This window comes from Sphingomonas sp. (assembly GCF_035555815.1).
In the GTDB taxonomy this organism is placed as follows: Bacteria; Pseudomonadota; Alphaproteobacteria; order Sphingomonadales; family Sphingomonadaceae; genus Sphingomonas.
This window is the reverse complement of record NZ_DATMGG010000184.1, coordinates 55,673-109,047: the sequence shown is the minus strand read 5'-3', so window position 1 is coordinate 109,047 and position 53,375 is coordinate 55,673. Positions and strand designations below refer to the sequence as shown.

The window sequence follows — 53,375 nt, the reverse complement described above, 5'->3', positions numbered from 1 at the left end:
CGGTTGCCGCATTGTGCGCCGCCACGCCGGCATTGGCGGAACCTGTCCCGCTGGCCCTGCCCGCAGGGCGGCTGGGTGATGCCGTGCTCGCGTTGGGACGACAGGCCGGGGTCAGCGTCGCGGTCGCCGATGCCGCGCTGTGGGGCCGCCAGGTTCCCGCGCTGCGCGGACGCTACACCACCCGTCAGGCCCTCGAGAAACTCGCCCGCGCCGCCGATGCCGAAGTCGAGGCCGCCGGCCCGTCCGGCTGGCGTCTGGTTGCGCGCCGGCCCCCGGGAAGCCGCTGGCGGGCCGCGCCGCGCCGGCCAAAGCCGCCGCCCCCGCCGCCGGCCAGCACCGGTCCCGCCCCGCCCGACATCATCGTCACCGGCAGCAAGCGCGACGTGCCGCTCCAGGAATTCGCCGGCCAGGTCACGCTGGTCGAGGGCGCCGAACTGTCGATCGGCGGATCGGGCGACACCGACCGGCTGATGACGCGCGTCGCCAGCATCTCGTCCACCCACCTCGGCGCCGGGCGCAACAAGCTGTTCATCCGCGGCATCGCCGATTCGAGCTTCACCGGCCCGACCCAGTCCACCGTCGGCCAGTACCTGGGCGACCTGCGACTGAGCTTCAACGCGCCCGACCCCGATCTGCGCCTGTCCGACCTCGCCTCGGTCGAGGTGCTGGAGGGGCCGCAGGGGACGCTGTACGGCGCGGGATCGCTGGGCGGAATCATCCGGCTGGTGCCCAACGCGCCCGATTTCACCTACCTCGGCGGTTCGGCGACCGTGGGCGGATCGACGACATGGCACGGCCGGCCCGGCGGCGACGTCAACGCGGTGTTCAACGCGCCACTGATCGGCGACCGGCTGGCGATCCGTATCGTCGCCGATGCCGCGAGCGAGGGTGGCTATATCGACAAGCCGCTGATCGGCCGCAAGGACGTCAACCGCACCGACATCTTCGGCGGCCGCGCCGCGCTGCGCTACAAGATCGGCAACGGCTGGACCGTCGACCTGATCGGGCTGGGCCAGAAAACCAACGGCGAGGACAGCCAGTACGCCGACCGCAACGGCCCGCGCCTGACCCGCGCATCGCGCACCGCCGAGGGGTTCGACGCCGATTACATCCAGGGCCAGCTGGTCATCAGCGGCAAGGTGTTCGGGCTCAACCTCAGCTCGTCGACCGGCATCGCCAGCCAGCAGCTCACCGAGCGCTATGACGCGACGCTGACCAACGGGACGCCGCGCATCTTTGTCCAGAACAACGACACCAACATGATCGCGCACGAAACGCGGGTGTGGCGGCCGGTGCACGACGGCTGGGGGTGGATGGTCGCCGCCAGCTTTACCCACAACCACACGCTGCTGACCCGCCAGCTCGGCGCGCCAGACGTGCCCAGGCCCGCCACCGGCGTGACCAACCGCGTCGATGAGGTCTCGATCTTTGGCGAGGCGAGCAAGGACCTGATGCCGTTCCTGACCGCGACCGCGGGCTTTCGCGTGACGCGTTCCGAACTGGGCGGCTCGGCGGAGGATATCCGGCCCGCGCAGCCGGTGACGGAAAAGGAACGCGCGGCGATCACCGCCGGCCGGGTCGAGATGGCGGCGCTGCCGTCCGCGGCGCTGATCGCCCATTTCGCGGCGGAGACCAGCCTGTACCTGCGTTACCAGCAGGGGTTTCGCGCCGGCGGGCTGGCGGTGGAGCGCGACTTCGTGCGCCGGTTCGACAACGACCGCGCCTATACGGTCGAGCTGGGCGCGCGCCACGGCAAGCGGATGACCGGCCCGTTCGATCTGGCCGCCAGCATCTCCTACACCCGCTGGAACGACATCCAGGCCGACTTCATCGACGGTTTCGGCCTGCCCAGCACCGCCAACATCGGCGACGGCCGCATCTGGTCATTCACCGCCAACGGCGGGATCGCGGTGATGACCGGCCTGCGCGTCGAGGCCGGCGTCACGATCAACGACAGCCGCGTCATCAATCCGCTGCGCACGCTGCCGGTGGGCGTGGTGATCGGCGGCGGCTCGTCGGCGACCGGCAGCGGCGGCGTGAGCGTCGGCGGAACGATCGATCCCGCGCTGCTGTTCGCGCGCATGGACCAGGTGCCCAACATCGCCAAGTTCGGCAGCCGCGTCGGGTTCGATTTCATGCGCGCGATCGACGACCACGTCACCCTCACCGCCACCGGGTGGGTGCGCTATGTCGGCGCGTCGCGGCTGGGCGTCGGGCCGACGCTGGGTGAGCGGCAGGGCGACTATATCGATACCGGGCTGGCCGGGCGGCTGGGGGTCGGCGCGGTCGGCGCGACGCTCAGCGTCACCAACATCGCCGATTCCGTCGGCAATCGCTTCGCGCTGGGCACGCCGATCACTACCGGCCGCAAGCAGATCACCCCGTTGCGTCCGCGCACCATCCGCATCGGATTCGACGTCGCCTTCTGAAAAAATTGCGGCGAACGGTTGAGGTTTGCCGGGTGTGGCTCCGTTTAGCAGTCAGTAGGTCTGTAGGGGGCTTGCTGTTTACTACGCCACTTTTCTTCGGTTTCAGGTGTTTCGGAAATAGGGATTTATCGAACAAACATTGTTCGGCGTACTGGTCCGAGTCTATTCACGAAACGCTGAATACAATCTGTCGAGCCTGTTACAGTATCGATCACTCGTGTTCGGCAGATATGATCGAAGCACGGCCGCGATGTCCCACAAGACATCGCGGCCGTTTTTTTATCAACGCGCGATCGATTCAAAGGTTTACTTGCTCGCACGTGCAACAATTTCCCGCGAATGTCCGATTACGTCGCGCGACAGGCACATTTGATCGAAATCCCTGACGAAAATTAAGGCGGTCTAGCCACGGCTCCGTCCCGCAGATCAGAACGATCCGAGTATCTGTCAGGGAATTGTAATGCGTTGTTACTTGCTTGCGTCCACCGCGTGTCTTGCGGTGGCGACGCCCGTTGTCGCGCAAACGACGGTCGACACCAACCGTACCGATCCGGTGCGCACCTCCACGATCAAGAATGGCGCGCCCGACGCGATCCGCATCACCAGCACCGGATCGGTCAAACCCGCTACCGGCACCGCCGTCACCGTCGATTCGACCCATGCGGTGACCAATGAAGGCACGATCCAGATCACCAACGCCGATAGCGCGACCGGCATCGGCGCGACGGCCGACACCGGCGGCGGCATCACCAACAGCGGCACGATCACCATCGACGAGACCTATGCCCCGACCGATACCGACAACGACGGTGATCTCGACGGACCGTTCGCGATCGGCAGCGACCGCGCCGGCATCCGCACCCAAGGCGCCTACGCCGGCAACATCGTCAACGCCGCCACGGGCGTCATCACGGTCGAGGGCAATGATTCGGCAGGCATCCGGCTGGGCGGCCCGCTGACCGGCAACCTCACCCACGACGGCAAGACCAATGTGATCGGCGACCACGCCGTCGGCGTCGATGCCGGCGCGATCAACGGCAACGTCCGGCTGGCCGGCACCGTCGCCGCGCAGGGCAAGGACTCGATCGGCGCGCGTTTCGCCGGCGACATTTCAGGCGCGCTGGTGGTGCAGGGCACGATCACCGCGACCGGCTATCGCTACCCCACCCCGCCCACCGACGCATCGAAGCTCGACGGCGACGATCTGCTCCAGGGCGGATCGGCGGTGATGGTCGAGGGCGATGTCGGCGGCGGGATCGTGTTCGCGGTGCCGCCCAAGGACAGCAACCCGGCCGACAATGACGAGGACAAGGACGGCATCGACGACGCCAAGGAAGGCAGCGCCGCCGTCACCTCCTATGGCGCTGCGCCGGCGGTGGCGATCGGCGCGACCGACCGCGACATCACGATCGGTGCCGTCGCCGGCACCGGCACCGGCTTTGGCCTGATCGTCGACGGTGCGATCACCGGCGACGGCGTCTACAGCGGGATCGACGGCAACGGGCTGGCGATCGGCGGGCGCGGCGGCGCGGTGACGATCGCGGGCGGCATCGGCATCAGCGGCAGCGTCACCGCCAAGAGCAGCGGCGCCAGCGCCACCGCGATCCGCATCGGCGACGACGCATCGACGCCGGAGATCCGCAACAGCGGCACGATCAGCGCGTCGGGCGGCAGCTCGACGTCCTCGATCGCCACCGCGATCCTGATCGAACAGGGCGGATCGGTCGGCACCATCCGCAACAGCGGCACGATCAAGGCCACGGCGGCGGGCGACGACGGCACCGCCGCCGCGATCGTCGACCGTTCCGGCACCGTCGCGCTGGTCGAGAACAGCGGCGCGATCTCGGCGAGCGGGGCCAAGGCCGATTCGGACCGCAATATCGCGATCGACCTGTCGGCCAACGCCAATGGCGCGACGGTGCGCCAGACCGCGGTGGCCAGCGGCGCCACCGCGCCATCGATCACCGGCGACATCCGTTTCGGGGCCGGCAACGACGTGCTCGACATCGCTGACGGCACGGTCAAGGGCAACGCCGGCTTCGGCGCTGGCGACAACCGCCTCGCGCTGTCGGGAGACGCGGTCTACACCGGCAACGCGACGTTCGGCGCGGGCAAGGACACGCTGGCGCTGTCCGGCACATCCAAATTCACCGGCACCGCCGATTTCGGCGGCGGCAGCGACGTGCTGACCATCGGCGAAAGCGCGCTGTTCTCGGGATCGCTCGCCAACGCCGGCGGGCTGGCGGTGACCGTCAACGGCGCGTTCGACCTGACCAGGCCGGCGTCGGTCGCCTCGCTCGACGTCGGGGCCAAGGGCTATTTCGCGGTGACGCTCGACAAGACCGGCGGCACCGGCACGCTGCTCCAGGTCGCGGGCAACGCGCATTTCGCCGAAGGGGCGACGCTGGTGCTCAAGCTCGCCAGCATCACCGATGCGGAGGGGCGCTACGTCATCCTTCAGGCCGGGTCGCTGACCGGCACCGACAAGCTGACCACCAATTCGACGCTGCTGCCCTATCTGTACAAGGGCGTGGTCGCGACCGGCACCGGCAACGACCTGGCCGTCGACGTCACGCGCAAGACCAACACCGAACTGGGCCTCAACCGATCGGAAGCGTCGGCGTTCGGCGCGATCTACGCCGCGCTCGGCACCGATGAGAAGGTCGGCAATTCCTTCCTCGGCATCACCGAGGGCGCGACCTTTCGCAACGCGATCCAGCAACTGCTGCCCGACCACGCCGGCGGCACGTTCGAGGCGGCGACGCAGGGGTCGCGCGCGATCGCACGGGTGCTGTCCGATCCGCACGGGCCGTTCAAGGACGAGGGGCGCTGGGGCTATTGGATCACCTCGCCGGTGTGGGGCCGGTCGAAGGCGGTCGGCGACAGTTCCGGCTACAACGCCGGCGGTTGGGGCGCGGCGGCGGGCCTCGAATACAAGACCGGCATCGGCAACATCGGCGTGTCGGCGGCCTATCTGTGGAGCCAGGACAACGACAACAGCACCGATAACGAGGTGCTGGGCAACCAGTATGAATTCGCCGCCTATTGGCGCGGCCACTGGGACGGGCTCGCCGCCTACGCGCGCGGCGCGTTCGCCAAGCTCGATTTCGACAGCGTGCGCCGCTTCCACGGGATGGACGAGGACGAGGCGGTGGAGCGCGTCGCCAACGGCGGGTGGAACGGCACGCTGACCTCGTTCGCCGCCGGGGTCTCGCACGAAAGCGGCGGCGCCACCTTCTTCGTCCGCCCGTCGCTGGCGGTCGACTACTACCGGCTGCACGAGGGCGGTTATGCCGAAAGCGGCGGCGGCAAGGCGATGGACCTGACCGTGGCGTCGCGCACCAGCGACGAGCTGGCGGTGACCGGCAGCATGGCCACCGGCATCGACTTCATGGGCTTTTACGAACGCGACGAGGGCTGGTTCCGGATCGAGGCCGAGGGCGGGCGCCGCCAGATCGTCGGCGGCGCGCTGGGCAGCACCACCGCGCATTTCACCGGCGGCGACGCTTTCACGCTGACGCCGGAGGATCGCACCAGCGGCTGGGTCGGCAAGGTCCGCGCGATGGGCGGCAACACCTATTTCCGCGTGGTCGGCGAAGTCAGCGGCGAGCAGCAGCAGGAACGCTGGGTGCTCGGCCTGCGCGCCACGTTGCAGATCGGGCTGTAGGCCCGGTCTGACCACTGGATTGCTTGCCGGCCCGTAGCGGTCCCCTCCGCCCGGCAAGCATGCGGCCGCGACGTCCCCCGGCGTCGCGGCCGCTACCCCTGTGGAACCCCGGCATCGACCACCGCATCGATGATCGCGTCGTCGGCGGGCACCTGTCCGTCGAGCATCAGCATCGCCAGCCCGTGCACCAGCGCCCAGGCGCGCAGCGTGCGGGTATCCGCGCTGCCCCGCCACGGATCGAGCCCCTGCGTCGCCGCGACATGGCCGTGAAGCATCGTCATCGCTTCATGCGGGGCACCGCCGGGGCCGTCCGGCGCGGCGCTGAACGCCAGCCGGAACAGCGCCGGATTGGCCAGCGCGAACCGGATATAGGCGCGCCCGGTCGCGGCGAACGCCGCCATCGCGCCGCCCGCCCCGGCCGCCCCGGCCGCCGCCTGCCGCTGCGCTTCGGCCAGCCGGTCGTGCCCTTCGCGCGCCAGCGCCGCCATCAGCGCCGCCTTGTCGGGGAAATGGCGATAAACCGCCGTCGCGCTGACCCCCGCCGCGCGCGCCAGCTCGCGCAACGACAGTTCGTCACCGGTCGCGGTCGCCAGCCGACGCAGCCCCTCGCGGATCAGCGCGGCGCGCAGATCGCCGTGATGATAGCCGCGCTTCGCCGCGCCCGCGCTCGCCGGATTGCCCATGATGCCGGGGTAGCCATGGTTGGGCGCGGAGGAAAGCGGCCGCGCGCGGACAGCTACGCTTCCGCTTCCGCCGGCGGCACCACCGCGTCCATCGTGCGCACCCGCACGTCGATCGCCCGGCCGTCGATCCGCAGTTCGTTGAAGCTTGGCCGCGTGGTGCGCGTCCGTTCGGACAGCGTGCCCGCGCCGATCAGCCGCACCGTCCGCCCCGCCACCGGCCAGGCGAGGTCGAACGGGTCGTGGACATGGCCGGTCAGCACCGCATCGACCCCCGCCGCCGCCAGCGCCGCCAGCGCGGCGCCGCCGCCACGGGTGCGCGCGTGCATGTGCGTGCCGCCCTCGATCAGCGGATGGTGGCACGCCAGCAGGGTCACGCCGCCCGGCGGCACCGTTCGCGCCAGTGCCAGCGCCTTGGCCAGCTCACCGCGACTGACGTGCCCCTTCGACCAGTTGAGTCGCCACTGGAATCGCGCGGTGGTCCTGAGCGGCACCACCGCCACGCCATGGATATCGAGCGGCCGCTCGATCATCCGTTCGAGCGCAAGATAGCGGCGATAGGGGGTGAGGAACCGTGCGGCGAGGTTGAAATAGGGCAGGTCGTGGTTGCCGACCTCGACCGTGACCGGACGGCCGAGGGCTTCGAGCCAGGTCGCGGCGGCGGCGAATTCGCGCGCCCGCGCGCGCATGGTCAGGTCGCCGGTCATGATGATCGCGTCGGGCACCTCGCTCCGCACCAGCGCGTCGAACCAGTCGATGGCGGCGGTGTCCTCGCGCCCGAAATGGACATCGCTGACGTGGAACAGCCGGATCACGGCGCGCTCTTGGTGCTCAGAAAGACCTTTCGGCTGACGCTTCCGGTGATTGCGGCCGCCGGTTCGAGCTGTTGCGGCTCGCCATCGAACAACGCCAGCACCGGCTTGCGGCCCAGCACGCTCAGGCGATCGGTCGGTGTCTGATCGACGGCCCGCGCCGCCACCCAGTCGCCGGTCACCCAGGTCCAGCCGAGATCGGCGATCGCGCGCCAGTCGCGCGCGTCGATGCCGGCGACGTCGAGCCCCTGTCGCGCGTCGGGGCGGACCATCACAGCCTGGTAGCGGCTGCGCAGCCCCGGCGCGCCGGCGACGCGGACTCCGCGCCCGAAGGTGCGGCGCCACGCCGCCCCGGCCGCGCGCCATATCCCGCCGATCGAGCCGCTGCGCGCCTGTTCGCGCGCGCGAAACCACGACGCGGCCGGGCCGATGATCAGGCCGACGAACGCGCGGCGGTCCCCGGCCTCGATATAGGGCAGCGCGACGCGTTGGTGCCGGTCGCGCGCGGCCGCTATGATCGTCGCTGGATCGAGGCTGTCGTGCAGCCCCTTGGCCAGCAGGTTCATCGTCCCGCCGGGCAGGATGAGAAAGCCGCCGTCCCAATCGGCCAGCGCACACAGCGCGGCGTTGATCGTGCCGTCGCCCGCGAACAGCACCACCGTGTCGATCCCGGCGCGATCGAGCGCGGCCCCGTCGGGCAGGTCATCGTCGGGAAAATGGGTGCGGCCGGCGAGGATCAGGCCGTGGTCGTGGAATACCGCCTCCAGCGCCTCGCACTTCTGGGGCGTCGCGGTGCCGGAATTGGGATTGGTGATGAACCACAGTGTCTGCATCCGGCACGCAACGCACGGGCGCGCGAATCGCCGCATCGGCGGCCGACGCCGACCGTCAGCACTGCTTGCGCGACAGCACCTCGGTCAGGTGCTGGAGGCGCCGGCCGATCAGCATCGACCGGCCGCCAGGGGCGACGCCACCGCCCGCCGCGCTGCCGGCGATCGAGCCAGCGGCCCCCATCGCTGACGAGGCGATCGCGCCGCCCGCCCCCGCCATGCCCAGCAGCGGGCTGGCCGCGCCGAGCACCTTGAGGACTCCCAGCCCCCCGCGCTTGCGCCGCGTCGGCATCCCGGCCTGCTGCTGTTCGGCGGACAGGGTGCCGATCTCGGCCGACAGCGCCTCGCAGCTCATCTCCTCGTCGCCGGCGCGGATCACCTCATACGCCTTGCCGTCGGGATCATCCCCGGCGACGGCGGGTGTGGCGATCGCCAGCGTCAGGATCAGGCCGCCTGCCAGCAGCAGCGAAGTCGGGTTGCGCATGGGAAATTCCTCGATGGCGGAGAGCGCACCCTGCCTGGCAGCGCGATCGCCCCGCGCGGAGAGATTTGTGGCCGGAGTCGCCCCGGCTGCGACCGGTGCGACCAGACCCGCCCACGACGCGACCGGCAGATATGAAAAAAGGGGCACCCCGCTGCCGGGGCACCCCTTTCCAGCCGCTTCGGAGCCGGGAGATCAGAAGCGGAAGCGCGCGCCGCCCCGGAAGGTGCGGCCGATCACGCCCGACTGGCTCCACGTCGGGTTGTAGCCCAGCCCGGCGTAGTTGGACGGATTGAACGGCGCGTCGGCGTCGAACAGATTGTTGACGTTGACGTAGAAGGTGAAGGCGTCCGACACCTTGTAGCTGGCAACCATGTCGACGACCACGAACGCCTTGGTCCGGCAGAACGACAGATCGTAGAGCGCGGTATCGCAATCATGCGCGGTGCCGACGCCGTTGGTATCCTCCGCCGTCGCGTAATAGCCGCTGGTGTAATAGGCGGTCGCCGACAGCGTCGCCGGGCCATAGGCCAGCGTGTTCTGCCAGTTGCCGCGCCACGCCGGCGTGCCCGCCCCCGACGACAGATTGTACGGCCCCTGCGTTCCGACATAGTGCTGGGTGCCGCCCGGTGCGACCAGGTCGAAGTTGAAGATCTTGGTCACTTCAATCTGGCTGGTGAAGCGCACGTCGGGCGCGAGCTTCAGGTTGGCGGTGGCGGTGAAGTCCATGCCCGAGGTCCGCTGTTCGGCGGCGTTGACATAGGGCGCGTTGACCAGCTGCACCGTGCGTGGCGCATCCGGGTAGAGCGGATCGGCGTCGTTGAGCGTCACCGAATAGCCCGCCGGCAGCGGCGTGCCGGCGTAATAGGCGGCCAGCGCGGCGCCGTAATCCGGCCCCCCGGCGATGAAGTCCTTCTTCTTGATGTTGTAATAGTCGATCGTCGCGCTGAACCAGCTGGTCGGCGCGAACACCGCGCCGAGGGTGAAGCCGCGCGACCGTTCCGGCTTCAGATTGGGCGTGCCCGAGAAATTCTGGCCGAGCGCGTGCGCGCCCGACACATAGGGGCTGCCGCCGGTGCATCCGCCGCTGGCGGTCGCGGTGCCGCCGTGCGCCAGCACGATGGCGCACGGATATGCCGGCGCGGTGATGTAGCCGATGACGTTGCCGTTCAGCTCACCGAACTGCGGCGCGCGGAAGCCCTGCGAATAGGTGCCGCGCAGCGCGATCTGGCGGATCGGCGTCACCTTGATCCCGATCTTGGGCGAGAAACGGTCATAGCCGTCCGAATAGTGATCGAACCGCCCGGCCAGGTTGATGTCGACCGCCTTCAGGATCGGCGCATCGATTTCGATCGAGCCGGCGGTCACGGTGCGGTGACCGACCGCCGACACCGGATTGATGACGGTGGTGACAAGGCCGGGGTTGCCGTTGGGCGCGTTGATGCGCTCATGCCGGATCGACGCGGTGCCGCCCAGCTGGAGCGGACCGCCGGGCAGGTCGGCGAGCGCATAGGTGGCGGTCGCCTGCGCCATGTAGAGATCGGAGGTCGATCGCGTCACCACCTCGGGCGAGATCTGGTCGCGGATCGCGGCGCTGTTCTGCGACGGATCGATGAAGTTATAGGTGCCTTCCGCCACCGCCTTGCCCAGCCCGGCGATGTTGAGATAACCGTTGTGGGTCCCGTCGAGGTCGGTGTGCATCGCCGTCGCCTCGATCGAGAAGCGGCCGCGGTCGCCCAGCTTGCCCTGCGCGCCCAATGCCCCGCGATAGGTGCTGCTTTCCGTCTTGTTGGAAATCGGGATGTCGCCGAACGCGTAATAGATCTGCGCGGCATAGCCATCGGCGGCGAACGGATTGTTGGGATTGAGCGAACCATTGGCCAGCAGCGCCGGCAGGATGATGCCGGTGGTCGGTGCGGGCGCCGAGCTGCGGATGCCCGCGCGCGCGCCGCGCGACATCACCTCGCTGCGGTAATAGGTGCCGATCGCATAGACCTCGGTCCCGCCGCCCAGCCGCGCGGTGGCGCGGGCGGTGACGCCATAGCGTTCTTGCTCGGGCTGAAGCTCGCCATAGTCGCGGACGGTATCCTGCTCGCAATAATCGCCGACGCCGGCCCGGCTGTGCTTGATCAGCCCGGCGCCGCAGCCGGCGGGATTGAGGATGCGGAACAGCTCGCCCGCGATCGGGGCGCCGCTGTAGACGTTGCCGGGGATCAGCTGGGTGGCACGGCGCACCAGCGCGCTGGTGGTCTGGCCGGGACCGGTCGCGCCGACATTGCCGTTGCCGCACGGCGCCGCCTCACCGCTGCCGGTGCAGGTCAGGCCACGGAAGTCGCCGGTATTGTAGGGAAAGCCGCGATCGCGCGCCATCAGCGGATCGGCATGGTAATATTCGCCGCCGATATAGGCCGCGAAACCCTTTTCGGTGAGATCGCCGACACCCGCGACCAGCGTCAGCCGCTGATTGCCGACGTCGCCGCGTTCGGAAATGCCGGCCTCGGCCGAACCGCCGATGCCCTTGTATTCCTTGCGGGTGATGACGTTGATCACGCCGCCGATCGCGTCGGCGCCATAGGTGGCGGAGGCGCCGTCGCGCAGCACCTCGATCCGGTCGATGGCGAATTCGGGAATGGTGTTCAAATCGACGAACGACTTCTGTCCGTCGTCGGCGAGCGGATAATAGGCGCCGCGCAGACCGTCGAACAGCACCAGCGTCGAATTGATGCCCAGGCCGCGCAGCGACACGCCGCTGGCGCCGGCGGCGAAGCCGTTGGTGAAGGCGGTGGGGATCGATCCGCTGTTGTCGGCGGAGACGCTGCGGATCGCGTCGGAGACGCTGGTCAGGCCACGCTGTTCGAGCATGTCGGCCGACATCACCGTCACCGGCGAGGCGGTCTCCTCATCGGTGCGGCGCGCGAACAGGCTGCCGGTGACGACGATCTCTTCCTGTGCATCGGCGGCGGGCGCGGTGGCGGCATCCTGTGCCTGGGCGGGGACGGCCAGCCCGACCGTCCCGCAGGCGATCGTCGTCATCAGCAGCCGCCGGCGCAGATCGTTCCTAGTCATCGAATCCCCCTGAAATCTCTTTGTGGAAGGGCGCCATGTGATCGCTGCGGCGGCGGGCGGTGACCGGAATGCGACCGGCACACGCGGCCGCTCGATCAAGCCGGCGCGCGGCGACGAACCCCGCCGCGCGCGCGATCGGGACGGATCAGCGATGCGGGCGCCACACCACCTCGTCGATCAGCAGGCGCCAGCCGGAGGCTTCGCTCCGCCAGATTCGGACATAGGGCGCGGGATCGGTCCCGCCCGCGCGCGTCAGGCGGCCGTAGGTGACCGCAAGGTCGCGCGCGGCGGCCACGCGCAGGCCGAATCGCTCGCTCGACGCGACCGCCGGCTCGCGGTCCACCAGCTTGCCGGCGCGGATGCGGATCGTGGCCGGTTGGCCGGGGCGCAGCACATAGCCGTCGCTCGCCATGACCGGAAGGATCGCCACGCCGCCACGACGCTGGAACGCGGCGTTGAGCCGGTCGTCGGCGGCGGCGAGCCCGGCATCCGGCTCGCTCGCCTGGCCCGCCGCGCCCGCGCCGTCGCGCAACCGCGCCACGCGCGCCGGGAAGGCGAGCGCCGGCCGCGCGGTCGCGGGCAGGCCCTGATCGAGCAGCCAGCGCCACTGGCCGTCGTCGTCGCGCCGCCACACCGTCAGGAACTGGCCGTAGAGCGTCCGCGCCCCGCGCCGCATCCGATAGGGTCCGGAAGTGACTCCCAGATCGTTCGAGCGCGCGATCGCCGCGATGGCCGGCTCCCATTCCAGCGTCAGTTCGGGATCGTCGCGCTGCGCGGCGAGCACGGTGTGCGCGGGCATCGGCGCCGGACGCAGCATGATGCCGTCGGGCGCAGCGTGGGCGCGGAACGCCGGGGTGATGCCGATCCGCGCGGCGTCGGCGGCGAAGCGGCGCTCTGCCGCGATCATCGCGGCGAACGCATCGGCCTCCGCTGCGTCCGTGGCGCCCGCGCGCTGCGGCGGGCTAGGGGCGGCCCCGACGCAGACGCTCCACAGCGTGGCGGCGGCGAGGGTTCGGAAAAGGGCGGGCCGGGCGACATGTTCGATCATGCCGTGGCGGCTAACGCGCGGCGCAAGATACTGAAAACAGGCTGCGATCGGCGCCGTCAGCGGCGCGACCAAGCCGATCGGACGCGACTGAAGGTTCCGGGTCGGCGGCGGGCCGGGCGTGCTACAGCCGCAGCGCGCGCACCACCTGGTCCTGATAGCTCGGTCCGACCTGGAGGTTGGCACCGTCGTTGAGCAGCAGCCGCAGCGCCCCCTTCCCCGGCCGCTCGGTGCCGGTCACCGCGCCCAGCCGGACCATGTGCGACCGGTGGATGCGGATCATCACGCGCGGATCGATCCTGCGCTCGAGGTCGTTCATCTTGGCGCGCAGGATGTGGCTCTTCACCGGCGTGTTGAGCAGGACATAGTCGCGCGCCGCCTCGATCCAGTCGATCGTCTCGACCGGCACGCGCAGCGCGCCGTGGCGGCCGGGGACCCAGATGCCGTTGTCGAACGCCTCGGTTGCCGCCGCGTCGGCGGGCGCGTGATCGGCGTCGCGGCGCAGCGCCTCCACCACCGTCTCCAGTTCGGCGGCGCGGCCATCGGCGTCGCGCAGCGCGCAACGGCGGCGGACCCGTTCGATCGCGACACGGAGCCGGTCGAAGCTGACCGGCTTGAGCAGATAATCGACCGCCTCGACGCTGAACGCGTCGGCGGCGAAGCGATTGAAGGCGGTGACGAACACCACTTCGGGACGGTAGCCGGTCTCGCCCAAGCCCTGCGCGACGCCCATGCCCGACAGGCCGGGCATCTGCACGTCGAGGATCACCAGATCGGGTCGCAGCTCGGCGATGCGCTCATTGGCCTCCAGCCCGTCGCAGGCGGTGCCGACCAGCTCGACCGCCGGGATCGCCGCCAGCGCCACCTGAAGGCGCTCGAGCGCGAGCGGCTCGTCATCGACCAGCAGGACGCGCATCATTCCGCCGCTTGCAGATCGACCGCGCGGCGCAGCGGCAACGACAGCGTGACCGCGAAGCCGCGATCGGTGGCGGTCGCGTTCGACCAGGCGGCCGATCCGTAGAAGGCGGCGAGCCGCTGGCGGACGTTGGCCAGCCCCAGCCCGATGCCGCCGACGGGCAGCGTGCCGAACGCGCGGCCGCCGTCGTCCTCGACCACCAGCCGCAGCGCGCCCTGCGCGTCGTCCGCGCGCACCGTCAGCGTCACCGTGCGGCGCGACGGGGCGACGGCGTATTTGATCGAATTCTCGACCAGCGGCTGGAGCAGGAAGCTGGGGACATAGACGTTGAGCAGCGATGTCGGGCATTCGAACACCACGCGCAGCCGGTCGCCGAAGCGCACCGCCTCGATATCCAGATAGGATTGGGTGGTCGCCAGTTCCTCATCCAGCGTCACCTCGATCTCCGGGTCCGCCTCCAATGACGCGCGCAGGAATTCGGACAGCTTCATCGTCATCCGCTCCGCCTCCGCATTGCGACTGGTGACGATCAGCGACGAGATGGCGTTGAGCGTGTTGAACAGGAAATGCGGATTGAGCTGAAACCGCAGCGCCGCGAGCTGCGCCTGCTGCGCGGCGCTGCGCGCCTCCGCCAGCCGGCGCTCGCTGTCGCGCACCGCCATCGCGCTGAACATCAGCCCCAGCGCGGTGGCGTAGAGGCCATAGATCAGCACGAACGGCATCAGCCCGCGATTGAACAGCTCGCTGAGCGGCATCGGCTTGGCGCCGAGCGCGAGCCGCAACTGGGCGAGCAGATGGGCGTCGATCCAGCCGTGCAGCGTCGCCAGCCCGAGCGTGACCACCGCGACGATCGCGATGCCGGCGGCGCGGCGCATCCGCCGGGTCACCCCGATCACCCCGGCCAGCGCGACCGAACAGGCGATGCCGATGACGAAGGTTTCGACCAGCAACACGCGATAGGGACGCGGAAACGGAGCACCCGACGCCAAATCCTGCGCGCTCCACAACACCAGCGCGAACAGCCACAGCAGCACCGTGAGCACGGCGGCGGCGCCATATTCGCGGCGTTGAAGCCAGCTGGGGACAAGGGGGTACATGGGCGCCATGCTATCACAGAGCGCGCCGCGCGCCGACCGGCTTCGTCGCACCCTGGTCCGTCCCGGTCGCAGCGCGGTCAGCCGATGCTGCGATAGCCCTCGGTGATGTCGGCGATCGCGCGATCGCCCGCCGCCGCCGCGAACATCGTCACCAGAATGCGCGCTTCCTCGATCATCGGGGCGAAGCTGCACCGGGCGAAGATCGATTGCAGATACGCATCGGCGCGCGGCCAGCGATCGCCGTCGATCCGCGCCCCGGCCAGCAGCGGGTTGAGCATGGTCGACGCGACCGCGATGTCGGCGAGGGTGATGCGGTCCTCGACCAGGAAGCGGCTGTCGGGCACGATCCGTTCGAGATAGTCGAGCATCCGCGGCAGCGTGACCCGCTCGGCGAAACGCGCCGCCTGGGCGTCGCCGGGCCGGCCCTTGATGCACGGCAGCAGGAAGCGGTTGACAAAGATCGGCCCGGTTTCGGGGATGACGATGGTGTCGGCGAATTCATCGAACCACGCGGTCAGCCCGCGCCCGCGCGGATCGACCGGGATCAGGTTCGGCATCGGATATTTCGCGTCGAGATAGGCGATGATCGCCGACGAATCGGACAGGACGAAATCATCGTCGCCGTCGATCCCCTGATCGCGAAAACCGGGGATCTTGCCAAAGGGGGACGCCTGCTCGAACTCGACGCCGCCCTGCCCCAGCCCGGCGGCGCGCAATTCGGGGGTCAGCCCCTTTTCACGTGCGAAGGCGAGCACCTTGCGCGTGAAGGGGGACAGGATCGATCCATAGACAATCATTTACAGCTACTCACATTGTCCAGCGGGGTTTCGGCCGGGGTGCAGGGGCGCACCCCGGCCGAAGCTTCAGAACCGGATCGACAGGCCGCCGCTGACGTTGTGTCGCGTGGTACCGCCATATTCGCCGGTGTAGCCGAGGTTGATCCGCATCCCCTGGCCGACATCGGCGCCGAAGCCGGCGGAGATCCGCCCGACCGCGTCGTTGCGATCGACGCCGGTCGCGATCATCGACCCCAGCGACGCGGTGTCCGCGAAGCTGCCGCTGGCCCAGGCGACGTCACCGGCCAGCCGGGTGCGGACACCCGCCTCGACATAGGGCCTGAACCCTGCCGCGTTCGCCTCGACCCGTACCGCGGCATCGCCGAACAGCGTGTTCGCGGCGCGGCCGCCGACCGCCAGCGCGAAGTCGTTGCCGCTTTCGGTCACGCCCGAACGGCGGCCGTTGACGTAGGTCGCGCCGATGCGCGGGGCGACCGCGACGCCATTGCCCAGATCGAAGCGATGGTCGGCCGACGCGTCGATCACCCAGCCGCCCAGATCATAGCGCGAATGGATCGCCTCGCCCGCAGGCAGTTCGCGCCGCGTCTTTGCCCGCGAGGCGTCATAGGCGACCAGCGCGTGCAGGCCGATGCCGGCCTGTTCGGTATCGAGGAACACGCCCGCGCTCATCCCCTCGATCCGGGTCGAGGCGCCCAGCGCGTCGAGATGCTGGTTGGTGCGCAGCGCGCCGACGAAAGCGCCCAACCGGGTGCCGTCCTCCGCCGCATAGCCGATGCCGCCGATCAGTCCGGTGCTGTCGACATTGCCCCCGGCCGCCCCGCGCGCATCGTCACCAGCCAGCTTGCTCCACTGCGCCAGCCCCTGACCGAAGCCGTAGAGACCGGTGCCGCCCGCGCCCGCCAGGCTGAGGTTGCGCATCGTGTCGGTGATCGTCAGCCCGTTGTCGACGCTCGCCTCCGCCGCCGAGGCATAGGCCTCGGGCGAGAGGCGGGCGAACGCCGCTTCGTTCGACACGCCGCTGGTGCCGACCAGCGCGGGCAGCGCGCCGGTGAAGCTCTGCACCTTCTTGCTCGCGCCGAGCACGGCGTTGGCATAGGTGATCGCCCCCTGCGCGTTGAGGCCGAACGCCGCGCTGTTGGCGAATTCGCCGACGATCTGGATCTTGTTGCCGCGCGTCGCGACGAAGCCGAACACGCTTTCCGACTTGTTGATCGTCGAGAAGCCGCCGGTGATCCCGCCATCGGCGACCACCAGATCGAGCGCCCCGCCGGGGGTGGCGCTCAACATGCCGGTGATGTCCATCGACGCGCCCTGCGCGACGGTGAGCTTGCCCGAGATGCGGAGCAGGTCGCTGCCGGTCGGTGCGACGTCGAGCGCCAGCTTCGATCCGGCGGCGAAGGCGACGTTGCCGTTGACCGTCATCGGCCCGACCGCGGCGCCCGGCGCCAGCGTGCCGGCGACGTTGATGTCGGCGTTGACGATCCCGCCCGAGCCGAAGGTCGCGCCGGCCGCGACGTTGATCGCGCTATCCGACGTCAGCGTCGATCCGACCGCCGCGATCAGCTTGCCGCCGGTGACCGAGACATTGTCCCACGTCGTGTCGCCGGTCAGCGACAGCGTGCCGCCGCTCACCGCCAGCCGCTCGAAATCGTCGAAGCCGGTACCGTCGAACACGGTCGGCGCCTGATCGGTGCCGCCAGTGCGGAAATCGAGCGTGTCGAGCCCGGCGCCGCCGCTGCGCGTGCCGGTGACCGCGGTGAGCGAGCCGAGCACCAGCCGGTCATCGCCGCCGCCCAGATCGACATTGCCGTCGAGCGTGCCGAGCACCGCCAGCGTATCGCCGCTGGCGCCGCCGGTGACCGGCGCGGTCAGGGTCTTGCCGGCGACGATGGTGGTGGTGCCGCCGTCGAGCGCGACGTCATCATAGGCCGCGTCGATATCGATCCGCAGCTCGCCCGCGCCCGAGACGGCGAGCCGTTCAAACCCGGAGGCGTCGACCGCGCTGAGCGCACGGACGTTGCCGGCATCCTGGACCAGCGCCAGCGTATCGGTGCCCGCGCCGCCATCGGCATGGCCGACCAGCGTCGCGCCGCTGCCCAGCGTCAGGCGATTGTCGGCACCGTCGAACACCACGCCGCCGGCCGAGGCGAGCCGCGTGCCGGTGCCGAGCGCCAGCGCGCCGCCGCTCACCGTCACCGTCTCGAAATCATAGGTGGCGCCGGTCAGCGCCAGGCTGCCCGCCCCTTCGGCGACCAGATCCTCGAACGACACCAATTGCCCCTCGACGATGGTGCGTGCGTCGATCTCGCCCATCTGCACACGCAGCAGATCGCGGCCCGCGCCGCCGTTGACGTTGCCGTCGAACGCGGCGTTGGCGGCGACGATCAGTTCATTGTCCGATCCGTCGAAATTGATCGTCTGCCCCGCGCCCAGCGTGCCGCCCAGCGTCAGCGTGGACGCGCCGTGAACGTTGGCGGTCTCGAACCCGGCCATGCCGTTGATCGTCGAATCGGCGGTGAGGTTCAGGTTGAGCGTGTCGTTGCCCGCGCCACCATCCAGCGCGCCCGACAGCACGCCGCCGAGCTGGAGCGTCAGCGTGTCGTCGCCCCCGCCCAGCGAGACGCCGCCGGTCAACGCGCCGTTGACGGTGACGCTCTGCGCGCTGTCGTCGCCTATGACGTTGCCGACACTCCCGTTCGATCCTTCGAGCACCAGGTTGGCGCCTTCCAGAAGTTCGAGGTTGTTGTAGCTCTGCCCCGCGTCGAGGCTGACGGTGAGCGTGCCCGGCCCGAACGCGCCGAACGAGTTGAAGTTGGTGACCGCGCCGGGGATCGCCCCGTCGCCGCCGTCCAGACGGAACACGAAGGTGTTGTTGCCCGCGCCGCCGTCGATCGTGCCGGTGACGGTGCCGCCGGCCAGCGCGACATAGCGATCGTCGCCGTCGCCGAGCAGCACGTCACCCTGGATCGTGCCGGCATTGGTGACGGTATCGTTGCCCGCGCCGCCGACGATGTCGGAGCCGACCTTGACCCCGCCCGCCACCGATACGCTGCCGCCCTCCAGCTGGACGCGGTCGAAGCTGGTGTCTCGGTCGATATTGAGCGTCCCCGCGCCACTGGCGGCCAGCACCTCGAACCCGGTGACGCCGCTGACCGAGCTGAGATTGCGCGTCTGGCCCGCGCCGACCGCGAAGGCCAGCGTGTCGATGCCGTCCCCGCCGTCGGCAGCGCTCAGGATCGCGCCGTCGCCGGCCAGCGTCAGGCGATCGTCGCCGGTGCCGAACTTGATCCCCCCGGCGGAGGCGAGCGTCGCCCCCGGCCCGACGGTCAGGCCGCCGTCGACGTGGACGGTCTGGAAGCTGTACGCCTCCCCCGCCAGCTCGAGCGTGCCGGCGCCTTCCGCGCGGAGATTCTCGAAGCCGGTGAGCTGCCCCGCGACGATCGTCCGGCTGCCGGCGGCACCGCTCTGCACGCGCAGGAGGTCGTTGCCCGCGCCGCCGTTGGCCTTGCCGGCAAAGGTGGCGCCGGCGGCGATGACGAATTCATTGTCCGATCCGTCGAAGTCGAGCTGCTGCCCCGCGCCCAGCGTGCCCTGCAACGTCAGCGGCGAGCTGCCGGTCACGCTGACCAGCTCGAAGCCGTAGAGGTCGTTGAGCGTCGACGCGCCGGTCAGGTTGAGCTTGAGCGTGTCGGTGCCCGCGCCGCCGTCGAGCGCGCCCTCCAGTACGCCGTTCAGCGTCATTTCCAGCGTATCGTCGCCGCCTTCCAGCGACACGCCGCCGGTGAACGGCGCGTCGATCTTCACCGTCTGCGCGCTATCGTCGCCCTTGATCAGGTCGACGCTGTGCCCGCCCGATCCGGTCAGCGTCAGGTTGGCGCCCTCCAGCAGTTCGAGCGTGTCATAGTCGCGGTCGAGCGCGAGCTGGAGCGTGCCGGGGCCATAGGCGGCGAAGGATTCGAACCCGTCGAACCCGCCGGGGATCGATCCGGTCGCGCCGGCCAGGCGGAACACCAACGTGTCGTTGCCCGCGCCGCCATCGATCGTGCCGGTGACCAGCCCCGATCCCAGCGCCTCATAGCGATCGTCGCCGTCGCCCAGGTCGAGATCGCCGTCGATCACGCCCGAATTGACCACGACGTCGTTGCCCGCGCCCAGCGACACCCCGCCCGCGACGGTGCCGGCGACATACAGCGTGTCGTCGCTGTCGCCACCAGTGAAGACGATGTCCGACGCGCTGCTGACGGTATCGCCGGCATCGACGTGCACCGCGATATCGCCAAGCTGGATCGAGTCGACGTCGAACGCGCCGTAGACGGAAAGCGTGCCGGTGCCGCTGGTGCCGTCGAGCCGGCGAATCCGCTCGAAACTCTTGTACTGGCTGCCGTTCAGCCGCTTGTTGGCGGCGCCGGTCATGTCGATCCACAGCGTGTCGTTGCCGGCGCCGCCATAGACGGTGCCGGTCAGCGTGTTGCCGACACCATAGACATAGCCGTCGTCGCCGGCGCCCATGCGGACATCGCCCTGAACCGTGCCGTAGTTCTCGAACCGGTCGTCGCCGTCGGCGAGGTCGGTGTTGCCGATGATCGTGCCGGTGTTGCGGATGCGATCGGTGGTGCCGGTGGTCTGGATCGCCCCGGCCAGCGTGCGCGCGACGGCGCTGTTGCCGAGGTCGGTGGCGCCGAGGTGAAGCTGCCGATCGACGATCTGCGCGCCGATGGCGAAATCGGTGTCGGCGCCGCCACGGATCGTGCCGGTGTTCTCCAGCACATAGTTGCTCGTCGCTGCCTGACCCTTGACCCCCGAGGCGAGGACCGCCGCCGATCCGCCGCCGGTCGCCTCGATCGTGCCGGTGTTGGTGACGGTGACCGACCGGCCGAGCCCGCCGATCTCGGTCGCCACGCCGACCGCGATCGCGCGACCGCCGCCGGTCGACAGCGCGCCGCCGTTGGCGCGGATCGTCGCCTCGTTGCGGAACTGCGGCGCGGCGAGCGGGGCGCCGTCCATCACCCCGGTGGCGTTGACCAGCGCGCCGACGCTGCCCGCGCCCGATCCGCTGACCGCGCCGCGGTTCACCATCCGCAGCCCCGCGTCCATGTTGGCGACGGCATCGGCGACCAGCCCGGTATCGGCGGCGATATCGGCTTCGTTGATGACCGTCCCCGCGCCGACCGCGCGCACGCCGGCGTCGAGCGGCGCGGCGGCCTTCACCGTCACCACCGTGTCGGCGCCGCGCGCCTCGATCCCGTGCAGCTCGAACCCGCTCAGCCCGGTGCCGTTCAGGATGGTGTTGGCCAGTTGCGCGGTCGCGGTGGCGGCGTAGGAGCGGCCATAGGCGTCGAGCATCCCCGCGCCGCCGTCGATCGCGCCGGTCACCCCGTTGGTCGCCTCGGTGAACAGGAACATGTCGTTGCCGCCGGCCAGCTGGACGTCGCCGGTGATGCTGCCCGAATTGACGATGACGTCGACGCCATCGCCGCCTTCATAGGCCAGTGTCGCGCCCTTGATCTCCCCCGCGCGCGATGCGGTGCCGACCGAGAATTTGTAGATGGCGTTGCGCACCACCGACGTGCCGCTGCCGCCCTTCAGCGCGGCGCCGTAGTTGCTCTGGATGATCCCGTGGTTCTCGACGTAATTCTCGCCGCCGGCCATCAGCACGCCCGATCCGCTGGCCTTGATCGTGCCGGTGCCGCCGCTGGCCGCGCCGGTGTGGCTGCTGCCCTCCTCGATCGTGTTGTAGAGGTGGCCGCCGACCAGCTCGACGCCGGTGATCCGCGAATTCTGGCCGCCCAGCGAGGCATCGAAGCTGCCGCTGGTATTGTAGACCTTGCCCGAGCTTCGCAGGAACGAGGCCGTCGATTTCGAGCCGAACGCCTGAAGCTGGACGCCGCGATCGATATGGATCTCGGCGTCGCCGCCCTCGATCGCGGTGCCGGTGCCGACGGTGACCTTGGTGCCGCCGGCGCCGCCGGTCAGATCGAACCGCCGCGCGTTGCTGACGTCGATCACCGCACGATCGGTGTTGCTGCCGCTGATATAGCTGTCGTGGATCGACAGGGTCAGCGTGCGCTCATCACTGTCGAGGTTCTTCTCGACGTGGATCGCCTGCTGCGTCGCGGTCGGCTGCGCCTGCGAATCGACGCCGAACACGAACTCGATCTTGCCGTCGCCGGCCAGTCGCAGCGGGCCGTCCTTGGCCGCCAGCGTCAGCTCCTTGCTGGATGGGCTGAGGTTGTGGAGCGTCAGGACCGTGTTCGCGCCGCGCGCTTCATAGACGGTGCCGCCGGTGAAGGTGACGCCGCCGGCGCTCACTGGCCCGGTCGCGATGTCGACATCCTGCGTCACGCCCGCGCGCAGCCAGATCCGGTCGTTGCCGCCGGCATTGCTGACCTGGCCCGACACCACCGGCGGGCGGCCATTGTGCGTGCCCAGCGTGACGGTGGCGGCGGCGCGATCGAGCCGGCCGATGTCGACCACCAGATTGTCGTCGCCGGCGCCAAGCTGGACATTGGGCACCGTCTGTCCCTCGGTCAGCACCACCGTCTGTGGCTGCGCCTGCGCGCTCGCCTCCCCCGACCACGCGGAAACCAGCGAGACGGTGGCGGCGCCGATCAGCAGATGGGCGCGGCGGCGCGACGGCCGGGCGGCGGCGATGGACGGGCGGATGGGGTAAGCGGCGATCACTGGCAACCTCGTGCATGACAATGGGGAGAGAACGGCGGGCCGCATCGCAGCCCGCGCCCTCCCCCGCCACGCGAGAGCGACGAAGATGGTCGTGATCGATCAACGCCGCCCGAGGGACGACGAAACCCGATCGATTATCGCGCCGATCGGTCGCAGCGCGGGCGGGGCTGGTCGATTACCCCGTCGCGCGCGGGATTTAGCGGAACACCACCGTGCGGATGCCGTTCAGGAACACCCGCCGTTCCGCCACCCACGCCACCGCGCGCGCCAGCACCTGCGCCTCGATATCGCGGCCGATCTGGGCAAGCTCGGTCGCGGTGGCGCGGTGATCGACGCGCTCGACCGCCTGCTCGATGATCGGTCCTTCATCGAGGTCGCTGGTGACGTAATGCGCGGTCGCGCCGATCAGCTTGACCCCGCGCGCGTGCGCGGCGTGATAGGGGCGGCTGCCCTTGAAGCTGGGCAGGAAGCTGTGGTGGATGTTGATGCAGCGCCCGGCCAGCGCATCGACCAGCGCGGGCGACAGCACCTGCATGTAGCGCGCGAGCACCAGCAGATCGGCGCGCTCGCGGTCGAACAGGTCGAGCAGCGCCGCCTCCTGCGCGGCGCGGCTGGCACCATCGACCGGCAGGTGATGGAAGGGCACGCCATACCAGCTCGCCAGTTCCTGAAGGTCGGTATGGTTGGAGACGATACCGACGATCTCGACCGGCAGATGGCCGATCCGCCAGCGATGGAGCAGGTCGTTCAGGCAGTGCGACCCCTTCGACACTGCGATCAGCACGCGCGGCCGATCGTCGCCGCGGGTCAGCCGCCAGTCCATGTCGAACGGCCCGGCCGCCGCCGCGATCGCCGCGCGCAGCGCGTCCTCGTCGGGAAACGCCGCGCCACCGGCCATGAACGCGACGCGCATGAAGAACTGCCCGGTCTCCAGATCGGCATATTGCTGGCTGTCGAGGATGAAGCCGTCGCATTCGGCGACGGTGCGGGTGATCGCGGCGACGATGCCGACGCGATCGGTGCAGGTCAGCGTCAGCACGAAGGAAGCGGCCGCGCCGGCCTGTCCGTCTTGCAAGGTCATGTCGGTCGTCCGGGTCCGCGCCAGTCGTGGAGAGTCCGAGCGAATGGCAGCGCGCACCGATTTGCGCAATCGCGATCGCCGACGATGTGGGTGGCGACCCCGTGCCGAGGCCGGTCAGCGCGCGCCGCAGGCCGCGAACGGGAATATGGTGGGCGGTGACGGGCTCGAACCGCCGACCCGCTCGGTGTAAACGAGCTGCTCTACCAACTGAGCTAACCGCCCTTTCCGGTGACGCCGCGATACGCGAGGCTCACGCGCTCGCCAACCCCGCACGTTGGGTCGCGGCAAAATAGCCGCGCAGGCCGTCGCGCGCCTTGTCCGACAGCGAGACATAAGCGCGCCGCCGGTCGAACGGATCGTCGTGGCGCTCGAACAGCCCGGTGTCGATCATCGTGCCGATCCAGCGCAGCGCGGTCGTGCCCGGCACGGCGGCGGCGATGCACAGGCTGGAAACCGACACCCGCGTATGTTCCAGTTCGGCGGCATAGAGATCGAGCAACATGTCCCACGCTGGATCGGCGAACAGGTCGGCGGCGAAGAAATTGGCACGCATCCGCCGTGCCCGGATCGTGCCGCGAAGGTCGCCGGCGGTGATGCCGCCGTCGTTGCCGATGAATGGTCCGACGTGGAATCCACGCGGCGCCTCGTGCAGGCTCCGCCCGCTTTCCGGGTCGGCGCGATCGGCCTCGCCGCGCGTCAGCCGGGCCAGCGCCTCCGCGATTCGCGCCACCTCCGCATTCAGCAGGCGTAGCTGCTCCGCCTCGTCGCGGGCGACGTCGTTGAGCCGGCCGCCCGCTCCCTGCTCCATCGTCGCCAGCGCGGCGACGCGGTCGCCGACCCCCGGCGCGCACAACAGGCGGATGCGCGGCCCCATCAACCGCGCCGCGACCTGATCGATCTGCTCCTCGACAAAGGCGACCACCACCTGGACGTCACTGTCGCGCGCCAGCGCCGCGACCTCGCCCAGCACGCCGTCCGCGCTGTCGGCGGCCACGCCCGCCATCTCGATCATCACCACGTCGAGCGCGGGCTGGCTGGCCAGCCGCGCCACCGCGCCGGCAAAGCCGATCCGGCCGAGCAGGCGCCGCCCGGCAAGCGCGATCGCGCGCTCGGCGGCGTCGCCGGCGCGCGGATCGTCGGCGATCACCATCACCGTCTGCGCATCGCCATAGTCCAGATCCAGGGCATCGGCATGGGTCATCGCGGCCTCCATGTTCAGCTTCTGTTCCGATGTGGGGCAAGCAACGCCGGCGTGCGAGCGCCGTTACCGCCGAAACGGAGCGATTGCGCGCACATCCGCAACGCTGCGTCCGGAATAGCGCCGGAACGGATCAACCGGCCCGGCGCGCTATCGTCGCCGTGGCGATATCCGCGTCAATCCAGCGACTTGACGATGTCCTCGACCATCTTCTTGGCGTCGGCGAGCAGCATCATCGTGTTGTCCATGTAGAACACGTCGTTGTCGACGCCGGCATAGCCGACCCCGCCCATGCTGCGCTTGACGAACAGCACGGTCTTCGCCTTCTCCACGTCGAGCACCGGCATCCCGTAGATCGGCGAGCTCTTGTCGGTCTTGGCCGCCGGATTGGTGACGTCGTTGGCGCCGATGACGAAGGCGACGTCGGTCTGGGCGAATTCGCTGTTGATGTCCTCCAGCTCGAACACCTCGTCATAGGGGACGTTGGCCTCGGCCAGCAGCACGTTCATGTGCCCCGGCATCCGCCCGGCGACCGGGTGGATCGCGTATTTGACGCGGACACCGTGCTCCTTGAGCTTGTCGGCCATCTCGCGCAGCACGTGCTGCGCCTGCGCCACCGCCATGCCGTAGCCGGGGACGATGATGACCTGTTCGGCCTGGCTCATCAGGAAGGCGGCGTCCTCCGCAGAACCGCGCTTCCACGGCCGGTCGACCGCCGCCGCGCCGCCCGAGGCGCCGACATCGCCGCCGCCGAACCCGCCGGCGATGACGCTGATGAAGCTGCGGTTCATCGCGCGGCACATGATGTAGGAGAGGATCGCGCCGGACGACCCGACCAGCGCGCCGGTGATGATCATCGCGGTGTTGTGCAGCGTGAAGCCCATCGCCGCCGCCGCCCAGCCGGAATAGCTGTTGAGCATCGACACCACCACCGGCATGTCCGCGCCGCCGATCGGGATGATGAGCAGGAAACCGATCGCGAAGCTGAGCGCGGTCACCGTCCAGAACACCCACGGGCTCTGATCGGTGACGAAATAGGCGATCAGGCCGAGGATGCCGGCGAGCACCGCCAGATTGATGACATGGCGCCCCGGCAGCATGATCGGCTTTCCGCCCATGTTGCCGTTCAGCTTGAGGAAGGCGATCACCGAACCGGAGAAGGTGATCGCGCCGATCGCGATGCCCAGCCCCATCTCGATCCGGCTGACCGGCAGGATCTCGCCCGCCGCATCGACGATGCCGAACGCGCCGGGATTGAGATAGGCGGCGGCGGCGACCAGCACCGCGGCGAGGCCGACCAGCGAGTGGAAGGCGGCGACGAGCTGCGGCATCGCGGTCATCGCGATGCGCCGGGCGGTGACGATGCCGATTATGGCGCCGACACCGATCGCTGCGAGGATTTCGACCAATGCGATCCCGTCCAGCTTGAGCGCCCATGCTTCGGCGGCCTGCGGATCGGGGATCATCGGCACATGCGTGACCAGCGTCGTCACCACCGCCACGCCCATGCCGATCATGCCGTAGCGATTGCCGCGCTGGCTCGACGTCGGACTGGAGAGACCGCGCAGCGCGAGGATGAAGCACACCCCGGCGACCAGATAGGCCAGCGCCGCCCAGGGATTGACCGCGATGTGTTCCATTCAAATCCCCCTTGCCGTCACCCCGGACTGTTTCCGGGGCCCACCGCGCCCGTCAGCGCAAGTGGACGCGTGGATCCCGGCCCGTGCCGGGATGACGAATTTACTTGTGACCCGCCGCCGGCCGGTCCTTCTTCTTGTACATCGCCAGCATCCGCGCGGTGACCGCGAAGCCGCCGAAGATATTGACGCTGGCGAGCACCACCGCGAGCAGCCCGAGCCACTTCGACGTCGCCCCGCCGCTGCCCAGCCCCGCCGCCGCGCTGGCGATCAGCGCGCCGACGATGATGACCGAGGAGATCGCGTTGGTGACCGCCATCAACGGCGTGTGCAGCGCCGGCGTCACCGACCAAACGACGTAATAGCCGACGAAACAGGCCATGACGAAGATCGACAGGATCGAAATAAAGTCCATCGGCTTACTCCTGATCCTCCCCGTCACGGGGAGGGGGACCGTCCGCAGGACGGTGGAGGGGGCGTGCCGCAAGCGAGGCGATCGCGGCAGCGGCCTTGTCCGCGTCATCGAGAATATCCGCGGCATTAATGCGAGCGACGAAATAGCCGTTGTCCCGCAGGAAACGGTCCTTGTGGGCATCGGCAGCAATTTGTGCGGGAAGGGCATGGACCTCGCCATCGACCTCGACGACCAGCCGCGCGGAACTGCTGTAGAAGTCGACGACGTAGGGCCCGATCGGGTGTTGCCTGCGAAACTTCGCTCCGGTCGCATTGCCCCGCAGCCGCTGCCATAACAGCACCTCGGGATAGCTCATTTCCCGGCGCAGCCTTCGGGCGGTGACGACCTCGGACCGAAGTCCGCGGGGAGCCCCCCCTCCACCGGCTGCGCCGGTCCCCCTCCCCGTGCCGGGGAGGATCATGCGAGCAGCCTCGCGTTCACCACCTTGCCGCCCTGCGTCAGACGGATCGCGTCGCCGATCTCTTCGTCGAGCACCGGCTTGCCGGCGTCCTTGTCCCAGAAGGCGGACAGGAAATTGTAGAGGTTGCGCGCGAACAGCGCCGAACTGTCGGTCGCCAGCCGCGAGGGCACGTTGCGGTGGCCGACGATCTTGACCCCGTGGCGGACGACGACCTCACCCGCGACCGCGCCTTCGACATTGCCCCCCGCCTCGACCGCGAGGTCGACGATCACGCTGCCCGGCCGCATCGTCGCGATCTGCGCGTCGGAGATCAGGCGCGGCGCCGGGCGGCCCGGAATCAGCGCGGTGGTGATGACGATGTCCTGTTTGGCTATATGGCCGGAGACCAGTTCCGCCTGCGCCTTCTGATATTCCTCGGACATCTCGGTGGCGTAGCCACCCGAGCCCTCGCCCTCGATCCCCTTGACGTTCTCGACGAAGATCGGCTTGGCGCCCAGCGACAGAATCTGCTCCCTGGTCGCCGAGCGGACGTCGGTGGCGGAGACCTGCGCGCCCAGTCGCCGGCCGGTGGCGATCGCCTGAAGCCCGGCGACGCCGACGCCCATCACGAACAGCTTGGCCGCGCTCACCGTGCCGGCGGCGGTCATCATCATCGGAAAGGCGCGGTCATATTCGGCCGCCGCGTCGAGCACCGCCTTGTACCCCGACAGGTTCGACTGCGACGACAATATGTCCATGGACTGCGCGCGGGTGATGCGCGGCATGAATTCCATCGCCAGCGCCTCGATGCCGAGCGCGGCATAGGCGTCGACCCGCGCACGCTCCCCAAAGGGATTGAGGCCGGCCGCCAGCCACGCGCCGGCCTTGACGCCGGTCAGGCTGGCGGGATCAGGCCCCTGCACGCCCAGCACGATATCGGCGCCGTTCAGCGCCTCCGCGCGCGACGCGATGCCTGCCCCCGCCGCCGCGTAATCGGCATCGGCATAGGATGCCGCGACGCCGGCGCCGCTTTCGACCGCCACCTCCGCGCCCAGCGCGATGAATTTCTTGACGGTTTCCGGCACCGCCGCGACGCGGCGTTCCCCGGGGGCGCCCTCCTTGAGGACGGCGATCCGCACGTCAGCCGGCGATCAGAAAGATGACGCCCGCCACGATCACGGCGCAGGCGACGGTTCCCCATTTCAGCATGGCCATCACGCCGTGATAGGTCGCTTCGTGCGCCTGGATATCGGTCTGGTCGGCCATTTCGCGCGATTCCCCTCGCTGGATTTGGCGCCGTCTTATCGACGGACCCGCCGCCCCTCAAGTCCCGGCGGACACGTCCCGGCGTGAGACGCGCTTAAGGTGACCTTTACCCACTTGGCCTAGATCGACTGCCCTGATCCGGGACAACGGGACGACAAGGCAATGACGCGAAACGGGCAACGTCTGCTGATGCTGATCGACGATGAGCCGGCCCAGCGCCGCCTGGTCGCCGCGATCGCCGCCCGGCGCGGGTGGCGCACGATCTTTGCCGGCGACCCGGAAACCGCCGTCGCGACGCTGGGCACGCCGGACGGCATGGCGCTCGACGCGATCCTGCTCGATCACTGGTCCCCCGACGCCGACGCCGCGTCGCTGATCCGCGAATTGCGCCTGCGCCGCCCGGCGCTGCCGATCCTGACGCTCACCGCCAACGGATCGGTCGCCGCCGCGGTCGATTCGATGCGCGCCGGCGCCAGCGACTTCCTGGTCAAGCCGATCGGCTCCGAACGCCTGCTCGCCGCGCTCGATTCGGCGGTGGGGGATGCGACCGCCGGCGAGCTGCGACCGCTGACCGAAAAGATTCCCGCGCTGCTGGCGTTCGACGAGATCGTCGGCGCTGCGCCGCAGTTCCGCGCCGCGCTGGCGATCGCCGCCAAGGCCGCCCGCGCCCGCGTGCCGGTGCTGATCGAAGGCGAGAGCGGCGTCGGCAAGGAAGTGGTGGCGGAAGCGATCCACGCCGCGTCGCCGCGCAGCCGCAAGCCGATCGTCCGCGTCAATTGCGGCGCGATCCCCGCCAACCTGGTCGAATCGGAGCTGTTCGGGCACGAGAAGGGCGCGTTCACCGGGGCGTTCGAGCGCAAGATCGGCCGGTTCCAGGAGGCGGAGGGCGGCACGCTGTTCCTCGACGAGGTCGGCGAGATGCCGCTGGAGGCGCAGGTCAAGCTGCTGCGCGTGCTCCAGTCCGGCGAGATCCAGTCGATCGGCGCGCGCCATACCAAGGAAGTCGACGTCCGCGTCATCGCCGCGACCAACAAGACGCTGATCGAGGAGGTCGAGGCCGGGCGGTTCCGCGAAGACCTCTATTACCGGCTCAACGTCGTGCAGGTGACGATCCCGCCCTTGCGCGAACGCCCCGACGACATCGCCCCGCTCGCCCGCCACCTGCTGGGACGGATCGCCACCCAGCCGGGGCTGCGCCCGCTGGGCATCACCGACGACGCGCTGTCGCTGCTGGTCCAATATGACTGGCCGGGCAACGTCCGCCAGCTCCACAACGCGCTGTTCCGTGCGGCGGTGCTGTGCGACGGCGACGCGCTGACCCATGCCGATTTCCCGCAGATCGCGACGCTGGCCGGCACGCGCGGCGGCGGCGGCGGGTCGCTGGCGGGGGCGAGCGGCGTGACGCTGTTCCACGCCGACGGCAATCTGCGCGCGCTGGAGGAGATCGAGGCGGACGTGATCCGTCTGGCGATCGGCCATTACCGCGGACGGATGACCGAGGTCGCCCGGCGGCTCGGCATCGGGCGGTCGACGCTGTACCGCAAGCTGGGCGAGCTGGGCATCGACCAGAGCAGCGCCGCCTGACGACCTGATGGGGGAATGACCGTGTTGGGGATGTCCGCGCTGATCGCCGCGATCGCAGCGCTGGTGGCCGCCGTGGCCGGTCGCGGCGTGGCGATGATGCGAAACCCGCGTCTGGCGCTGGCGGTGATCGCGGGCGCGCTGGGGATCGCCCATTGGCAGGGGGGCGCCGACAGCCGCTGGCTGGTCGGCGGCATCCTGCTGATCGCCGGTGCGCTGCCGGGCTGGTCCGTCCGTGCGCCGCGCGCGGCACGGATCGCCGGGCTGGTGCTCGGCCTACTCGGGCTTGGCCTCTACGCCATCGCCACGGTGACCGGACACCGGGCGTAGGCGCCAGCGATCGACGAACGGCTGACGATCGACCGCCACCGTTTCCGCCACCCCCTCTCCCGCCAGCGCGCGCGCCGGATCGCTGCTGCCGCGCCGCAGCGCGTAGAGAGGGCGATCGCCGTGCAGCAGCGCTCGCGCGCCGGCAACGTCGACGTGGGTCAGGCGCGCCAGCCCGTCACCCCAGCGATCGCCGTCGGCGGGGTCGGGATCGAGCACCACGATCGCCAGCCCCGGCGCCGCAAGGTCGCGGTAATGCGCCGCCGCCAGCGCCGCCGCGTCGCCCTGCACCAGCAGCAGCGCGCGCGGATCGCGCTGCGCGACCAACGCGACCGCCTCTCGCCAGCCCTCCTCCTGCCGCGCCGGCAGCCAGCGCGCGACGCCGATGCCCTCGACCACCAGCAACACCGCGCCCAGCGCGATCGCGACCGCGCGCGACGGGATCGCGACGACCGCCAGCGCGAGCAACACCGCCACCGGCCCGCTCGCCCATGACAGCGTGCGCGGCAGGAACACGGGCACCCACTGGCTGATCGCGAACAGCAGCGGCGGCGCGCCGATCGTCAGCACCGCGAGCAGCGTCACCCCCGGCCGGCGATCGCGCCACGCCAGCGCGACGATCGCCGCGAGCAGCAGCGCCAGCGCGGCCCCGCCGGCCACGCCGCCGTCAGGGACGAAGCCATAGGCATAGGCATCCGCCGTCATCCGCCACGCCGCCGCGCCATCGGGCCGCGCGATCCAGCCGATATTGGCGGACCCGCCGCCCAATTGTCGCAACGTGATCCACCCCCACCACGCCCATCCGATCGCGACGGCGAGGTTAGCGGCGATCCACCCGCGCAGCGCCGGCCGGTCGCGACGCAGCAGCCACAGCATGGTGAGGTTGGCGAGCAGCGCGAACACCACCAGCATCGTGTGGGCATAGAGCGCGACGATCGCCGCGCCGGCATAGAGCAGCAGGGCGCCGCGCGCGCGCGTCTCAAGATAACGCACCATCCCCAGCGCCGCGACCAGCACCGCGGTGTGCGCCAGCACATAGGCGCGCGCTTCCTGCGACAGATCGACGTGCGCCGCCGACAGCGCGATCAGGGCCGCCGCGAGCAGCCCCGCCGCGCGCCCGCCCAGCCGCCGCGCCAGCGCCCAGCCGGCGACGATCCCGCAGAGGCCGATCGCGACCGACAGCGATCGTACGGCACGATCACCGTCCCCGGCCAGCGCGACCCAGCCCTTGAGCAGCGTGTAATAGAGCGGCGGGTTGGTCTCACGGACCATCCACGCCCCCCATAGGTGGCCGATCGGTTGATTGGCGAAGGTCAACGACGCGAGTTCGTCGAACCACAGGCCATAGTTCGCGCTGGCGATCCGCAGCACGGCAGCGCCCAGCAATACCCCCGCCAGCACGAGCGTTTCGCGCGGGCGGAGCGGCGGGGTCATCGCGGCGCCGTCAACGCCGCATCGCGCAGCCCGCGCCAGACCTTGAGCGCCTGCGCGGTCTCGGCGACGTCGTGGACGCGCAGCAGCTGAACACCATGCTGCGCGCCGTGCAGCGCGAGCGTCAGGCTGCCGCCCAGCCGTTCGTCGGCCGGCGCCGCGTGGCTCAACGCGCCGATCATCCGCTTGCGGCTGGCGCCCAGCACGATCGGGACGCCAAGCGCGTGGAACAGCGCGATCCCGTTGAGCAGCGCCAGGTTCCCCGCCAGCGACTTGCCGAAGCCGATGCCCGGATCGACCAGGATCCGCGCCCGATCGACACCGCCTGCGACCACCGCCGCGATACGTGCCTCCAGCCAGTCGAACACATCGATCAGTACGTCGCGATAATCACCCTCGCCATGACCGCCCTTGGCCGGATCGGGCGAGTGCATCAGCACCACCGGGCAACCGGCGCGCGCGACCACCTCCAGCGCGCGATCGTCCCACAGCAGCGCGGCGACATCGTTGACCATGTGCGCGCCTGCCTTGAGCGCGGCCTCCATCACCGCCGCCTTGCGCGTGTCGATCGAGATCGGGGTGCGACCGGGCGCCATCGCCGCGATCACCGGCACGACGCGCGCGATCTCGTCGCCGTCCCACACCGGCGCCGCACCGGGGCGGGTCGATTCGCCCCCGACGTCTACCAGCGCCGCGCCGGCCGCGCGCAGATCGAAACCGCGCCGCGCGGTCGCGCCGGCATCCGCGTCGGTGCCGCCGTCGGAAAAGCTGTCGGGCGTGGCGTTGAGGATGCCCATCACCTGCGGTTGATCGAGCCGCAGCACCGCGTCGCCCAGCGCCAGCGCCGCGCGCGGGGCGGAGATCGCCGTGGCCAATGTCCGCAGCCGTTCGGCCTGCGCATCAGGCAGGTTGGCGAGGAGCGCGGGGAGCGCGGAGACCGGTACGCTCGCCTGAACGGCGCGCGCGCCGCCCGACACCGCGATCAGCTCATAGGCGGCGCACCAGCTCAGCCCACCCGCGATCCGTGCGACCTCCCCGTCCCGCCCGACCGGCGAATCGACCAGTTGCTCGGGCCGCAGGTACAGCCGGGCGTCGGCGGGGATGATGCTAGGGTCGATCACCCCGTTTCTCCGTTCGGGCTGAGCTTGTTGAAGCCCGGTTCTTCTCTTCCTTGGAAGAAGGACGGCCCTTCGACAAGCTCAGGGCGAACGGGAAAGGTCTCTCTACGGCTGGGTCGCCAGCAGATAGCGTTGGCGCAGCGTATCGATCGGCGCCAGCGCCCCGGCCTCCTCATGATGCCAGAAGGTCCAGCCGTTGCAGGCCGGCGCGCCCTGTAGCGTCGCGCCCAGCTTGTGGATCGAACCGCTCGCGCCGCAATCACTGGCCAACGATCCGTCGGCGCGCACCGTCGCGCGCCAGCGCCGCTTGCTGTCGGTCAGCACCGCACCGGCGACCAGCATCCCGGTCTCGATCAGCGTGCCGAACGCGACGCGCGGTTGCGCGCGCGGGCTCTGCATCGTCGTCAGCGCGCTTTCGTCGAGCGGCAGCGCCGCCGCGATCCGCTCCTCGGCCGCGGCGATATAGGCATCCTCGCGCTCGATCCCGATCCAGTGCCGCCCCAGCCGCTTCGCGACCGCGCCGGTGGTGCCGGTGCCGAAGAACGGGTCGAGCACGACGTCGCCCGGTTTCGAACAGGCCAGCAGGATGCGGTAGATCAGCGCCTCCGGCTTTTGCGTCGGGTGGACCTTGACCCCGTCCTTCTTGAGCCGCTCCTGTCCGCCGCAGATCGGGAATTCCCAGTCCGAGCGCATCTGAAGCTCGTCGTTGAGCGTCTTCATCGAGCGATAGTTGAAGGTGTATTTCGCCTTCTCGCCCTTCGCCGCCCAGATCAGCGTCTCATGCGCGTTGGTGAAGCGGGTCCCCTTGAAATTGGGCATCGGATTGGCCTTGCGCCAGACGATGTCGTTGAGGATCCAGTAGCCGAGATCCTGGATCGCCGCGCCGACCTTGAAGATGTTGTGATAGCTGCCGATCACCCAGATCGCGCCCGAATCCTTGAGCACGCGCCGCGCCTCGACCAGCCACGCGCGGGTGAAGGCGTCATAGGCGGCCAGGCTGTCGAACTTGTCCCAATCATCGGTGACCGCGTCGACATGGCTGCCGTCGGGCCGCGCGAGATCGCCGCCGAGCTGGAGGTTGTAGGGCGGATCGGCGAAGATCAGATCGACCGACTTCGCCGGCAGCGCGCGCATCGCCGCGATGCAATCGCCACGGATGATCCGGTCGACCGCGAGATCGACCGGCGCCTCCGCCAGACTGGTCCGCGCGCTTGCCCGCGCGACCTTTTCCAATACCCCCATAAGACCCTTCACCCCTGGTCGTGGACGGGCAAATCACCGGGCGGAGTCCCGCTCGTCAAGCGAAGATTAGTTAACGGGAATCGCTGACAAGTGGTTAACGCGAGGGAACATTCCGAGTCCGCGACTCGATGTTGAGTCTGCGCCCGCCGCCAGCCACAATCCCTAGGGGTGTGACGAAAAAGACTCGTTCGGCATGGATAACGGCAATTCGGCCTGCGCGACCGGCGCGAAGCTGCGGCGGTGGAGCGGCGACGGCCCGTGTTCGCGCAACGCGCGCAGATGGCCGGGCGCGCCATAGCCCTTGTTCGAATGCCAGCCGTAATGCGGATAGGCCTCCGCATGGGCGATCATGATCGTGTCGCGGGTGTGCTTGGCGACGATCGACGCGGCGGCGATCGACAGGCTGATCGCGTCGCCGCCGACGAGCGCGGTCGCGGCATGGCTCCAGCGCGGCAGGCGATTGCCGTCGACCAGCACATGGCCGGGCGCGCAGCCGCCGTTCTCGATCAGCGCCTCGACCGCCAGCGTCATCGCCTTCATCGTCGCCCAATAGATGTTGAGCCGGTCGATCTCCTCCGCCTCGACGATGCCGATGCCGACCTGAGCGCAGCCCATCAGCCGATCGTGCAGCCGCGCGCGTTCGGTGGCGGGCAGCTTCTTGGAATCATCGATCCCGCGCGGGACGCCGCGCGCGGGCAGGATCACCGCCGCCGCGACCACCGGCCCGGCCAGCGGCCCGCGCCCCGCCTCATCGACCCCGGCGACCGGGGCGAGGCACAGCTTCTCATGCTTGAGGCCGGGCATCAGCCCCGCGCCTCCCACACGTCGAACGGCGCGATGCCCAGCGCATGGCCCATCGGGCCGTGCCCGGCCCCCAGTCCCGGCGCATGGGCCAGCGCGGCGCGGACGAACCGCCGCCCGCGCGCGATCGCATCGGGCAGCGCCATCCCCTGCGCCAGCCCGGTGGCGATCGCGCTGGCCAGCGTGCAGCCGGTGCCATGGCTGTGCGGCGTGTCGATACGCGGATCGGACCAGACGCGGTGGGAACCGTCGGGGCCAAGGAGAATGTCGACGACATCGGCGCCGGGCAGATCGCCCCCCTTTGCCAGGACGGCGACGCCGAGATGGTCGGCCAGCGCCCGGCCCAGTTCCGTTCGTGCCGAGTCGGTCAGGGCAGCGTCCTGTTCCTCCGACGACGCGCGCGGCGCTTCGCCAAGCCCTGGGCGAACGGAAAGAGCGAGCGCGGTGAGTTCGGGAACGTTCGGCGTGACCAGCGCCGCCATCCGCATCAGCCGTTCGAACGCCGCGACCGTGGCGGCGTCGGCGAGCACCGATCCCGAGGTCGCCACCATCACCGGATCGAACACGATCGGCACGTCGAGCGATTCGAGCCGGTCGGCGACGGCGTGCGCCACCTCCGCCGATCCGATCATCCCGATCTTGACCGCGTCGACGCCAAGATCGCCCACCACCGAATCGATCTGCGCCAGCACGAACGCCGCCGGCACCGGCATCACCCCCTGCACCCCCAGCGAATTCTGCGCGGTCAGCGCGGTCATCGCGGTCATCGCGTGGCCGCCGAGCATCGTCACCGCCTTGATATCGGCCTGAATTCCCGCGCCGCCGCCCGAATCGGACCCGGCGATGATCAGGACACGGGCGATGCTCATCGGCCGAAAGGTCTCACAAAGGTCTCACCTGACGCTGGTCGGGCAGCGTGCGGGACGACCGTTGGATTTGAAGGACAAGCGGAGAAACGAAGCGCCAGCATCACCCGCTCATCGCACAGGGGCGGGCATGTAGGACAGCGACTTTTCAGCCCGCAAACCTGCGCACGGTGCCGGCGGGATGACGTTTCAGCACATCACCCACCCGCGCCGGGCGATCGAGCAGTTCCCCGCCGCAATTGGGGCAGGTCTCATCCAGCGCGTCGGCGCAATCGACGCAGAAGGTGCATTCGAACGAGCAGATGAACGCCCCCGCCTGATCGGCGGGCAGATCGGCGCCGCAGCGTTCGCAATCGGGGCGCATCTCCAGCATCAGCCGGCCACCGCGCGCACCGCGTCGCAGATGCGATCGACCACCGCGGCGACCTGATCGGCGTCGTCGCCCTCGGCCATTACCCGGATCACCGGCTCGGTGCCCGACGGGCGGATCACCAGCCGGCCGCGCCCGTTCAATTCCGCTTCCGCGTCGGCGATCAGCGCGCGGACGCCGTCGTCCTCCAGCGGCTTGCCGCCCTTGAACCGCACGTTCTTGAGCAGTTGCGGCACCGGATCGAAGCGGTGCAGCACCTCGCTGGCCGGGGCGCCGGTGCGGACCAGCTCGGCGAGGATCTGCAACGCCGCGACCAGCCCGTCGCCGGTGGTGGCATAGTCCGACAGGATGATGTGCCCCGACTGCTCGCCACCGACGTTGAACCCCTCCGCGCGCATTGTTTCCAGCACATAGCGATCGCCGACGCGGGTGCGGGTCAATTCCAGCCCGAGCGAGTGGAGGTAGCGTTCTAGGCCGAGGTTCGACATCACCGTCGCCACCAGCCCGCCACCGCGCAGCCGGCCCTGCCGCGCCCAGGCGGCGGCGATCGTCGCCATCAGCTGATCGCCGTCGACCACCCGGCCGTTCTCATCGACCACGATCAGCCGGTCGGCGTCGCCGTCCAATGCGATGCCGATCGCCGCGCCGGACGCCACCACCGTCTCGCACAGCGTGTCGGGCGCGGTCGACCCGACGCGGTCGTTGATGTTCTTGCCATTGGGGGTGACGCCGATCGCCACCACCTCCGCCCCCAGTTCCCACAGCGCGGACGGCGCGACCTGATAGGCGGCGCCGTTGGCGCAATCGATCACCACCTTCAGCCCGTCGAGCCGCAGGTCGTCGGGAAAGGTCGATTTGGCGAAATGGATGTAGCGCCCGCGCGCGTCCTCGACCCGGCGGGCGCGGCCGATGTCGGCGGCCGGCGCGAGATCGACCGGCGATTCGAGCGCCGCCTCGATCGCCGCCTCGTCCTCGTCCGACAGTTTGTAGCCGTCGGGGCCGAACAGCTTGATGCCGTTGTCGGCGAACGGATTGTGGCTGGCGGAGATCATCACGCCGATATCGGCGCGCATCGACGTGGTCAGCATCGCGACCGCCGGCGTCGGCATCGGGCCGAGCAGCACCACGTCCATGCCGACCGAGGTGAAGCCCGCGACCATCGCGCTTTCAAGCATATAGCCCGACAGCCGCGTGTCCTTGCCGATCACCACCCGGTGCCGGTGATCGCCACGCTGGAAGTGCTTTCCCGCCGCCATCCCGACCCGCATCGCCATGTCCGCGGTCATCGGCGACGCATTGGTCAGACCACGAATCCCGTCGGTGCCGAAATATTTTCTTGCCATTATTGCACTTCCCGCGACCTTGTCCCCATCCCCGGCGCGCCTGCATAGCGTCGGCGTGGTGGAGAAGCGAGCATGTCCAGGCCGACCCGTATCCTGATCGCGTTGATTGCCGGGCTGGCGATGGGCGTGCTGCTGTCGGGCTGGGCGCCCGATTTCGCCGCGCGGGTGACGATGGTCGCCGATCCGACCGGCACGATCTGGCTCAACGCGCTCCGCATGACGATCGTCCCGCTGGTGGTCGCGCTGCTGGTCACCGGCATCGCCGCGACGGCGGAGGCGGCGCGCGCCAGCCGGCTGGCGACCCGATCGCTGATCGTGTTCGTCGCGCTGCTGTGGGTCTCCTCGGCGCTGGGGGCGCTGGTGACGCTGGGGCTGCTCGACCTGTTTCCGCTCCACGGCGGCGCCGCCACCGCGCTGCGCAGCGCCTTTGCCGGCGCGGCGCCGGTCGATGAAGTCCCACCCTTTTCCCAGTTCATCGTCGCGATGGTGCCGACCAATCCGCTCGCCGCCGCCGCCAACGACGCCTTTCTGCCGCTGATCGTGTTCACCGTGATCTTCGGGTTCGCGGTCACCCGCCTGCCCGCGCACCCGCGACAACTGCTCACCGACGTGTTCAAGGCGATCGCCGACGTCATGCTGGTGATGATCAACTGGGTGCTGGCGCTGGCGCCGATCGGTGTGTTCGCGCTGGCCTATGTCGTGGGGGCGAAGGCGGGAACGGCGGCGTTCGGCGCGCTGGTCCATTATGTGCTGGTGGTCGCGGGCGCCGGCTTTGCCGTGTCGCTGCTGGCGATTCCGGTGGCGAAGTTCGGCGGCCGAGTGAAGCTGCCCGATTATTTCCGCGCGTCCACCCCGGCGATGGCGGTGGCGATCAGCACGCAATCATCGCTGGCATCGCTGCCGGCGATGCTGCGCGGCACCGCGAAGCTCGACGTGCATGTCGCGACCAGCGGCGTCACGCTGCCGCTGGCGGTGGCGATCTTTCGCTACACCGGGCCGGCGATGAACCTGGCGGTCGCGCTGTATGTCGCGCACGTGTTCGGGATGCACCTGACCGCGACGCAGGTGGCGATCGGCATCGCCGCCGCCGCGGTCACCACGCTGGGCGCGGTCAGCCTGCCCGGCACGATCAGCTTCGTCAGCTCGATCGCGCCGATCGCGCTGGCGATGGGCGTGCCGATCGAGCCGCTGGCGCTGCTGGTCGCGGTCGAGACCTTTCCCGACATCATGCGCACGCTGGGCAATGTGGTGATGGACATCGCCGCGACCACCGCGATCGCGCGCCATTCGGGCGCGGCCGAACCCGCCGGCGACGAAACCGACGCGCTGCTGAGCGGCGAGGGCTGAGGTTCGTTCGAGGAGCCTGCTCCCCTACCCGGCCACCCACTCAGTGTATCTTGATGGGTGGCCGGGTGGAGGAGCGGGCCGGCACGGCAAGTCCGCGCCTCGCGGCGATCAATAGGCGCGCGCCACCGCGAATTCGACCGCCTCGACCATCGCCTGCCGGGCGGCACCGTCGGTGAACATGCCCAGCGCGTCGATCGCGCGCTGACCATAGTGGCGCGCGCGCGCCAGCGTGTCGTCGACCGCGCGGGTGGCGCGCACCCGGTCGATCGCCTCGGCCAGATCGCTGTCCTGGTTGCGGCGACCCTCCATCGCGTCCTTCCAGAACGCCCGCGCATCGGCATCGCCGCGCGACCGCGCCAGAATGACCGGCAGCGTCATCTTGCCCTCGCGGAAATCGTCGCCCGCTTCCTTGCCCATCGTGCCGGCGTCGGACACATAATCGAGCGCGTCGTCGACCAGCTGGAAGGCGATGCCGAGGTTGCGGCCATAGGCGTCGAGCGCGACCTCCTCCGCCTCCGGCCGTTCGGCGACCACCGCCGCGATGCGGCAGGCGGCGGCGAACAGCGACGCGGTCTTGGCGTCGATGATGTCGAGATAGCGTTCCTCGCCCAGATCGATCCGGCGCACGGCGGTGAGCTGGTTGACCTCCCCTTCCGCGATCACCGCGCTGGCGTTGGCGAGGATCTTGAGCACCTTGACGCTGCCGTCCTCGACCATCAGCTCGAACGAGCGGCTGAACAGGAAATCGCCCACCAGCACGCTGGCCGGATTGCCCCAGATGATGTTGGCGGTGCGCCGGCCGCGCCGCAGATCCGACGAATCGACGACGTCGTCGTGGAGCAGCGTGGCGGTGTGGAGGAACTCGACCGCCGCCGCGAGCCGGTGGTGGCGGTTGCCCGCGTAGCCGAGCAGCTTCGCGCTCGCCAGCGTCAGCATCGGCCGCATCCGCTTGCCGCCGCCCGCGATCAGATGGCCGGCCAGCTCCGGGATCAGCGGAATGTCCGACTGCATCCGATCGAGGATGATGGTGTTGACCAGATTCATGTCCGGGGCGACGAGCGCCATCATCGGATCGAGCGAAGGGGCGTGCTTGCCGCCCAGGCGATGAACGGTTGCGCTCATGCGCGGCTGATGGCCGGGCGCGGGGGGAAACGCAAGCCTTGCGCGGGGCCTGCCGCCGCTTCAAAGGCGGGCGGCGACTTCAAAGGGGCCGGGATGACCGACGACACGCTGCAACGCTATCGCCAGAGCATCGACAATATCGACATGGCGCTGGTGTGCCTGTTGGCCGAGCGGTTCAAGGTGACCCAGGCGGTGGGCCAGTACAAGGCGACCGCCGGCCTGCCTCCGGCCGATCCCGGCCGCGAGGAACGCCAGATCGAGCGGCTGCGCAAGCTGGCGGTCGACGCCGACCTCGACCCCGAATTCTCCGAGAAATTCCTGCGCTTCATCATCGACGAGGTGATCCGGCATCACGAGCGCGCGCGCGCGGACAGCAAATAGGACCTCCGCCCCCTATCCGTCACCGCGCGGGCGTCGCCGTCACGGCGTGAAGCTGTCGCCGTACGCCATCCGCACGTCGCGGACCGCGCGGCACGCCTCCACCACCGCGCGATCGCTTTCCGGCAGGAACCCCAGCAGCAGCGACCGCCGCCGCGCGCCCGAGCGATTGAGGGTCGCGCCGTGCAGCACGTCCATGTCGAACACGACGATGTCCCCCGCCTGCCCCTCCAGCACCAGCGCCAGCGATTCGTCGGGTTCGCCGTCATCGCGCGGGCGCGGCACCACGCGGGTGCCGCCGTTGGCCGGGCCGTAGGGATCGAGGAAGATCAGCGCCGCGGCCCCGCGGCTGCCGGCACCGTCGCGGTGCAGCGGCTGGTGGCCGTGGTCCGGCAAAGGCTCCCGTCCCTCGACCTGGCTGAGGAAGAACGGGCCGCCCAATATCCGCCCCGCCGCCGCCAGCAGATCGGGCACCCGGCAGGCGCGCTGCACGGCGGGATCGAGATCGACCAGCGCATGACGCCAGCCGATGCCGCGCGGGGCGGTCCATTGGTCGTTGGGCATCACCCCGGCGTCGAACGCCGCGCGCAGATCGTCGCGGTACGACGCGGGCACCGCCCCGCGCAGCAGCAGATAGCCGTCGCGATCGAGCGCAGCGGCGTGCGCCGGCGCCAGCGGACCGACGCTTTGCGGCACGGGGGGATCGATCGGCTTCACCTCGCCTATTCCGCCGCCAGCAGGCTTTCGGCCCCGCCGAGATCGACCGACACCAGCCGGCTCACCCCCTTTTCGACCATCGTCACGCCGAACAGGCGGTGCATCCGGCTCATCGTCGCGGCGTTGTGGGTGACGATCAGGTAGCGAGTCTCGGTTTCCTGGACCATGCGGTCGAGCAGGTCGCAGAAACGGTCGATGTTGGCATCGTCCAGCGGCGCATCGACCTCATCGAGGACGCAGATCGGCGCCGGGTTGGTCAGGAACAGCGCGAAGATCAGCGCGACCGCGGTCAGCGCCTGCTCGCCGCCCGACAACAGGGTGAGCGACTGGAGCCGCTTGCCCGGCGGCTGCGCCATGATCTCCAGCCCCGCCTCCAGCGGATCATCCGAATCGATCAGTTCCAGATGCGCCTGCCCGCCGTTGAACAGGGTGGTGAAGAGGCGGCGAAAATGGCCATCGACCGCCTCGAACGCCGCCAGCAGCCGCTGCCGCCCTTCCCGGTTGAGCGTGCCGATCGAGCCGCGCAGGCGGTTGACCGCCTGCGCCAGCTCGTCGCGTTCGGCGGCGTTGGTGGTGCTGGCGGCCTCCAGCTCGGCGAGTTCGGTCTCCGCCACCAGATTAACCGGGCCGATCCGCTCGCGCTCCGCGATCAGCCGGTCGTGGCGCGCCGATTCCTCGGCCGGCGCAGCGACATCGGCGGCGTCGAACGCGACACGCTCGGGCAGCAGCGGCGGCGGGCATTCGAAGCGCTCGCCCGACAGCCGGCCCATCTCGATCCGCCGCGTTTCCTGATTTTCCGCCCGCGCGGCGGCCCCGGCGCGGGCTTCGCGCGCCTGCGCCAGCGCCTCGGCGGCGGTGCGCGCGGCGGCTTCGTGAACGCGCACCTCGGCCTCCGCCGCCCGCTCACCGGCGAGCGTGCTTTCGGCCTGTTCGCGCAGCGCGGTGTGGGCGCCCTCGACCTCGGCGATCGACGCGGCCAGCGCGGCGGGGCGCGCCGACAACGTCTCGATCTCCTCGCCCAGCGCCGCCTCCCGCGTCGCCATGTCGGCGATGCGCCGTGCCGCTTCCCCCGCGCGCGATTTCCAGCCGCGCGCCTCCGCCGTGGCGGCGGCGAGCCGTTCGCGGGCGTCGGACACCGCGCGATCGTGCGCGGCGCGATCGGCGCGGGCGGTGGCGACGCTTCCCCGCGCGCCCTCCGCCGCGCCGCCCAGCGTCGCGACGCGGGCGCGGGTGACGGCGCCATCGGGCAGCGCGGCCTGCGCCGCCTCCGCGCGCGCCACCTCGGCATCGGCATCGGCGGCATCGGCCTCGATCCGCTGGCGGCGTTGGTCGAGATCGGCGCGCTGTGCATCGACGCGTTCGAGCGCGGCGGCGGCGCGATCCTCCGCCCGCGCGGCGTCGCGCGCGCCCGATTCGGCGGCGTCGAGCAGCCGGCGCCCCTCGGCGGCGGTCCGGCGCGCCTCGGCGATGGCCGCATCGATCCGCGCCAGCTCGGCGTCGGCGGTCTCGACCGCGCGCACCGCCGCCGGGCGCGCCCCCTCGATCGCGCGCAGGCGGTTGAGGCGTTCAAGGCGCTCGGCCGCCGCCGCACCGCCAGCGCGCGCGACGAACCCGTCCCAGCGGCGCAGCACCCCGGCCAGCGTCACCAGCCGCTGCCCGACCGCGAGCGGCTGGCCCTCATCGCGCTCAACCACCAGGATCTGGCGCAGGCGGCGGGCGAGCGCGTCGGGCGCGGCGACATGATCGGCGAGCGGACTGGCGACCAGCGGATCGCCGGGCAGCGGATCGGCCCCGGCCCAGTGGCGATCGGCCTTGCTGTCGAGCCCGGCCTCGAGATCGTCGCCCAGCGCCGCCGCCAGCGCGCGTTCATAGCCGGGATCGGGGCGAAGCCGGTCGAGCAATTTGTCGCCGCCCGACGCGCGGGTGGCCCTGGCCAGCGCCGCCGCCTCGCTGTCGAGCGCGGTCAGTTCGGCGTGGGCGGCGGCGCGCTGGCCCTGGGCGTGATCGCGCCCGGCGATCGCGCCGCGCTCCTCCGCATCGGCGCGGGCGAGCGCGGTGCGCGCCTGTTCGGCATGGCGCAGGCATTTGGCGCGATCGTCGGCGGCGCGGGCGCGCTCGGCCTTGAGCGGTTCGGGATCGGCGAGCCGCGCCGCCTCGCTCGCCAGCGCGGCGCGATCGCGCGCCGACCGGTCGCGGCGCTGCTGCGCGGCGGCGAGCGCGGCGGCGGCGACCCGCGCATCGGCGGTTTCGGCCGCCTGCTCGGCCAGCGCCTGCGCCAGCGCGACCTCGGCATCGCGGGCGTGGCGCTCGGCCTCGGCCAGCGCCGCGTCGAGCGCGGGCAGGCGGGTCGTCCCCTCGGCGATGCGCGCCTCCAGCGCCTTGCCCTCGGCGCCCAGCCGGTCGAGCGCCTCGGCGGCATCGTGCGCCAGCGCGCCCTCGCGGGCGCGGTCGTCGACCAGCCGCCGCGCCGAATCGTGGAGTTCGGCCAGTCGCCGCTCGGCGCCCTCGCGCTCGGCACGCAGCGCGGCGAGGCGGTGGCCGGCTTCGCTCGCCCGATCACGCGCCGCCAGCGCCGCCGATCGCGCCACCACCAATGTTTCGGTCGCCTGCGCCTGCGCCGCCTCCGCCGCGCGCGCGGCATCGGCGCGGGCGCTGACCAGCGCCTCGGCCGCCGCCGCCTCGGCCTTGGCCGCGTCCGCCGCCGCCGCCGCTTCACGCCAGCGCGCGAAGATCATCCGCGCTTCCGCCACGCGGATCGTCGCCGAGAGCGTGCGATAGCGTTCGGCCTGCCGCGCCTGGCGCTTGAGCGCCGCGGCGCGGGCCTCCTGATCCGAGATCACCTCATCGAGGCGGGTAAGGTTGGCCTCGGTCGCGCGGAGTTTCTGCTCGGCGTCCTTGCGGCGGACGTGGAGGCCGGCGATCCCCGCCGCCTCCTCCAGCATCGCGCGACGTTCGGCCGGCTTGGCGGAAATGATCGCGCCGATCCGGCCCTGGCTGACCAGCGCGGGCGAATGCGCGCCGGTGGCGGCGTCGGCGAAGGCGAGCGCGACGTCCTTGGCGCGCACGTCGCGGCCGTTGATGCGATAGGCGGAGCCGGCGCCGCGCTCGATCCGGCGGACGACCTCCATCTCGCCGCCCCCGTCGTTTGCGTCACCGACGTCGTCGGCGAGGATCGATACCTCGGCGAAATCGCGCGCCGGCCGGCTGGCGGTGCCGGCGAAGATCACGTCGTCCATGCCGGCGCCGCGCATCGACTTGGCGCTGGTTTCCCCCATCACCCAGCGCAGCGCCTCAAGCAGGTTGGACTTGCCGCAGCCGTTGGGGCCGACCACGCCGGTCAGCCCCGGTTCGATCCTGAGGTCCGCCGGATCGACGAAGCTCTTGAAGCCGGTCAGGCGAAGGCGCTTGATCCGCATCGGGTTATCGCGCGTAACACCATTTCCCGTTTGTGCTGAGCCCGTCGAAGAACCGCGCTTTTGTCCGGCGCGCGGCCGAAGAAGGGCGGTGCTTCGACAAGCTCAGCACGAACGGGAAGGCTGGTGCCATTCAATCCGCCTTCGTCACCCTCACCGCGCGCCGGCGTTCTTCAGCACGGGTTCGAGCTGCGACCACGACACGACGCCGTCGACCGGCTTGTCGCCCAGCAGGAAGGTGGGCGTGCCGTTGACCTTGCCGCTGTTGCCGGCGTCGCCGGTGATCTTGGCCAGCGCGTCGATCGCCTTGGTATCGCTCAGGCACGCGCGCGCCTTGGCCTCGGGCACGCCGCGCTGCTTGATGAAGTCGATCAGGCCCATCTTTTCGGCCCATCCGGTCGCCACCACCGCCGGCGGCTTGCCCTCCAGGCTGGCGAGGAACGCCTTGTCGCCGATCGCGGCTTCCTGCTTTTCGAGATAGCTCAGCTGGTTCTGGTACATCTGCTCGAGGATGACGAAGAACGCATCGGTGCCGACGCAGGTGCCGAGCAGGCTGGCCGCCAGATCGGGCGGGCCGTGGACCATGAATTCGCGGAATTCATAGCTGACCTTGCCGGTCGAGACGTAATTGTCCTCGAGCGGCTTCATCCCCTCACGGCCGAACGCGCCGCAGGTCGGGCAGGTGCGCGAGCCATATTCGACCAGCTTGATCGGTGCGTTGGGATTGCCCAGCCGATAGCCTTCGGCGGTCTTTTCGACCACTTCGGTCCATTGCTTGCCGGCGGGGGCCTGGGCGCCGGCGACCGGCGCCGCTTCGGTGGCGTTGCCGCCGCCCGATCCGCCGCCGCACCCGGCGAGCGCGACCAGCGCGGGCGCCAGCACGGCAAGGGCGAGGATATTGCGCATGGTCGAACTCTCCTTATCGGGCGCCGGCGGCGCGAAGCTTGGGCTCAAGGTGCGCCCAGTCATAGGTATCGGCGGCGAGCGTGCCGTTGATCTCGAACCCCGGCGTGCCGGAGATCTTGGCAAAGGCCGCGTCGGTCATCTTGAGCAGCGGATCGAGCGTGCCCTGCCCGGTAAAGCAGGCGGTGAGCGCGGCCGGGGTCACGCCGTGCTGCGCGCCGATCGCGGCGAGCCCGCTGTTGTCGGCGATCGCGCGGAGCTGGGCGGCCTGCGGCATCGCCTTGACCGCGTCCAGATTGGCCTGCACCCAGGCCTGCCCGCGCGTCAGCCACCCCTCCTGCCCGGCGAAGATCGCGCCGCCCAGCGCCTGGAAACGGCGCGGCCCGCCGCAGCGCGCCACCACCCACGCCGCCAGATCGAACGGATCGCGCACCGCGCTGCGCGTCTCGACCCGGACCGATCCGTTGCGGACCATCACGTCGTGCAGCACCGCCTTTGATTCGGCGAAGAAATGGCCGCAGTGCGGACAGGTGAAGCTGAGATATTCGACCAGCGCGACCTTCGCCGCCGGATTGCCGACGGTGAAGCCGCCGGTGACCGGGGCGACGCCGGTGTTGGTGCGCCAGTCGCGGGCCGGTTGCGGGGCGGCGGCGGTGAGGAGCGCGCCGAACAGCAGCGCGAGCAGGATTCGCATCAGTTGATCTTGCCGATCTTGGGGATGGAGGTGGCACCGACACCGGCGGCGAGCCCTTCGAGCACCGCCTTGAGTTCGGGATCGGCGATGGTGCGCAGGCTCTCGCCCAGCTCGACCGGCACCGGCCGCACGGCGGGCGGCGCGACGCGGCGCGGGCGCTTGATCTCACCGTGGCGGATCACGATCCGCTCGACCGCGGCATAGCCGAAGAAGCGATTGACCCGATCGACGATCTCCGGCCCGATATGCTGCATCATCGTCGCATGCGCGCCGGTGACCGTCAGCGTCAGCGTGCCGCGCGTACGCTCACCGTGGGGGAAGCGGATCGAATCGGGGGCGGAGACACGGGCGTATTTCTCCCCGACGATCTCCGGCCAGCGGCTGATCACCGACGACTGGACGAAACCGAAGCGGCGGAACGCGGCGCGGCCGACGTCGGGCAGCAGTTCGCTGACCTGACGGGCGCGATTCGCGCGCGGCGGCGGATCGCTGGCGGGGACGCTGGGTTTCGGCATCGTGCCTACCCATGCCATAGGGCGCGGGTGTCCGCAAAGCCCCCGCTCTCCCGACGACTGCTGGCCTGGTACGATGCGAACGCACGGGTGCTGCCGTGGCGCGCGCCGCCGGGTGCCAACGCCGCCGATCCCTATCGCGTGTGGCTGTCGGAGGTGATGCTCCAGCAAACCACCGTCGCCGCCGTCGCCCCGCGATTCGCGGCGTGGATCGCGCGCTGGCCCGACGTCGAAAGCCTGGCCGCCGCCGATGATGCCGACGTGATGGCGGCATGGGCCGGGCTTGGCTATTACGCACGGGCGCGCAACCTGCTCGCCTGCGCCCGCGCGGTGGTGGCGCGCGGCGGTTTCCCGGACGACGAGGCGGGGCTGCGCGCCCTGCCAGGCATCGGCGACTATACCGCCGCCGCGGTCGCCGCGATCGCGTTTGGCCGGCGCGCGGTGGCGATCGACGCCAACGTCCAGCGCGTGGTCGCGCGGCTGTTCGCGCTGGCCGACAAGGGCGCGGTGCCGGCCCATGCCGATGCGATCACTCCCGATACCCGCGCCGGTGATTTCGCGCAGGCGATGATGGACCTGGGCAGTGCGATCTGCACCCCGCGCGCGCCGAAATGCCTGTTGTGCCCGCTGCGCGACGATTGCCGGGGATTTGCCAGCGGCACGCCCGAGGCGTTTCCGGCGCGCGCGGAGAAGAAGGCGCGGCCGACGCGGCACGGCACGATTTTCTGGCTGCGGCGCGGCGGCGAGGTGCTGCTGGTGCGCCGCCCGCCGCGCGGTCTGCTGGGCGGGATGCGCGCGCTGCCGACCGGGCCGTGGAGCGAAGTGCCGCCGGGGCTGGCCGACGCGCCGGCGGCGGCGGCGTGGCGCTGGCTGGAGGCGGACGTGGTCCATGTCTTCACCCATTTCCGCCTCGAATGCCGTCTTGCGGCTGCCACGATCGCGGCGCAGGAAGAGGTGGTCGACGGCGAATGGTGGCCGATCGCCGATCTGGAATCGGCGGGGCTGCCCAGCCTGTTCGTTCATGCGGCGGAAGCGTTCGGGAGAGAGCGATGCGAATGAAACTGATGATGGCGATCCTGCTGGCGGGCAGCATGGGCGGCGCGGCGCTGGCACGGCAGGCGCAACCCGCGCCCCGGCCGGCCCCTCCGGCGGCGGCCCCCGCCGCGATCGGCCAGTATCCCGCGCTCAAGACGCTGCTCGACCGCTATGTCGCCGAGGACAAGACGCCGGGCGTCGTCGCCGCGATCGGCGAGGGCACCGCCCCGCCGAGCTTCATCGTCGCCGGACGCGTCGGCAGCGCGGCCGGTGCCGCCCCCGCCTCCCCCGACAGCCTGTGGCGGGTCTATTCGATGACCAAGCCGATCACCGCGATGGCGGCGATGATGCTGATCGAGGACGGCAAGATGTCGCTCGACCAGCCGGTCAGCGACTTCATCCCGGCGTTCAGGGACATGAAGGTGCTGACCGATCCGGCGAACAGCCTGGCATCGCGCCCGGCGGCGCGGCCGATCACCATCCGCCACCTGCTCACCCACACCGCCGGCCTGGGCTACAACATCATTACCAAGGGGCCGCTGCTCGACGAGTACAACAAGCGCGGCATCAACCCGGCGCAGGTCAACGCCGGGATGGAGCCGGACATGCGCAAGGTCCGCCCGGAAACGCTCCAGGCGTTCGCCGAGCGGGTGGCGACGCTGCCGCTGATCGCCGATCCGGGGACGGTGTGGAGCTATTCGATCGGGCTCGACGTGATGGGCGCGGTGATCGAGAAGGCGAGCGGGATGAGCTTCGACGCGTTCCTGCAACAGCGGATGTTCGGCCCGCTGGGGATGCGATCGACGTTCTGGACGGTGCCGCAGGCCGACGTCGGGCGACTGGCCGACAACTATGCCTGGGTCGGCGACAATCGCGTGCCGTTCGATCCGGCGGCGACCTCGGTCTATCTCCAGCCGCCGAGCTTTCCCTATGGCGGCGCGGGGCTGGTGATGTCGGCGCGCGATTACGATCGCTTCCTCCAGATGCTGGCCGGCGGCGGCGCGGTCGACGGCGTGCGGGTGATGAAGGCGCAGACCGTCGCGGTGGCGATGTCGAACCTGCTGCCGGCGGGGGTGACGTTCAGCGGGGTGGCCGGGGGCACCGGCGGCGATACCAATCCGCTGCAGGGCTATGGCGCGGGCGGATCGGTCTATCTGCGCGACGTGCCGGGGGGTGCCGGCAAGGGCACCTATGGCTGGGGCGGCGCGGCGGGCACGGTTGCCTGGGTCGATCCGACGCGCAAGCTGCGCGGGACGATCATGGTCAATTACTTCCCGTCGGACAAATGGCCGCTGCGCGCCGACGTGATCCAGGCGCTGTACGCCGACCATCGTCCGTGACGCTGGCGCCCGTGAGCCCGGCATCCGTGACCCCGGCGCCGGCGACCCCGCGTCCCGGCTTCACCGGCGGCTGGCTCGACCGCGCCGATCATGTCCGTACCGATCCCGACGCGCTGGCGGCGGCGGCGGGCGACTGGCGCGCGCGGCTGCTCAAGCTCGACGGCGGATTCGACCCGGCGATCGACGCCGACGGGCGGCTGGTGTGGACCAGCCTGGCCGACGCGGACGAGGACGGCGCGCTGCTGTTCCTCGGCCTCGACGATCGCGGCCGGCCGCATTTCGCGGAGAGCCGGCCGGGCGACCCCGCCGGCGTCGGCCGCTCGCCGGCGCTGTTCGCGATGCTGGCGCGGATGCGCGACGAGGAAGCGGCGGTGTTCGCCGCCGCGCGCCACCTGGCCGACTGGCACGCGCGCCATAGGCACTGCGCGGTGTGCGGCGCGGGCACCGGCCTGATCCGGGGCGGATGGGCGCGGCAATGCCCCGATTGCGCGGCCGAACATTATCCGCGCGTCGACCCGGTCGCGATCATGATCGCCGAGCACGACGGCCGCGCGCTGCTGGGGCGTGGGCCGGGCTGGCCGGCGCGGCGCTATTCGGCGCTGGCCGGCTTCGTCGAGCCGGGCGAGACGATCGAGGAAGCGGTGGCGCGCGAGATCCATGAGGAGGCCGGGGTGCGCGTCGGCGGCGTCCGCTATATCGCCAGCCAGCCGTGGCCGTTTCCCGGATCGCTGATGATCGGCTGTTTCGCGACCGCCGAATCGGATGCACTGACGCTCGACACCAACGAGCTGGAGGACGCGATCTGGGTGACGCGCGCCGAGGCCCGCGCCGCGCTGGCCGGCGACGATGCCGCCCCGTTCCTGCCGCCGCCGCGCTACGCGATCGCCCACACGCTGCTGACGGCGTGGGTCGAGCGCGGGTAGGGTCTCCACCCCCTCCACCAATCCACCAATCCACCAATCCACCAATCCACCAATCCGTCATTCCCGCGCAGGCGGGAATCCGTTCAGGCTGGCCTCACTGAAAGGGCCGCACCCCCTCCGCGAACCGATTCCCGCCTGCGCGGGAATGACGGTGGAAGGGGGGCTACGGCCGCGCGCGGGCCTGCGGATAGGTGCCGAGCAGCCGCACCCATTTGGTGTGGAAGCCCAGTTCCTCCAGCGCGCGATCGACCGCAGGATCGCCGGGGCGGCCGACGATGTCGGCGTAGAATTCGGTCGCGGCGAAGCTGGCGCCGCGCTGGTAGCTTTCCAGCTTGGTCATGTTGACGCCGTTGGTCGCGAAGCCGCCCAGCGCCTTGTACAGCGCGGCGGGGATGTTCTTCACCTCGAAGATGAAGGTCGTCATGAACGGTCCGTCGCCCGCCAGCGGACGGGGCTCGCGTTCCAGCAGGACGAACCGGGTGGTGTTGTCGTCCGAATCGGCGATCTCGCCCGCCAGCGTCTGAAGCCCGTAGATCGCCGCCGCGCCGGGCGGGGCGAGCGCCGCCACCGTCGGATCGGCCAGTTCCGCCACCATCGCCGCCGCGCCGGCGGTATCGGGATAGGCGATCGGCGAAATGCCGTTGGCGCGCAGCCAGTGGCGGCACTGGCCGAGCGCCTGCGGATGGCTCATCGCCTCCTTCACCGCCTCCTGCGGGCCCGGCCCCATCAGCGCGTAGCGGATCGGCAGGAAATGCTCGCCGGTGATCACCAGCCCCGATTCGGGCAGCAGGAAATGGATGTCGGCGACCCGGCCGTGCAGCGAATTCTCGATCGGGATGATCGCGCGATCGGCCGTCCCGTCCTGCACCGCCTCGATCGCGTCGGAGAAATCGAAGCACGGCAGCGGCAGGCCGTCGGGAAACACCTCCAGCGCGGCGATGTGGCTGTTGGCGCCCGGCGCGCCCTGAAACGCGACCGCGCGCTGCGGCGCGGCGGCGGCGGCGGCGGCCATGCTGGCGACGATCGGACGGGCGGGTGCGGCGAAATTTTCCATGTAGGCCCTGGCTGTCGATGGGAGGCCGGCCCGGCGGGAAACGGGGCGCGGCGCGTGCCGCCCTAGGGCGGGCGGCCGATCGCGGCAAGCCGTCGCGGCGGGCCGGGTCGAGAGACAGCCGCGGGCCCGCGTGCGGTGGGAAAGGCAACCCGGCTTGCGGTGGGAAGGCAAGCCCGCTTGCGGTGCCGAAATGCCCGCCCTAAAGAGCCCGCGTAATCTTCACCTGAACAACCGGCGGGCAAATGGACAATCGGAGCAATACGATCGCGGGCTGGGCGCTGGCGGCATGTGTCACCGCACTGGGCCTGTCGATCGTGAGCGGCATGGCGTTTCACGGCGAGAAGTCCGAAAAGATGGGCTATCCGATCGAGGGCGTCGAGGCTGCCGGCGGCGGCGCCGCCGCCGAGAAGCCGATCGCGGCGCTGCTGGCGACCGCCGATCCGGCCAAGGGCGCCGACGTCTTCAAGAAGTGCGCCGCGTGCCACACGATCAATCAGGGCGGCGCCAACGGCATCGGCCCGAACCTCTACGCCACGCTGGGCGACGAGATCGCGCACGGCAAGGCCGGCTTCGCCTTCTCCGACGCGCTGAAGAAGGTCGGCGGGTCGTGGAATTTCGAGAACATGAACGCATGGCTGAAAAGCCCGCGCAAGTTCGCCGACGGCACCAAGATGACCTTCGCCGGCCTGGGCAATGCCGAGGAACGCGCCAACATCATCGCCTATCTGAACCAGCAGGGCTCGAACCTGCCGCTCCCCGCCGCCCCGGCGGAGGAGGCCGCGCCGGCCGAGGCCGATGCCGCGACCAAGGCGGGCGAGGCCGGCGAGACCGGCAACGTCGCCAATGCCGGCACGATGGCGCCCGGCGCGCCGTCGGTCGACAAGGCGGCGGCGGTGCAGGCGGAAAAGAAGACCGACTGACCCCGCATACCGCCGAGCCCCCGGCGCCATGGCCCGCGCGGGCCGGTGCGGGGTCGAAGGCTCCGTGCGACGCTGTCGGGCAACGGCGAACCCGGCCCGCCGCGTCGCACGGCAACTCCTACGGGACGATCGGGTCGCCCCGGTCGCGGTAGAAGTCGCGCACCACGTCCCAGCCCTCCTGCGCGGTCTCGACATAGGTGAACAGATTGAGGTCGCGGTGGCTGATCACGCCCTCGTCGCACAGCGCCTCGAAGTTCACCACGCGCTCCCAGAACGCGCGGCCATAGAGCAGCACCGGGATCGGCGCGATCTTGCCGGTCTGGATCAGCGTCAGCAGCTCGAACAGCTCATCGAACGTGCCGAACCCGCCGGGGAACGCCGCCAGCGCGCGGGCGTGGAGCAAGAAATGCATCTTGCGCAGCGCGAAATAGTGGAACTGCAGGCTGAGGCGCGGCGTGACATAGGGATTGGGCGCCTGTTCGTGCGGCAGCACGATGTTGAGCCCGATCGATTCGGCGTCGACGTCGGTCGCGCCGCGATTGGCCGCCTCCATGATCGACGGCCCGCCGCCCGAACACACCACGAAGTGGCGCTTGCCCGCCTCATCGACCGGAAAGCTGCTGGCCAGCCGCGCCAGTTCGCGCGCGACCTCGTAATAATGCGCCTTGGCGGCCAAGCTCTCGGCGACCGCGCGGGCCGGCCCCTCGGGCGCGGCGGCGACGGCGGCGGCGGCATGGTCGGGTGAAGGGATGCGGGCGGAGCCATAGAAGACGAAGGTCGAGGCGATATTCGCCTCCTCCAGCACCAGCTCGGGCTTGAGCAGCTCGAGCTGGAAGCGCACCGGCCGCAGATCCTCGCGCAGCAGGAAATCCATGTCCTGGAAGGCGAGGCGATAGGCCGGGTTTTCGGTCTGGGGGGTGCTGACGCCGTGCTTGGCGGTCTCCGCATCCTGCTTGGCGCGCGGGAAAACCCGCGACGGAACTTTGGTATCTGTCATTTTCATGGGGTTTAGCGAAACCCGCGCGGCTTGGCTATCGGCAGAACGGACCCCGCCCCATGTCGAGGTGCAGATGGTTGTAGTGCGCGGCGTTATAGTCGGGGCCGAGCACCGTCCCGAACCGCTTGCAGGCGGAGGCGTGGATCGTCGCGAGGAAGCGGCGCACCGCCGGATCGGCGTTACGCCAGTCACGCTCGATGCTGATCCGGCGGCCGTCGGCGAGCACGAAGGCGGCTATGTCGACCGCGTTGGCGGTGGCATGTTCGGACAATCGCCCCGCCGACGCCGCGCCCCCGCCGACGATGCCGCGACAGGCATAGGTGCCGAAACTCTCGACCTTGACCACCGGGCTGCCGAGGATCTCGCTCGCCGCCGGCACCACGCCGTGTCGTACCCAGGCGACG

At 70.3% G+C, this 53,375-nt stretch carries 43 protein-coding genes and 1 tRNA gene (1 of these 44 cut by a window edge); 10 read left to right on the top strand and 34 right to left on the bottom strand.

What is annotated here, in order from left to right; translation table 11 throughout:
- A partial coding sequence (locus tag VNR91_RS10620; protein ID WP_325490734.1) for a TonB-dependent receptor occupies window positions 1-2,429 on the top strand: 2,429 nt, incomplete at its 5' end.
- Window positions 2,430-2,889: 460 nt separating this feature from the next.
- Window positions 2,890-6,096, top strand: coding sequence for an autotransporter outer membrane beta-barrel domain-containing protein (locus tag VNR91_RS10615; RefSeq protein ID WP_414712405.1), 3,207 nt, complete (start codon window positions 2,890-2,892; stop codon window positions 6,094-6,096).
- Window positions 6,097-6,188: 92 nt separating this feature from the next.
- On the opposite strand, the gene VNR91_RS10610 is transcribed toward VNR91_RS10615, so the two are convergent.
- The 18 genes from VNR91_RS10610 to VNR91_RS10525 all read right to left on the bottom strand — a co-directional run bounded on the left by VNR91_RS10610 (window position 6,189) and on the right by VNR91_RS10525 (window position 28,537).
- Window positions 6,189-6,779 (bottom strand): TetR/AcrR family transcriptional regulator, encoded by a 591-nt coding sequence (locus VNR91_RS10610; protein WP_325490732.1) that lies wholly within the window; start codon window positions 6,777-6,779, stop codon window positions 6,189-6,191.
- A gap of 53 nt (window positions 6,780-6,832) precedes the next feature.
- A complete protein-coding gene (locus VNR91_RS10605; RefSeq protein ID WP_325490731.1) occupies window positions 6,833-7,591 on the bottom strand; it encodes a metallophosphoesterase in 759 nt (252 codons plus the stop codon).
- Entirely contained in the window at window positions 7,588-8,421 is an 834-nt protein-coding gene (locus tag VNR91_RS10600) for a diacylglycerol/lipid kinase family protein (protein WP_325490730.1), read from the bottom strand. Before VNR91_RS10600 ends, VNR91_RS10605 begins: the two co-directional genes overlap by 4 nt.
- Before the next feature lie 55 nt (window positions 8,422-8,476).
- Entirely contained in the window at window positions 8,477-8,902 is a 426-nt protein-coding gene (locus VNR91_RS10595) for a hypothetical protein (protein ID WP_325490729.1), read from the bottom strand.
- 192 nt (window positions 8,903-9,094) lie between these two features.
- Window positions 9,095-11,965 carry a TonB-dependent receptor gene (locus tag VNR91_RS10590; RefSeq protein WP_325490728.1) on the bottom strand — a complete coding sequence of 957 codons (2,871 nt, stop codon included), beginning with the start codon at window positions 11,963-11,965 and terminating at the stop codon, window positions 9,095-9,097.
- 145 nt (window positions 11,966-12,110) lie between these two features.
- On the bottom strand, window positions 12,111-13,013 hold the full coding sequence (locus VNR91_RS10585; RefSeq protein WP_325490727.1) for a hypothetical protein: 903 nt from the start codon (window positions 13,011-13,013) through the stop codon (window positions 12,111-12,113).
- Window positions 13,014-13,134: 121 nt separating this feature from the next.
- Entirely contained in the window at window positions 13,135-13,929 is a 795-nt protein-coding gene (locus VNR91_RS10580; RefSeq protein ID WP_325490726.1) for a response regulator transcription factor, read from the bottom strand.
- The gene (locus tag VNR91_RS10575; RefSeq protein WP_325490725.1) at window positions 13,926-15,023 is read right to left on the bottom strand and encodes a sensor histidine kinase; all 1,098 of its coding nucleotides are present in this window, start codon (window positions 15,021-15,023) and stop codon (window positions 13,926-13,928) included. Before VNR91_RS10575 ends, VNR91_RS10580 begins: the two co-directional genes overlap by 4 nt.
- Window positions 15,024-15,100: 77 nt before the next feature.
- Window positions 15,101-15,820 (bottom strand): glutathione S-transferase family protein, encoded by a 720-nt coding sequence (locus VNR91_RS10570; protein ID WP_325490724.1) that lies wholly within the window; start codon window positions 15,818-15,820, stop codon window positions 15,101-15,103.
- A 66-nt stretch (window positions 15,821-15,886) separates the two neighbouring features.
- Window positions 15,887-22,501, bottom strand: coding sequence for a hypothetical protein (locus VNR91_RS10565; RefSeq protein ID WP_325490723.1), 6,615 nt, complete (start codon window positions 22,499-22,501; stop codon window positions 15,887-15,889).
- Between the two features lie 196 nt (window positions 22,502-22,697).
- On the bottom strand, window positions 22,698-23,582 hold the full coding sequence (gene purU, locus VNR91_RS10560; protein WP_325490722.1) for a formyltetrahydrofolate deformylase: 885 nt from the start codon (window positions 23,580-23,582) through the stop codon (window positions 22,698-22,700).
- Window positions 23,583-23,728: 146 nt separating this feature from the next.
- A tRNA-Val gene (locus VNR91_RS10555) sits at window positions 23,729-23,804 on the bottom strand.
- A gap of 28 nt (window positions 23,805-23,832) precedes the next feature.
- Window positions 23,833-24,783 (bottom strand): hypothetical protein, encoded by a 951-nt coding sequence (locus tag VNR91_RS10550; RefSeq protein WP_325490721.1) that lies wholly within the window; start codon window positions 24,781-24,783, stop codon window positions 23,833-23,835.
- A 173-nt stretch (window positions 24,784-24,956) separates the two neighbouring features.
- Window positions 24,957-26,420: an NAD(P)(+) transhydrogenase (Re/Si-specific) subunit beta gene (locus VNR91_RS10545; protein ID WP_325490720.1), complete on the bottom strand. Its 1,464-nt coding sequence runs from the start codon at window positions 26,418-26,420 to the stop codon at window positions 24,957-24,959.
- Between the two features lie 100 nt (window positions 26,421-26,520).
- Window positions 26,521-26,832 carry a proton-translocating transhydrogenase family protein gene (locus VNR91_RS10540; protein ID WP_325490719.1) on the bottom strand — a complete coding sequence of 104 codons (312 nt, stop codon included), beginning with the start codon at window positions 26,830-26,832 and terminating at the stop codon, window positions 26,521-26,523.
- Between the two features lie 4 nt (window positions 26,833-26,836).
- Window positions 26,837-27,292 (bottom strand): endonuclease domain-containing protein, encoded by a 456-nt coding sequence (locus VNR91_RS10535; protein ID WP_325490718.1) that lies wholly within the window; start codon window positions 27,290-27,292, stop codon window positions 26,837-26,839.
- Window positions 27,289-28,410 carry an NAD(P) transhydrogenase subunit alpha gene (locus VNR91_RS10530; protein WP_325490717.1) on the bottom strand — a complete coding sequence of 374 codons (1,122 nt, stop codon included), beginning with the start codon at window positions 28,408-28,410 and terminating at the stop codon, window positions 27,289-27,291. The genes VNR91_RS10535 and VNR91_RS10530 overlap by 4 nt, the downstream gene beginning before the upstream one ends.
- A 1-nt stretch (window position 28,411) precedes the next feature.
- Complete coding sequence (locus tag VNR91_RS10525; protein ID WP_325490716.1) at window positions 28,412-28,537, bottom strand: aa3-type cytochrome c oxidase subunit IV; 126 nt, start codon at window positions 28,535-28,537, stop codon at window positions 28,412-28,414.
- A 162-nt stretch (window positions 28,538-28,699) separates the two neighbouring features.
- Between VNR91_RS10525 and VNR91_RS10520 the strand changes: the two genes are divergently transcribed.
- Window positions 28,700-30,121: a sigma-54 dependent transcriptional regulator gene (locus tag VNR91_RS10520; RefSeq protein ID WP_325490715.1), complete on the top strand. Its 1,422-nt coding sequence runs from the start codon at window positions 28,700-28,702 to the stop codon at window positions 30,119-30,121.
- Window positions 30,122-30,136: 15 nt separating this feature from the next.
- Window positions 30,137-30,448 carry a hypothetical protein gene (locus VNR91_RS10515; protein ID WP_325490714.1) on the top strand — a complete coding sequence of 104 codons (312 nt, stop codon included), beginning with the start codon at window positions 30,137-30,139 and terminating at the stop codon, window positions 30,446-30,448.
- Here the strand turns inward: VNR91_RS10515 and VNR91_RS10510 are convergent.
- From VNR91_RS10510 to glmM, 7 genes are all read right to left on the bottom strand, one after another.
- Window positions 30,395-31,879 (bottom strand): glycosyltransferase family 39 protein, encoded by a 1,485-nt coding sequence (locus VNR91_RS10510; protein WP_325490713.1) that lies wholly within the window; start codon window positions 31,877-31,879, stop codon window positions 30,395-30,397. The genes VNR91_RS10515 and VNR91_RS10510 overlap by 54 nt on opposite strands.
- A complete protein-coding gene (gene folP, locus VNR91_RS10505) occupies window positions 31,876-32,997 on the bottom strand; it encodes a dihydropteroate synthase (protein WP_325490712.1) in 1,122 nt (373 codons plus the stop codon). Before folP ends, VNR91_RS10510 begins: the two co-directional genes overlap by 4 nt.
- 102 nt (window positions 32,998-33,099) lie before the next feature.
- Complete coding sequence (locus VNR91_RS10500) at window positions 33,100-34,236, bottom strand: site-specific DNA-methyltransferase (RefSeq protein ID WP_325490740.1); 1,137 nt, start codon at window positions 34,234-34,236, stop codon at window positions 33,100-33,102.
- Window positions 34,237-34,398: 162 nt separating this feature from the next.
- Window positions 34,399-35,040 (bottom strand): ribonuclease HII, encoded by a 642-nt coding sequence (locus VNR91_RS10495; RefSeq protein ID WP_325490711.1) that lies wholly within the window; start codon window positions 35,038-35,040, stop codon window positions 34,399-34,401.
- The gene (gene thiD, locus VNR91_RS10490) at window positions 35,040-35,906 is read right to left on the bottom strand and encodes a bifunctional hydroxymethylpyrimidine kinase/phosphomethylpyrimidine kinase (protein WP_325490710.1); all 867 of its coding nucleotides are present in this window, start codon (window positions 35,904-35,906) and stop codon (window positions 35,040-35,042) included. The genes VNR91_RS10495 and thiD overlap by 1 nt, the downstream gene beginning before the upstream one ends.
- 145 nt (window positions 35,907-36,051) lie before the next feature.
- Window positions 36,052-36,276 carry a DUF1272 domain-containing protein gene (locus VNR91_RS10485; RefSeq protein WP_325490709.1) on the bottom strand — a complete coding sequence of 75 codons (225 nt, stop codon included), beginning with the start codon at window positions 36,274-36,276 and terminating at the stop codon, window positions 36,052-36,054.
- The gene (glmM, locus tag VNR91_RS10480; RefSeq protein WP_325490708.1) at window positions 36,276-37,616 is read right to left on the bottom strand and encodes a phosphoglucosamine mutase; all 1,341 of its coding nucleotides are present in this window, start codon (window positions 37,614-37,616) and stop codon (window positions 36,276-36,278) included. The genes VNR91_RS10485 and glmM overlap by 1 nt, the downstream gene beginning before the upstream one ends.
- Before the next feature lie 72 nt (window positions 37,617-37,688).
- Between glmM and VNR91_RS10475 the strand changes: the two genes are divergently transcribed.
- On the top strand, window positions 37,689-38,963 hold the full coding sequence (locus VNR91_RS10475) for a dicarboxylate/amino acid:cation symporter (protein WP_325490707.1): 1,275 nt from the start codon (window positions 37,689-37,691) through the stop codon (window positions 38,961-38,963).
- A gap of 108 nt (window positions 38,964-39,071) precedes the next feature.
- On the opposite strand, the gene VNR91_RS10470 is transcribed toward VNR91_RS10475, so the two are convergent.
- On the bottom strand, window positions 39,072-40,085 hold the full coding sequence (locus tag VNR91_RS10470) for a polyprenyl synthetase family protein (RefSeq protein ID WP_325490706.1): 1,014 nt from the start codon (window positions 40,083-40,085) through the stop codon (window positions 39,072-39,074).
- Window positions 40,086-40,178: 93 nt separating this feature from the next.
- On the opposite strand from VNR91_RS10470, the gene VNR91_RS10465 reads away from it, so the two are divergent.
- The gene (locus VNR91_RS10465; protein WP_325490705.1) at window positions 40,179-40,466 is read left to right on the top strand and encodes a chorismate mutase; all 288 of its coding nucleotides are present in this window, start codon (window positions 40,179-40,181) and stop codon (window positions 40,464-40,466) included.
- Between the two features lie 39 nt (window positions 40,467-40,505).
- On the opposite strand, the gene VNR91_RS10460 is transcribed toward VNR91_RS10465, so the two are convergent.
- From VNR91_RS10460 to VNR91_RS10440, 5 genes are all read right to left on the bottom strand, one after another.
- On the bottom strand, window positions 40,506-41,180 hold the full coding sequence (locus tag VNR91_RS10460) for a phytanoyl-CoA dioxygenase family protein (protein ID WP_325490704.1): 675 nt from the start codon (window positions 41,178-41,180) through the stop codon (window positions 40,506-40,508).
- A gap of 5 nt (window positions 41,181-41,185) precedes the next feature.
- Window positions 41,186-44,596, bottom strand: a complete 3,411-nt coding sequence (gene smc / locus VNR91_RS10455; protein ID WP_325490703.1) for a chromosome segregation protein SMC — start codon at window positions 44,594-44,596, stop codon at window positions 41,186-41,188.
- Between the two features lie 150 nt (window positions 44,597-44,746).
- Window positions 44,747-45,499 carry a DsbA family protein gene (locus VNR91_RS10450; protein WP_325490702.1) on the bottom strand — a complete coding sequence of 251 codons (753 nt, stop codon included), beginning with the start codon at window positions 45,497-45,499 and terminating at the stop codon, window positions 44,747-44,749.
- Window positions 45,500-45,512: 13 nt separating this feature from the next.
- A complete protein-coding gene (locus VNR91_RS10445) occupies window positions 45,513-46,190 on the bottom strand; it encodes a DsbA family protein (RefSeq protein ID WP_325490701.1) in 678 nt (225 codons plus the stop codon).
- Window positions 46,190-46,705, bottom strand: coding sequence for a DUF721 domain-containing protein (locus tag VNR91_RS10440; RefSeq protein ID WP_325490700.1), 516 nt, complete (start codon window positions 46,703-46,705; stop codon window positions 46,190-46,192). Before VNR91_RS10440 ends, VNR91_RS10445 begins: the two co-directional genes overlap by 1 nt.
- A gap of 57 nt (window positions 46,706-46,762) precedes the next feature.
- On the opposite strand from VNR91_RS10440, the gene VNR91_RS10435 reads away from it, so the two are divergent.
- From VNR91_RS10435 to nudC, 3 genes are read left to right on the top strand one after another with little or no spacing between them, the layout of a single operon-like run.
- Window positions 46,763-47,761 carry an A/G-specific adenine glycosylase gene (locus VNR91_RS10435; RefSeq protein WP_325490739.1) on the top strand — a complete coding sequence of 333 codons (999 nt, stop codon included), beginning with the start codon at window positions 46,763-46,765 and terminating at the stop codon, window positions 47,759-47,761.
- Window positions 47,752-49,077: a serine hydrolase domain-containing protein gene (locus VNR91_RS10430; RefSeq protein ID WP_414712404.1), complete on the top strand. Its 1,326-nt coding sequence runs from the start codon at window positions 47,752-47,754 to the stop codon at window positions 49,075-49,077. Before VNR91_RS10435 ends, VNR91_RS10430 begins: the two co-directional genes overlap by 10 nt.
- A gap of 26 nt (window positions 49,078-49,103) precedes the next feature.
- Window positions 49,104-50,000 (top strand): NAD(+) diphosphatase, encoded by an 897-nt coding sequence (gene nudC / locus VNR91_RS10425; RefSeq protein WP_325490699.1) that lies wholly within the window; start codon window positions 49,104-49,106, stop codon window positions 49,998-50,000.
- A gap of 163 nt (window positions 50,001-50,163) precedes the next feature.
- Here the strand turns inward: nudC and VNR91_RS10420 are convergent, their stop codons facing one another.
- On the bottom strand, window positions 50,164-51,054 hold the full coding sequence (locus VNR91_RS10420) for a prephenate dehydratase (protein WP_325490698.1): 891 nt from the start codon (window positions 51,052-51,054) through the stop codon (window positions 50,164-50,166).
- A 242-nt stretch (window positions 51,055-51,296) separates the two neighbouring features.
- Here VNR91_RS10420 and VNR91_RS10415 point away from each other — a divergent pair, with 242 nt between their 5' ends.
- Window positions 51,297-51,974 (top strand): c-type cytochrome, encoded by a 678-nt coding sequence (locus tag VNR91_RS10415; RefSeq protein ID WP_325490697.1) that lies wholly within the window; start codon window positions 51,297-51,299, stop codon window positions 51,972-51,974.
- Between the two features lie 118 nt (window positions 51,975-52,092).
- Here the strand turns inward: VNR91_RS10415 and VNR91_RS10410 are convergent, their stop codons facing one another.
- The gene (locus tag VNR91_RS10410) at window positions 52,093-52,971 is read right to left on the bottom strand and encodes a TIGR00730 family Rossman fold protein (RefSeq protein WP_325490696.1); all 879 of its coding nucleotides are present in this window, start codon (window positions 52,969-52,971) and stop codon (window positions 52,093-52,095) included.
- 34 nt (window positions 52,972-53,005) lie between these two features.
- Window positions 53,006-53,375, bottom strand: partial view of an extensin family protein gene (locus tag VNR91_RS10405; RefSeq protein ID WP_325490695.1) — the 3' portion only. The gene runs 293 nt beyond the window's last position; only the last 370 of its 663 coding nucleotides appear in the window; its start codon lies beyond the right edge, outside the window; it ends in the stop codon at window positions 53,006-53,008.

Coding starts and splice junctions, on each gene's coding strand:
- VNR91_RS10440 (WP_325490700.1), bottom strand. CDS start 46,705: ATGCCGAAACCCAGCGTCCCCGCCAGCGATCCGCCGCCGCGCGCGAAT.
- VNR91_RS10585 (WP_325490727.1), bottom strand. CDS start 13,013: ATGATCGAACATGTCGCCCGGCCCGCCCTTTTCCGAACCCTCGCCGCC.
- VNR91_RS10570 (WP_325490724.1), bottom strand. CDS start 15,820: ATGATTGTCTATGGATCGATCCTGTCCCCCTTCACGCGCAAGGTGCTC.
- glmM (WP_325490708.1), bottom strand. CDS start 37,616: ATGGCAAGAAAATATTTCGGCACCGACGGGATTCGTGGTCTGACCAAT.
- VNR91_RS10510 (WP_325490713.1), bottom strand. CDS start 31,879: ATGACCCCGCCGCTCCGCCCGCGCGAAACGCTCGTGCTGGCGGGGGTA.
- VNR91_RS10535 (WP_325490718.1), bottom strand. CDS start 27,292: ATGATCCTCCCCGGCACGGGGAGGGGGACCGGCGCAGCCGGTGGAGGG.
- VNR91_RS10520 (WP_325490715.1), top strand. CDS start 28,700: ATGACGCGAAACGGGCAACGTCTGCTGATGCTGATCGACGATGAGCCG.
- VNR91_RS10410 (WP_325490696.1), bottom strand. CDS start 52,971: ATGACAGATACCAAAGTTCCGTCGCGGGTTTTCCCGCGCGCCAAGCAG.
- VNR91_RS10610 (WP_325490732.1), bottom strand. CDS start 6,779: ATGGGCAATCCGGCGAGCGCGGGCGCGGCGAAGCGCGGCTATCATCAC.
- VNR91_RS10590 (WP_325490728.1), bottom strand. CDS start 11,965: ATGACTAGGAACGATCTGCGCCGGCGGCTGCTGATGACGACGATCGCC.
- VNR91_RS10550 (WP_325490721.1), bottom strand. CDS start 24,783: ATGACCCATGCCGATGCCCTGGATCTGGACTATGGCGATGCGCAGACG.
- VNR91_RS10545 (WP_325490720.1), bottom strand. CDS start 26,420: ATGGAACACATCGCGGTCAATCCCTGGGCGGCGCTGGCCTATCTGGTC.
- VNR91_RS10615 (WP_414712405.1), top strand. CDS start 2,890: ATGCGTTGTTACTTGCTTGCGTCCACCGCGTGTCTTGCGGTGGCGACG.
- purU (WP_325490722.1), bottom strand. CDS start 23,582: ATGACCTTGCAAGACGGACAGGCCGGCGCGGCCGCTTCCTTCGTGCTG.
- smc (WP_325490703.1), bottom strand. CDS start 44,596: ATGCGGATCAAGCGCCTTCGCCTGACCGGCTTCAAGAGCTTCGTCGAT.
- VNR91_RS10415 (WP_325490697.1), top strand. CDS start 51,297: ATGGACAATCGGAGCAATACGATCGCGGGCTGGGCGCTGGCGGCATGT.
- VNR91_RS10495 (WP_325490711.1), bottom strand. CDS start 35,040: ATGCCCGGCCTCAAGCATGAGAAGCTGTGCCTCGCCCCGGTCGCCGGG.
- VNR91_RS10500 (WP_325490740.1), bottom strand. CDS start 34,236: ATGGGGGTATTGGAAAAGGTCGCGCGGGCAAGCGCGCGGACCAGTCTG.
- VNR91_RS10580 (WP_325490726.1), bottom strand. CDS start 13,929: ATGATGCGCGTCCTGCTGGTCGATGACGAGCCGCTCGCGCTCGAGCGC.
- VNR91_RS10470 (WP_325490706.1), bottom strand. CDS start 40,085: ATGAGCGCAACCGTTCATCGCCTGGGCGGCAAGCACGCCCCTTCGCTC.
- VNR91_RS10450 (WP_325490702.1), bottom strand. CDS start 45,499: ATGCGCAATATCCTCGCCCTTGCCGTGCTGGCGCCCGCGCTGGTCGCG.
- VNR91_RS10485 (WP_325490709.1), bottom strand. CDS start 36,276: ATGCTGGAGATGCGCCCCGATTGCGAACGCTGCGGCGCCGATCTGCCC.
- thiD (WP_325490710.1), bottom strand. CDS start 35,906: ATGAGCATCGCCCGTGTCCTGATCATCGCCGGGTCCGATTCGGGCGGC.
- VNR91_RS10540 (WP_325490719.1), bottom strand. CDS start 26,832: ATGGACTTTATTTCGATCCTGTCGATCTTCGTCATGGCCTGTTTCGTC.
- VNR91_RS10430 (WP_414712404.1), top strand. CDS start 47,752: ATGCGAATGAAACTGATGATGGCGATCCTGCTGGCGGGCAGCATGGGC.
- VNR91_RS10575 (WP_325490725.1), bottom strand. CDS start 15,023: ATGTACCCCCTTGTCCCCAGCTGGCTTCAACGCCGCGAATATGGCGCC.
- VNR91_RS10445 (WP_325490701.1), bottom strand. CDS start 46,190: ATGCGAATCCTGCTCGCGCTGCTGTTCGGCGCGCTCCTCACCGCCGCC.
- VNR91_RS10420 (WP_325490698.1), bottom strand. CDS start 51,054: ATGGAAAATTTCGCCGCACCCGCCCGTCCGATCGTCGCCAGCATGGCC.
- VNR91_RS10525 (WP_325490716.1), bottom strand. CDS start 28,537: ATGGCCGACCAGACCGATATCCAGGCGCACGAAGCGACCTATCACGGC.
- VNR91_RS10515 (WP_325490714.1), top strand. CDS start 30,137: ATGACCGTGTTGGGGATGTCCGCGCTGATCGCCGCGATCGCAGCGCTG.
- VNR91_RS10475 (WP_325490707.1), top strand. CDS start 37,689: ATGTCCAGGCCGACCCGTATCCTGATCGCGTTGATTGCCGGGCTGGCG.
- VNR91_RS10465 (WP_325490705.1), top strand. CDS start 40,179: ATGACCGACGACACGCTGCAACGCTATCGCCAGAGCATCGACAATATC.
- VNR91_RS10595 (WP_325490729.1), bottom strand. CDS start 8,902: ATGCGCAACCCGACTTCGCTGCTGCTGGCAGGCGGCCTGATCCTGACG.
- VNR91_RS10600 (WP_325490730.1), bottom strand. CDS start 8,421: ATGCAGACACTGTGGTTCATCACCAATCCCAATTCCGGCACCGCGACG.